Below are 57154 nucleotides of genomic sequence, written 5' to 3'. Positions count from 1 at the left end.
AAAAAAGGAGAATGAATATGAAAAAAGCAAAAGTTGGCGACATTATCGAGTTTAAAAACGGATTGCGCGGAATCGTTGAAAAAGTCAATGAAAATTCTGTCATCGTTGATTTAACGTATATGGAAAATTATAGAGAATTGGATTTACAAGAACGGACCGTCGTCAATCATAAAAATTACAAAATTATTGAGTAAAAACGAAAACAGAGGCTGTTCTTTCACTTAGAACAGCCTCTGACTGTTTTATATAAAGATGCGCATTTTAGCGGTTATCTACTTTTTCCGGATATAAATCATGGTTCATTAAGCGATATTCCGCCATTTTTTCATACTTCGTTCCTGGACGTCCCCAGTTGCAATACGGATCGATCGAAATGCCGCCGCGCGGCGTGAATTTCCCCCATACTTCAATGTAGCGCGGCTCCATCACTTTAATTAAATCGTTCATAATAATATTGACGCAATCCTCATGGAAATCGCCGTGGTTGCGGAAGCTGAATAAATACAGCTTCAGCGATTTGCTTTCGACGCATTTTTTATCGGGAATGTAGCTAATGTAAATCGTCGCGAAGTCCGGTTGTCCGGTTTTTGGCCTCTGTTTTAACAAACAGGTGGACTATATCTTATTCTTATTCAACTGCGATATTGAATAAGAACCCTTGCGCTTCCACCATAATGATGTATATTACATCATCATGGTGTACTCTACTCTCTTCCTCCAACACTACTCTTACTCGCTTCATGTTGGAGTGATTTCGATAGTCTCTGCACCTTCCTCAAATTTAGAGAACATTTGGATTTCCTAGTCTCCTGCATTCCCCCTAAATTTGAGGCTTGGCTCAGGGTTGGAGAAATAAGGTTCTAAGAGATAAAGAAGTTGGTTTTCTTCCCAGTTTCTAATAGCAAAGTTATCTTGCTTATGAATATGTTGATGGCAGGAAGGACATAGGCATTTATAAATTTTATCATGATGTTGTTTGTGAAAAATATGCATTTGAGTTATTACGGACATCGTATTTAATTGATTAACTTGGCTTAAATAAAAGCAAATGGCATCAAAAATTTTAGTAAAAGACAAGACATGATGGCCATTGCAGGCTATTGTCTTTTTACCACAAGATTCACATGTATAATCTCTTTCAATAACAATATGCTTATTCCATGTATCCAATACATATTGTTTTACATATATACGATCAACTTCCTTATAAACATGTGAACTATAAAATCCGCCTTTCCAATTTGAATTTTTTCGTCCTTTTTGCCTAGCAGACAAATTTTCCTTAAAACTGGTCGACCTCTTCACATTTTTATTGGAAAGCGAAATCTTATTTTTGATTTTTTGTGCTTTTTCCACCCCATGAATTTCTTCATACCGTTTATTTTTATACATGATCTCCGCTTTCCTCTTATTAGCAACGGAATAACTGTGCTTTTTTCTTTCTACAATATTGTTCCAAATTTCAATGCCATACCACTGAATAATTTTTTCTTTTTCAGAATGTTTGGGAAGCCCATGAATTTGACGCCATCTGTCAACACTAGACCAATCAAGCCCCCATTCTTTCGATAATTCATTAATACTTTTTCCCTCATAAATAAACTGGCTTATAAACCACTCTTTATCTCTCCAAGGAGTTTGCGACAATACAAGCACCTCCACGAACATAAGTTCTTATTGCTTGTATTGTATACCAACTCCCATACTATTTCTACTATTTTCTCCCTTATTCTCTTCCCCTGAATTCACAAGGTTTAGCCGACAGTGTCACCACTGAAGTGTGCCCTCATTGACACAAGCTCGTAAACTCCGGACAATTGAACTTCACGAAATAATCGCGGTCAGGATGTTTGTTTTCGAATACTTCCAGCACCTCTGGGCTGTATTCGAATAAATATTTCGTCCCTTGGTTTCCTAATAGCGTAAGATCTTTTAACTCTTCTTCTTTTCTTCCTGCCATCGTTTTTTTCTCCTTTCCTAAATTTATATTTACACGCCGCGCTTGTTCCCCCACAACAGGGTGTGCAGCTGCGGCAAGACGCGCACGTCGTTCAGCTCGTTCGACTGCGCCACTTTTTCCACGAGCCACTCCAGCCTTGCCAAAAGCTGCGTGCGCAGCGCCGCATCATCCGCTTCTGCTAGATCGGCATTGCCGACTTGCAAATAAAACGGGATGTCCGGGTAGCGTCGGTGCACCTTTTTCGCATAGTCGAAATCGATTTCATCGAACACGACGACCTTTAAGCTCATATGAGACGCCCTTCCCGCACCCGCCAACTTTCCCACAATGTGATCGAGCATGGCAAAATCGGTATCCATCCCTGAACTTGGCGGTTTTGGCGAAATGGTTATATCATCGATATGATACAGCCAATCTTGCCAGCGGCTTCCTTGTGTTTCGACCGCAATGCGGATTCCTTTATTTTTTAATAATACTACAAGCTCTTCAAGCGCTTGAATGAGAACTGGATTTCCTCCCGAGATCGTCACATGGCTGAAGCGGTCACCGCCGAGTTCATACAGCCGTTCCCAAATTTGCTCCGCCGTCATTTGTCGGATTTCCTCTTTTGCCGACCCATCCCATGTAAAAGCGGAATCGCACCAGCGGCAGCGGTAGTCGCAGCCGGCGGTGCGGACGAACATCGTCTTTTGCCCGATCACCATTCCCTCCCCTTGGATCGTCGGTCCGAAAATTTCAAGCACGGGAATTTTTTTTGCCATGATCATTTCCCCGCTTTCGGCCGATAAACAACATAGCTTGTCGGCGTTTCCCGCACGAACACTTGCAAACACTTTGGCTTGTTTGGCATTGTATCAAGATACGCTTGCACCGTTTCATAGATTTTTCGAGCGATGACCTCGCTTGTCGGAAAATCGTTGCTGTTTTGATCATTGAACCAATCTTGATGTTCGTTCATTAACGAATGATCCAGTTTCCCATGAATAAGCTTTTTCAACTCTTGAAAATTTACTAAAAAACCTGCATCGTCGAGTTCATCTCCTGCCACCGTAATGTTCACGGTGTATATATGTCCATGCATGTTTGCGCATTTTCCCGCTTTCTCATGAGGAATAAAATGCGCGGCAGCAATATGCATATCTTTATTCAATTCGTATCGGTAATTGTGAAATACTTGCGGATAAAGTTGATGTATCATAATTGATTTGCCCCCTCCTTTTCTTTCATATACTCTTCAAGCCCGCGTCTTCGCAACACACAAGCCGGGCATTCCCCGCAGCCGTCAGCAATGATGCCGTTATAGCAAGTTAATGTTTTCGTCCTCACAAAATCAAACGCGCCGAGCTCATCGGCGAGCTTCCACGTCTTCGCTTTCGTCAGCCACATCAGTGGCGTATGAATGACAAATTGGTAATCCATCGCTAAATTCAACGTTACATTCAATGACTTAATAAATATATCGCGGCAATCCGGATAGCCGCTAAAATCCGTTTCACATACGCCTGTTACGAGATGACGCGCTCCTTTTTGTTTTGCAAGCACCGCGGCAAACGACAAAAACAATAAATTTCGCCCATCGACAAACGTTGATGGCAATTGCCCTTCATTTTGTTCAATGGCAATATCACTCCGCGTAAGCGCATTTGGCGCTAATTGATTTAATAGCGACATATCCAATACCGTATGTGGAACACCAAGTTCCTTCGCAATGGAAGCTGCCACTTCAATTTCCAGGCGATGACGCTGTCCGTAATCAAACGTCACCGCTTCTACCTCGTCAAATTGCTTTAGCGCCCAAAATAAACATGTCGTGCTATCTTGGCCGCCGCTAAAGACGACAATCGCTTTTTCCTTTTTCATTTTTCGATGCACTCCCTTCCGATTTTTCCAGAAGAAGAGGCGTTCTAAAACAAAAAAGCTATACCCCCTAAGGATATAGCCGTCCCTAGTTTTTTATAGAGGGTTGTTCTAGAAACCTCTCCCGTACGTTCGTACGGAATTTTTCTTCTGTTTTTTCCTTTTAAACTATACCACATTCAGCTTTTGGATTGCATTATTTTTTTTATTTTATTCGCTGCCTTCACATATATGTATAAAGCAGGAATATAGAAAATGACGAAATACAGGCCGATCGTAGAGGTCCATTTGTTCAACCGTTCGATTTGTTCTTTTTCTTCGAACCACAATGTCCCGATAAATAAGAATAACAAAATCACAGGAACAAAGCGGCGCTGCTTGATGGAAAACAATTTTTTCGCAACGCGCGAAGCCGACCATACCGCAATGCAAATAATTGGAAATACTACCAGCACATAAATGGAAATGATAATGTACTCCATCCTTTCAATAAACGGCACTGCTGGAATTTTCGCCAGCGTTAATGTCGGCCAAGTGATATGCTGAATTTGTTCTTCATTATAGAAAAGAATCGAGACCAGCATAATACTTAAATAGATGAGGGTCGTAAACGCACTTCCCCATTGCGCCCATTTATGAGATTTTTCCGGCTGTTGGATAAACGGGTAATATACCATCAGCATTTCCATTCCTAAATATTGCAGCGACATTGCTTTCGCACCCGCAAAAATCTCACCGATCGAATGGTCAAACACCGGCAGCAAATTGCGATAATGGGCATATTCAAGCGGGAAAAACAACATTGGAAAAATGGTGAGCAACGGAATCACGACGCCCCAAAAACATACCCCCGTGACAACGCGGAATCCTCCTAATACGGTGTAATAAGCCAGCGCTAAAAAAATAAGGCTGAACTGCCATGCCCCCATCAGAGGAAACATCCAAATTTTAATAATCTCAATATACGTTTGCAATACCGTAAACGCTAATAAAGAGAAATAAACAAGCAAAGCGAAATTAAAGACAAAGCCGATCCATTTGCCGAAATAGCGTTGGTGTATAGAAACGATATCTTCAGCATCAGGGGAATGAGCGAAAAGTTGATACATGATCCAAATTAATAAATGGGCAATAATTCCCGTTAGGATAACAGCTATCCACGCATCGTGCCCCGCCTCTTTCATCACCAAGCGTTGAAAACTAAGCATTCCAATTCCCACTTGGGTGCTATTAATGAGAAAAAACACCAAAAAGGGCGAGATAAGGAATCGCTCTTTCATTGCTTGATTCATAAAAATACCTCCCCATCCGCTCGCGTCACTCACCGATCCCTGTTTGTATAATGTCGACAGTTACATGCGGCTTGATTTCTAAATCTTTATATTCACGATAAAACTCGTCTGCATTCCAATTCCTTGTTTCGCTGCGGACAAATTCGCCAATGCCAAGCGGGTCAATCTCTTTTTCTTGAAAATAGCGGAGCAGGCGGCGAATATCGCGCTCGATTTCATCTTCCATCTTCTTTTTCACCGTAGAGAAAATATTTTTATGCGGCATATCGAGCCAAGACGGATAATCTCTGACAGAAGCGTGAATATGAACAAAAATATGTAGAACATGGCGGTTCCCTTTCCTTTTCCACTCATATTTGGATGTCGCAAATAAATTTTCGAGCATCACCCGGTCCTCGCCTTGTTTTCCCCGATTCCCTACTTTTAACTGATATACTCCTTTTTTTGTTTCATTTAATAAAATTTTTACCAAAAATGAATCACGCAAACTCACTTTCCCCACATATTTTCCATCTTTAAACAATGCAAGCCCTTCTAATTTCACAAAATCCCCCTTTTTCTCAAAATAAGGCAAAAACGGATCGCTTCCTTTTGAAAAATAGTTATATAAAAACAAATGTAAATTCGTTTTTGGCAAATTCATCGAACGGACATTTTGTTCGACTAGATTAGGCAAGTACAGCGTATCGCTCAAAGTAGTGCTCGCCGTAATATCCAATAGCTCACGTGCGCTTCCTGACGACACACCTAACAGCAAATGGCTTCCCACTTTATTGTTGCGGGCCAAACTATGGGTGATTTGTATAATTCCCCGTTTGGCAAATTCTTTGCCAAATAAAATTAAACGAAGCTGCCCTTCCTCAATCGGCAATGCCGACTTGGAAGAAAGGCGGGGAATTAAATCATACACCGTTGACGAAGATGTCGTTAATAAATTCGGCTTTGTCATCGGTCCTTGTTTAAACGTCGGATATACCGCCGTTCCTACATATTTTCCGTCATGAAAGTCATAGCCCATTTCTTGAATAATTTGAATTTCATCAATAACGCGCGAGCTTTTGCAGCCGGCAAGTAAAAAGACCGATGCGGCAATGACCAGAAGCGGCTTCATATTCGACCCCTTTCTTACTCGTCGATATCGTCTTTTTGTTTCGCTTTCGCCGGATTATAGCGGAACAAGGAAAGCGGGCGAAGAAACGTTGGTCGCTGCACTGTTTGGCTGTATGAGAAACGGATAATACTATCTTTGAAATTGCGAATGCGCAGCGGATAAAACGGAACTAAATATGGATTGCCAAATGATTGCAGCCTTCCTAAATGAATTAATAGGAAACAGACGGCGAAAACAATTCCGACTCCGCCCCAAAATGTCGCAAATAAAATAATGGGAAAGCGGATGAAGCGAATTGTATTGGACATTTTAAAAATCGGTGTCGTAAAAGAAGCTAAAGCGGCAAGTGAAACGATAATGAGCATGATGGTGCTTGTCAGCCCTGCGTCCACCGCAGCTTGTCCGATCACAATACCGCCGACGACCCCAAGCGACTGCGCCACTTTTGTCGGCAGGCGCGCGCCCGCTTCGCGAAGCAGTTCAATGGTGATTTCTAAAAATAACACTTCCAATACCGGCGGAAACGGTACGTTAGAACGGGAATAGATAATTGGTCCAAGCAAATCTTTCGGAATCATTTCATAATGGTACGTTAATACCGCAATATAAATCGGCGAAGCCAGCACGGAAATCATAATGCCAAAAACGCGAATCAGCCGGACAAATGATCCAAGAATCCATGGTAAATAATAATCTTCCGGTGAAGTAAAAAAATCGAAAAAAGTCGACGGGCCGATGACAACATATGGCGAACCATCGCAAAGAACAACAACTTGACCAGACGCAAGCGCAGAAACGGCACGGTCAATCCGTTCCGTTGAGATAAAAAGCGGAAACGGAGAATTCGAGTTATCGGAAAGCATTTGATCGATAAGGGAATTGTCAAGAATAATGTCAAAATGGATATTTTCGAGTCGCTGGATCACGGTTTCGATCGTCTGCTTATTCGTAATTCCATCGATATACGCGACAACCACTTTTGTTTTTGATATTGTACCAAGCTCCATTTCCCGAAACACTAAATTGGGCGTTACGATTTGCCTTCTGATTAAATGTAAGTTAGTACCAATGTTTTCGATAAATCCCACTTTCGGTCCGATGACACTAAATTCATTTTCTGAATCATTGTTTGACCGCAGCCCTAAACTTTCATTTGCTATATTAATGAGTGCAACACGGTTATCTGTCTTTTGTAACTGAACAGCCACAAACCCTTTTAATATTTTTTCTTCGATCATCTGCACATCGTTCGTTACTTCAATCCGCTGAATCGGTATGATCTTTTGCAAATCTTCCAGCTTTATATCTGGATTTTTCGGCACATCATTTTGCAGATGGCAGAGAACGTGTTGCTGCAGCACTTTCGGGTCCACTAGCGAATCAAAATAGTAAATGGCAAGCAAATGACCGTTTACGGCAAACTCGACTGTAATGAAATCACTAGATTGACGCAGCTTATTCAATAATTGTTGCAGCGTTTTTTCCCCACCGTTTGTCTTCGTTTTTTTAAAAAAGGAAAAAATGGACATAATGATCCCCTCGTACTTGCCGTTTGAGGGATAGTCTTCCAATCGACTGTTGGTTTTATTCACTTCCTATTAGGTGTTGATATATCTAAATATTGTGTATATATTGAAAAAAGGAACAAATACATAGGAGGGAAGCAACAATGAGACATCTGACAAAACAACGGCGAGCGAAACAAGCGCTAAAAAAAGCGGTAGAGGTGGCAGAAAAGCTGCAACAATACATAGACAACACCCGTCCGTTAGAGGCGCAGTTAGATCATATTCGTTCGTTTTTGGACAAGCAGCTTGGACAGGATGAGTATTTTCTTATCGTAGATGAAACGGGATACAGTCTCGTTCATACGAACCGCTTGCGGGAAGGCAGGATTTTTTCGGATGAAGTAGGACAGAAGGCGGCAAAAACAACAAAACCGCTTTTGCAAGTGTATGAACGGGATACCGGGGAAGTGCTGATCGATGCAAGCTGTCCGTTATGGACAGATCCTAGTGGAAAGCGCTTTAATTTGCGGATGGGACGATTAATGCACCACCCTTATTTACCGATATATTTTTCCCTTCTCTCCATCGTCCCGGCTGTTCTCAGCCTGCTTTTCACTACTATTTTTTCCTTATCCGCGCTATGGATGTGCACTATGACCATTACCATTGGCCTTATCTTCAGTTTTTATTTTTATCATTCACTCATCATTGAACTGCGCCATTGGTATAGCGCCACCCGCTCCGTTTCCTCTGGGAACTTGCAGACAGAAGTGCGGACAAAGCGAAAACGAAACGAATTTCATCAAATCGCTTACGAACTTAATAAAATGATTTTAGGCATCCGTACGATTATTACCGAGCTAGCAAAGGCGGTCAAAACGGTCAATCAAGTCAGCGAAAAACAGCAATTGGAAACAAGACGGCTTTCTGAATCGTCTGATGAAATCGCGGCAGCGATGGAAACATTTCGCGAAGGCACAAAACAGCAAACGGTATCAGTAGAACAGGCAAATCATTTCGTCATGCAGATGGTAAAACGGGTGCAAAACATGCAAGAAGAAGTAGAACGCGTCGTTTCACAGGCGAAAAGCGCTCTCACATCGATGAACGAAGGAAACCGTCTCATTGAAGAAACAAAACAAAAAATGGATACCATGCAACAAGAAATAAACAAAACAACCGCATTAATCCATGCTGCAGCGCAAGAAGCAGCCAACGCCCAAGACATGATTTCGTCCATTCGTACGATTACAAAACAGACGAACTTGCTGGCATTAAATGCGTCGATTGAAGCCTCGCGTGCAGGAGAAGCGGGAAAAGGCTTTGCCATCGTCGCCCAGGAAGTTCGCAAGCTCGCCGAAGATACGAACACATTTGCCGCTCAAATTTTAGCTTCGTTGCAAACGATGGCATCAGTACTCCAAGATGCCGTGCAGGCGGTGCAAGAAAATGAGCAGCATGTCGAGAAAACAAAACTTTCCTTATGGAAAACGGGAGAAACGTTTACATTATTTCAGCATATGTTCACCCAATTAAATGAGCTGCTGCAACAAAATAAAATACATGTCGAATCGGTAACGGTGAACGGACAAAACCTTCAGCGGCTCATTGGCGATATTAACGCGATTGCCAGCGATTTTACAAACATGGTGCAAGAAACTACCGCCGGATTAGAACAGCAAACAATAGCCATTCACGAACTAGCTAAAGAAGCAGATGTTTTGCTTGCATCCGTCCATGAGCTAGAAAAAATCATACAGCGCTTTCGCTAATCATCAACAAAACAGCCGTTTTTCCACGTCAATGCGGGAAAACGGCTGCTGTTACGGGCGCGGTACTTTGCGCACCCATAATAGAAAAAGAAATGCAAAACTGATGTAGCCAAATATCGGATATAAAAATGATAAGAGCTCACTGTAGCGGAATAAGCTGACCATATACAGCACGATAAACAACACGGCAAAAAACAAGACGTTAGGAATAGAAACGAGCGTGCGCGCCTGCCGCTGCAGGCCAAAAATGCCGCCGATAATAGACGTAAAAATTTCCCCGTAAATCACAATGATATACACCCAGTAAAAAACGGCGAAAAACGAACGGATCACTTCCGCCATCGGGATATCGTAATTCATTGCATATGGAAACGATAAGAGCACAAAATGGCTGCTTAATAAAATGCCGGTAAGCAGCAGCCCGCCAAGCACTGCGCCGCGCCGCACCATGCGCTCATCTCCCGTCTCGCAAGCCAGCGGCACAAGCACAGGCTGCGCCATCGCCAAATTAAACGCCGCATACGAAAAAGGGGAAAGAAAGGCTTTTAATGAATAGTCTGCCGCTTCCAGTTTCGTTTCACACAATTCTCCCATGGTAATCAGCTTTCCAAACGCAATGGCGCTAAATAGCACCATCATCGGAACAATCAAGGCGTTTACTCCAAATAGCCCTTTTATATCGTACATCATGACTAACAGCGATAAACATAACGTCGCCACAATTCCGATCTGCCGCGGCAACCCGAGCTGTTCCTCAAACACCGCGCCTGCGCCGGCCATCATCACGGCGGTGACTCCGACAATCATCACCGTCATCATGATAGAAATAACCGGGCTCATTGCCCTGCCAAATAAATAGCGGTTAAACTGTTGATAAGAGGCGGCCTTCACTTTCCGTGCCATCACCATCATGCGCGCGCCGCCCCACGTAAACAAGATGCCGCTGATGATAATGCCAATCGTTCCGGACGTTCCGTATTGGGTAAAAAACTCGATAATTTCTTTTCCAGTAGCAAACCCCGCGCCGACGACAGTGCCGACATAAACGGCGGCGATTTGCCAAGCTCCTGACCACTTTCCAGCCACTTCTGCCATCTCCCTCTCCTTGTCCACTATTCACTCCCATATATATGCCGACATAGTTCAATAAAGACGAGATGGCAGTAAAAAAGATGCCACTATAGGGCATCCCTTCATTGCACCGTAATTTGCTCTACTTGATGTTCGTGAAGTTGTTCCGTTTCTACATGAATTTTTACAGAATATGTCCCGTTTTCTTGAAACGACGTTGCTGCCTCGTATTGGCCTGCTTGTTTTTCGCTTGCTTCGATAAACAGGTGCTTTCCGTTATCTTTCCACACTTCAAAACGAACGGTAGCGCCTGCAAGCGGCTTGCCATCATGAGTAATATGTACCGTTAAATGCGCTTCTTTATTTACGGAAAATTGTTTTTCATGAAGCATCATCATGACATCGGCATGATGGTGTTCATCACCGTGATGTTCCTCTGCATGATTTTGCGGCTGATCGCTCGGTGTGCCAACAACGATATCTTTTTTCGGCATATTATGCATATTTCGTGCTGTCACGTGGCTAATGACCGAATACGTCCCCGGCTCGGTAAACGTCTTTTTCACAGAATATTTGCCATCACCATCATTTTTGGCAGTTAACATCTCGCGCTTCTCGCTTCCATGTTTCCACACTTCAAACTTCACTTCATCCGCATCATTCACTTTTTCCCCGCCGTATGTCACGATACAAGAAAGTGTCGTTTCCTTATTTAATTCAATATGATCCGGTGTCTGAAGTTGAACTTCAAGCATTGCCGGCTTTTCCTCTTGCTTTTGCTGGCTGCAGGCGGCAAATAAAAGCAATATTAACATCAATGGCAAAAACAGCGAAAGCTTTTTCATTTTTTTTTACTTCCCCTTTGCTCTATTTTCTAGACTTAACTATACCATAACTTTTTCTTATCCGTACATTATTCACTATTCCTTCAAAAACATTTCACGGTTACAACAAATTTTTTTGTAAAAAACTCTTGAAAGTCAAAGATAGTCAAAGTATAATAAAATCAGAAAGTCAAAGATAGTCAAAGTCAAAAGAGCGAAAAAGGAGGTTATGCCTCATGCTTTGTCAAGTATGCCATCAAAACGAAGCGACGGTATTTGTCAATTTACAATTTAATCATGAGAAAAAGCAAATGCACCTTTGCCACGAATGTTATGAAAAACAAAAACAAGAGCTGACTATTCCGATCAATTTCGGTTTCGATAATTTCTCGTCATTCCCATTTGACGATTTCTTTATGAACGGATTTTCGCCAATTTCGGAAATGGATACGCCATCAGCAAATATGGCACAACCATCCAAACCATCCAAATGGAACAGAAACGGTAAAAGAGGCGGCGGTTTCTTAGACCAATTTGGCCGCAACTTAACACAGCTTGCGAAAGCCGGTCTGATTGACCCAGTCATCGGACGCGATAAAGAAATTGAACGCGTCATTGAAATTTTAAACCGCCGCAATAAAAACAACCCGGTATTAATCGGGGAACCAGGTGTCGGTAAAACAGCGATTGTCGAAGGACTCGCCTTGAAAATCGCTGAAGGGCAAGTTCCGGAAAAACTATTAAACAAGGAAGTATATTTGCTTGACGTCGCATCGCTTGTTGCGAATACAGGCATTCGCGGTCAATTCGAAGAGCGGATGAAACGGCTCATCGCTGAATTGCAGCGCCGGAAAAACGTCATTCTCTTCATCGATGAAATTCACTTGCTTGTCGGCGCCGGTTCGGCGGAAGGTTCGATGGACGCGGGCAACATTTTAAAACCAGCGCTCGCGCGTGGAGAATTGCAAGTCGTCGGCGCTACAACGTTGAAAGAATATCGCCAAATTGAAAAAGACGCTGCGCTTGAACGCCGTTTCCAACCAGTTATCGTGCATGAACCAACGGTCGAAGAAGCGATTACGATTTTAAAAGGGATTCAGCCGAAATACGAGCAATTCCATCATGTGAAATATACGGACGAAGCGATTGAAGCGTGCGTCAAATTGTCGCACCGTTACATTCAAGACCGCTTCTTGCCGGACAAAGCGATCGACTTGTTAGACGAAGCCGGCTCCAAAGCGAACTTGCGCCTCGGTCCGACAGATGAAAAACAAATTCAAGAACGCCTTGCGCAAATCGCCAAAGAAAAAGCAAAAGCAGTGAAAGAAGAAAATTTCGAACTGGCAGCGAAATTGCGCAGCGAAGAGTTGAAATTGGAAAAACAATTGCAAAACGGCGTAAACCAAGAACGCCCAGTTGTCGATGTTGCTGATATCCAACGCATCATCGAAGAGAAAACAGGCATTCCTGTCGGCAAACTGCAGGCCGATGAAAAAGAAAAAATGAAACATTTAGAAGAAAACTTAGCGAAAAAAGTCATTGGCCAAGAAGAAGCGGTCAAAAAAGTCGCCAAAGCAATCCGCCGCAGCCGCGCGGGATTAAAAGCAAAACACCGCCCAATCGGTTCGTTCTTATTCGTTGGTCCGACTGGCGTCGGAAAAACGGAGCTGGCGAAAACGTTGGCAGAAGAGCTATTCGGCTCAAAAGATGCAATGATTCGCCTCGACATGAGCGAATACATGGAAAAACATTCGGTATCGAAATTAATCGGTTCGCCTCCTGGCTATGTCGGTCACGAAGAAGCCGGCCAGCTTACAGAAAAAGTGCGCCGCAATCCATACAGCATTATCTTGCTTGACGAGATTGAAAAAGCGCACCCAGATGTGCAACACATTTTCCTTCAAATTTTAGAAGACGGCCGTCTCACTGACAGCCAAGGACGCACCGTAAGCTTTAAAGATACAGTCATCATCGCAACAAGCAACGCCGGCGTGACAGACAAAAAAATTACGGTCGGATTTGAAAAACAACAAACACAAACAAGCATTCTCGACTCATTAAACGCATACTTCAAACCAGAGTTTTTAAACCGTTTCGATGCGATTATTGAATTCAAATCGTTGAAAAAAGAACATATGCTGCAAATTGTTGATCTCATGCTTGACGAAGTAAAAGCAGCAATGCGCGAACAACACATCGACCTTGACGTTTCGCAAGCGGCGAAAGAAAAATTAGCCGAACTCGGCTACCATCCAGCATTCGGCGCTCGTCCGCTCCGCCGCGTCATCCAAGAACATGTCGAAGACAAAATCGCCGATGTGCTGCTGGATGAAAACGATCAAGTCAAAGCGATTCGCATCGATGTCGAAAACGATGCGATTGTCGCCAAACCTTTGCATAAACAAACCGCCTAATCCCTTAATGGGAAAGGCGGTTCTTTTTTTGCCCATCCTTATTCGCTTGTACGTTATCACATTATTCCAGATTGAAAGATAATTACAAATTAGATGCATACCTTTACATGGAGTGTCGCACATGTCAAACTTAATGTCCTGCGAAATAAGTAATTAAAGTCGCCCCTTTCGATAGAAAACATGCCTGCAAAAGCTCCACGTCATAACGATCCTTTTATGAATTATAGGGAAAAAACCTACTTTACTAATGAGGCACAAAGGAAACACGCATAAAACGGGAAAGATTGTTAAACAATAGTAGCGCTCAACAAAGATATATTATGAGGTGATGGAATGAAAGTATGGTCTAAGTTTTTAATCTGTATATGTTTGCTATTTACGTTTCATTTACCTGTTCAGGCGCAGAAAATTACCATTCCAAAACAAGCAGTAAATATCCAACGTGCCGCAAACTTAAAGGATTTAGTAAGCGGCTCAACATTCATTGCTTATGGTTGGTTCGATACTTCTTTCCAGAAACAGCAGTTAAATAAATCTGTACAAGGGGGGAAGCTCGTTAATTTTGTACAAAGCTTTCATGTCGACAAATATTTAAAGGGAACCGGCGGCAAAATCATTAACGTGTTATCAACCGGGATTGAACCCCTTCCTGATCCTTTACATCCTCTCAACAAAGTTTATCCAGGACCGATGGCTGAGGGCCGATATGTTTGCTTTCTAAAACCTGTTAAAGGAACAGAATTGTATACCATTGTCGGGGGATGGCAAGGAGTCTACCCTGTTTACGAAGGAAAAACCATTTCCTTGAAAGAAGAAGGCTTTCCAGAGTTAAATCAATTAACGCTTAGACAATTCGAAGCAAAAATCAAATCCCGCTAAATATCGTACACAGAAAAGATAGGCGGCAAGCCTATCTTTTCGCAATAGATGTGGCAAATTTATTCATAATAAAACAGAAAGTAAATAAATTTCTCTTTGTTTTTAACATAAGTAAAATCAATGATATAAAAGTCTTGATTGATTTAATTCAACAGTTTCCTCAACGAAGATAAATTAGAGCTTCTTCTATGTTTTTTACTTTAATAAAGGAAACATATATTTCAGTTGAGTAGAAATGATTCTTATCAAGTAGTTTTTTGTACATCATTTGTATGGTAAAATATTATTTTTAGGATAGTTCCGACATGTTTCTGACTTTCCACTACAATTTCTCCACCGTGAGCTACTACTAGCTGATGAGCTATTGCCATTCCTAATCCGGATCCACTATCATTATCTTGAGTATTCCCGCCTCGATAATAACGATTAAAGAGGTTTTTCACTGTTTCTTCATCCATTCCTATTCCATTATCTTCTATAGAGATAATCGTACGTTGATGGTTCGATTCAACTTTGACTTTGATTTTTGTCCCAGGCTTATTATGTTTTACTGCATTAGTCAGTAGGTTATCTAATATTCTCATAAACCACTTTAGATCGATCTCAAGAAAGATGGTATCTTGAGCACTCTCAAAATAAATTTCTTTATCTTTAGCTTCGGTCGTTGTTGAAAAAGTAGAGAGGAATTCTTTGATTAAAGATACGATGTCCGTTTTTTCTTTATTAATAGGGAGAGCATTATTTTTCAGTCTGTATGTTAGATTTAGATCTTCAATTAACTCGCTCATATACACTGCTTTCTCTTTCATGATACGTCCCATTTCCATTATTTCTTCCGAAGACCATTGATATTGGTTAGACGCTAATAAAGCAGAAAAACCATATAAAGAACTCAATGGTGTCTTTAAGTCATGAGAAAGACCAGTAATCCATTCCTCTCGAGTTTTCTCCATCCTTCGCTGATTTTCTTCATTTTGCTGCAAAGTCTTAGACAAAGTATATAAAGAATGGACAACCTCTTTAAATATTTTATAACGCTTATGTAAGCTCCCTTTCTTATTTAATATTGGTACCCTCCCTTTTTTGTCCTTTGGTTCCATGAAATTCCCTTTTGACATATTATTAATCCATTTCATCATATAAAGCAATGGTTTACCGAACTTCTTACCATACCAAATTGAAATAATAATAGCGAATACAATAAGTGTACCGAAGACAATAAGAAAGCTCTTCAAAAAAGAGGCACTAATGATACTATCGGTAATGTGGTCTGGACTGTAATAGGGATTGTAGGTGCCCACTAAAAAAATCCGGTCTTTTTCTTTGAAATAATAACTAGAAATGTCTACTTTAGAATTCCAAGGTCTTTTTTTCATTGACAGAATCTCTGTATAGGTAAACTTTAAGTTTGGAGGCGCATGATAGCTGTATACCACATTTCCACTTGCGTCGTAGATTTGAATCCATGCATCATTTTTAACTAAGTACTCTTTAAAATCAGTATTGATATTAGGAAAGGAGTTTGATCGTAACAGTGTGTTTAAGATCTGTTTACTTTTTAATGGCTCTCCATAAATGATAGTAACTTCTGAAGAATTTTCTTTCTCTAAAATCCAATAATGGATCCGAAAATTGTTTAAATCCATGGATAAAATGTCTGTAAAACTATAGCGTTTTGGCAATTCTTTTGGTGTATTATATTCTCCGATCACATAACCTTTCGAATCGACAACTTGTAGCCATCCCCCTTTTTTCTGAATAGATTCCTTTATACTCTTATTTATAACTGCTTTGCCATTTTTTATTGTGATTGCAAGATCTAAATACTCTTCACTCACCCTCGCAAAATCAGACTTCATTTCCGATTCCAAAATAAGAAGAGATAAAAAAACGAAAGAACCTAAGATGAATAGAAGAATAAAACATAACATGAGGATAAAATGTAATACAAAATGCAAGGTTAACCTTTTACTTAGGCTCATGGTTGCATTTTCTCCTCAGTAACTAATTTATAACCTATCCCCCTAACAGTTTTTAAGTATTGTGGATTGCTTGGATCCTTTTCAATTTTCTCTCTAATTTTTCTAATGTGAACCATGACAGTATTATCGTCAGTCAACTGATCATTCCCCCATACCTGATAATAGAGTTGTTCTTTTGTAAAAACTTGGTTAGGATGTTTGCAAAAAAAAGCAAGGAGTCGGTAAACCTGGGCCGAACAAGGTACAGGTTTGTCTTCAACGATTAGCTCAGCTGATGTCAAATTAAGCTTAAAACGTCCAAAATCTAAAATTTCTGCTTGTTTTTCATTATTCTTTGAAAGATATCGTTGTAGTTGTGCCTTTACTCTAGCAACCACTTCAAGAGGGTTAAACGGCTTTGTGATGTAATCATCACATCCATGTGCAAATCCTGTTAATTTATCAAGATCTGATGATTTAGCTGAAATGAAAAATAAAGGGGCATCACATATTTTCCTAATAGCTCGACATATATCTAAACCCGACATATCCGGAAGCATAATATCCAAAATGATAAGGTCAAATTTTTTTTGCTCAAGTAGACGCAACGCATCCGTTCCATTTGTACAAGTATGTACAGATGTGAACCCTTCTTTGTTTAACACGAGCTTAAGCATATTAAGAATGGATTCTTCATCATCAACGATTAAAATTCTTGAATTTTCCATAATACTAACTCCTTTACAATTTAAGAAAATGTTAAGGTGCCGTTAATAAGGAAATAAACTACTTTTATTATACTAAAAATTGAAAGGAGTCAAAAAATTGAAAGGAGTGATTGGTATGTGGACGATTTGTTTCCATGAGTTTAAGGGACTTTTTAAAAGTATTAAATCCATTATTATCGTTGCCATTATTTTTGGAGTTACTTATTGGACGGCAGATTTAATGACAACCATAACAGATCGGTTAGATGTCAACACGGGTAAGGATGGATATGCTACCGGTATCGCATCTATTGTATTTTTATTAGGGTTTCTTTTCATTTCAAGTTTATCACACGATGTCATCAACCGAGAAGTGAGTACACGAACAATGAGGTTTCTTGTAACCAAAACTTCTCGGGTTAAAATCATTATTGGTAAATATTTAGGGATTTGGCTGTTTTGGTTTTTTTGTATTTTTACATCCTTTGTTTTAATTGCATTCGTATCTAAAAACTTTTTATGGTGGGGCATCTTAGAATGTATGGGGTTTATTTCAGTAGCAATCGCCTATAACCTTGTTTTTTCCGTTATCTTTCCAAAACCAGCGATAACCATGTTTTTTGGTGTTGTTTTTGCCTTGGCTTTTCCAGTGTTAAGTTTTTTGGTAATCCATTCAAATAACGTTTTCATTAGTTGGTTTAAATTCTTTACTCCTTACTATTATGCTTTATTAGGTGATTTTTACATATTGGTAAATTTTGTTTATGCAATTGGGTTATTAATGCTTGGAATTGTGTTGTTTAACAGGAGGGATTTGTAATGAATGTGATAGAGGCTGCAGGGATCACGAAGATTTATGGATCCAAAACAGTGGTAGATAATGTAGACTTAAAGGTAAAGAAGGGGGAAATTTATGGTTTTTTAGGAAGAAACGGTGCCGGTAAATCTACATTTATCAATATAATTACTGGTATTATAAAACCTACCTCCGGAAGCTTTAAGTTGTTAGATGAACCAAATTTAAAAAAAGTTAAGCACCGTATTGGGGTTTTACCTGACTATTCAACCTTTTATGACTCATTAACTGCTATAGATCATTTAAAATATTACGCAAAAATAAGTGGATATAAGGTTTCAACAGAACATTGTGAATACATTTTAAAACGAGTCGGCTTACTGGAACATGCCCATAAAAAGGCTGGAAAATTTTCATTTGGCATGAAGAAAAAATTGGGAATTGCTCAAGCTATTATACATAATCCGGATTTAATCTTTTTAGATGAGCCAACCTCTGGTATTGATGCGGAATCTGGTTTGAATATTCAAAAATTAATTGTAAATCTACAAAAAGAAGGAAAAACAATTTTTATGACTTCTCATAACCTCCATGAAGTGGAAAAGATTTGTACAAGAATTGCCATCATGAAAAATGGTCGTATTTTGAATGAAGGAACATTAGAGGAATTAAGATCCCATTATATGTCTTCTATTCATGTGGATATTAAGCATTCGCCATTTCCACAAAAAGAATTAATTTTAAAGTTTCTAGAAACTGTTGGCCGTGACATCAAGACAACAGAAAATAGGACTTCTTTAGTCGTAGACTCAGAAGAAAAAATCCCCCTGATTATTCGGGCATTCACCAAACATAAAATTGACATATATCGAGTTAATGTACATGAACCTTCTTTAGAGGAAATCTTTTTAAACGATAATCTAAATGTGGTCGCTAAATAGACCTTAGTGCTTGCTGATGGAAAGTCGAAACAATTGAGATGAGAAGCTAAAAAATTTTAATTTGCACACTAATTTCTCAATTAGCCCTTCCTATCACCAAGACTGCTTAAGAACCATTTATTACTTACAAAAAACACACATGAGGAAAAATCTAACGACGCAGCTTGTTTTCTTAATTAATAAACTTATGAATAGCTAGAGAAATTGTTTTTTTTGACCATAAGTTAATAACAACGATTTTAAAAATTAAGCTATTAGTGAGATATTAATAATGAGAATGGAGGATTCTAATGAAGTTCTTATTAGATATCGTGTTTTTGATAGGAGCGCTAGGTACAATTGGTAGGTATGTTGGAATTGAGTTTTTCAAGGAAAACTCGACATGGTTTCTAATTTTGTTTGTAGCAGGTGGATTGGGCAGGCTAGTCTTTTCAATGAAAGAGCAAAAGAGTTCAGATGAAGTTAAAAACCAAAAGTAAGAGAATGTCTTTTTAGCATTTTTCCGCAATATAACTCTAATCTCATTTCATCCATCGATTTTTGCGAAATCCTTTTTTATAAGGTCGCCAAAATTATTTTCTGTGTATGTCACGCCTATTTTATTTACAAGCGTTTTAGAAATCAAAAAACAATTTTGCTTCGTCAGGAATATTATTAACAGTTCATTACAGGCTTGACATTAAGTATTCTCCAATTTGATGACTACTATCATTCTCATTTATTGTTTTCAATTCCTTTTAATATAGAGGAATTATTTCAAAGCAGAAGCCGGCTTCTGCACATCCTTTCGTTTCTTATTACGAGTTCGTATATTTCAATTGTATGCGTAATAGAATCTATTTTCATCCAGAGGAGCTCTATCTCTGGAAAAGTCGGAACTTTGTGCGCCAGATGCTTTAGTATCTAATACTAATAAAGGAAGCTCGAATCTAGAACATATCGGTTCATGATTTATATGAAACACAATATATATGCTTAATAGATATGAACTGAAAAGATAGGTGGAGTAGTCTCGAGATTTAATTTGGGATCATTTGTGCAATTAAAAGAATTTGCGATACCAAAGAAGGAGTTTAAAGTTGTGAATTACTTTATTACAAACTAAAATTGCTTGAGTCTCCTCAAAGAGAACAACGCAATTCATCGTACCTTCTTGTATTCGTTGAAGAAGATAGCTTTTATAAGGATCTAGTTTGCTTTTTCTTTTTTTCTCACTGACTTTACGTTCTGGAAGCTTGTCCCCCTTTAGATACTTACGAATGGTTTTCCGATCAAAACCTGTTTCTTTGGCAATCGCTGTTTGAGTCCAGCCTTTCTGATATAACTATCGAATCATAAAAAACTCCCCCTATCTTCAGCATCGTTTCTCCACTCCATCTAAGATGTTGTTTCGAAACGATTATCTGTTATTTTTGGGGAATTTTAAACCGCTGTTATTGGGAATTTTATCACCGTTGATTACAAAAAGTATCGGATCTTTTCAGAAAAGGCGATTGAAAACTGAATGAATCGTATAAAAAGCTCTCTGATATTAATCAGTCAGAGAGCTTTTTGTTTGTGAATTCTCAGTATTTTTAAATGAAAGATAATATCCATTATGTTGCATTTTAAAGAAAGGATTTTAAAACTTTATTATAGTTTCTCTTTCACAGGAATCCATATTTCACTTTTAAATGTTGGTGAGCTTACATCTTTATCTGCATTCCATAAAATTTCTGGACCTTCTGTTTGTTCATAGTTTGAGGTTGGAAACCATTCGGAATAAATGCGTCCCCATACATCTTGTAGTGTATCAGGAAATGGTCCGATTGCTTCGAATACAGCCCATGTTGAGGCGGGAACTTCAAGTTGTGTTAGTTCATCTGGGCACTCCTTAGTCGTTGCCACTCCAATATAATGATCAAGCTCCCCTTTTTCCTCCATTCTGCCTTCAGAAAAGTTCGTGGATGCTTGAATCAGTCCTAAAGGCTCGACATTAGAGAGCTTTTTAAGTTTATTGATCTTTTCATCATCTAAGCTTTTCCACATAGAAGCAATTTCTGGATTAACCCCTTTGAAAATGATAGGAACTCTTTTCTTAATACCAACAATGCGAAATGCCTCTTTTTCTACAATTCGATAGTTCATTTCATTTCCTCCTTTAATGGATAAATGGAAGGTTATTCGTGGATAGGCTTTGAGTGAATGGCCATTATTTCTAGCTTCGGACGGTGTTATACCATGCAAGTTTTGAAAAGCTCTTGTAAAAGAATCTGGTGAGTTGTACCCGTATTTCATCGCAATGTCAATGACCTTTACATTGCTATCTTTCAGCTCAAATGCTGCAAGAGTAAGGCGTCTGCGGCGGATGTATTCCGATAGCGTAATGCCCGTAAGAAAGGAAAACATCCTTCTAAAATGATATTCTGAGCAAAATGCCCTCCTTGCCACTTCTTTAAAATCTATATCGTTTGTAAGATTTTCTTCAATATACTTTACTGCTTCATTCATATTTTTAAGAAAATCCATTTCGCTTCCCTCCTTTCTTTATCAATAGAATAACAGAAGTCGAAAAAAAACTTCCGACATTTCATGCACACTTATGTAGGGTTTCATCTTAATATTCGTGCAAATTAGTATATAGTTTGCACCAAAACTATATTGATGTTTCAAAGGAATGATTTCATTGAGAAAGAGGTATATTCAGCAGTCTCTTATTAAAAGGGAAAGGGGCTGCTGGATGCAAATATCAAGGATAAAAAATATGCGGATTTCCTTAATAGGAATCCGCAACGTAAGAATTGAAAGAAGCGATTTGATTTAGGTCCATCTGAAAATCGGATGTTTTTCTAATTTGGAGAATCAGAGCAGGTATTGATTTAGTAGAAAAAAACAATCTCCTCCGCTGTTTCAATATGTTCCAAGTTCATGACTTCCACGGTCTGATAGGCGAAATTTACTTGTTCGCCCCGTTGTTTCAGTTCTTCTTCCGAATGAAGTTGTTGTTTTGGGTCATCGGGGACATAAACATGGTCAATGGCTATTTTCTCGATGGGAAGATCCACCGCGCGAATGAGCTGGATGGCTGCGAAAATTTTTTCTCTATCTTCAGTGCGGTCATAGCGCAGTTGCATGCCATTGCCATATTGGTCTTCGGTCAAAAGGGTCATGGAATAGGCATGGCACCGGTTGTACTGGATCATTTCCACACATTCGAGTTCCGGTTTGCTGCTTTCCGGGTTGAACCCGAGGCATTTTAGGGCCGGCAGGATGTTGGCTGTTTTCGCTATGTCTTGTTCGATGAAAGAATCATCAAACAGGTCGATATTGTCCGCTGCCCATTGATTGCCGAGATCTTCGGGTGATTCATAGTTTCCATATAAGGATAAAGCGGCCCCATTTACAGAAATGGTGTCAATATAGTAATCGGTCCCGTTTTCGGATAAATCATTCTGCAGGTTTTTCAAAACGGGAAGCGCTTCGTAAAGCATGCGGAATGTATCCGAATCCGCCAGTTTCCGATCTTCGGGAAGCTCCAAGTACAACGGAGGATCTTCCGGTTTATGACCGAATGTGATTTGAGTAAACCCCAATTCCCGCAGCTCCTTAAAAAATCTGGAATCCGCATACTTCTGATCGAGTTCATATCGCTTTTTGACATTCTCATAATTGTTGCCGGATATTTTCCCAAACATGTTGATGTTTACATCGAATTCCAGATCCGTGCCGTCCGTGGTCCGAACCCGCGCGTCTTCAAAACCTGGAACGCCTTTGTTAGGTTCTGCTTCCCGGATGACTGCCACTTCTATTCCGTGTTTTTCCTTTATGTATGTTAAAATTTTTTCGTTGGAATAGCCAAAGTCGTCCCCGATTTCCTGAATGCCTTTTATCAAAAGAAAGACAAGGGCGAGAAACAAGAGAAGCAGCGCTGCGAGAAACCCTCCGACCACGCTTGATACAGCAATCAATGTTTTCCTCTTTTTCTCCAAATCGGTTCACCGCCATTCTTTTGGATTCGGAAGCCATGCAGCTGGTTTAATTTTTTCGATAGTTAATAAATAAAGGTGAATAAGGATGGACTTTCCGATAAACTCAAGGAATCATTCACATGCTGTCAACGTTCTTCATCATTTTTTCCAATTTTAATATAATTCTCTCTTATGATGACATAATATGATGGTGTTGTAAAACCTGACTATTTATGAATAAACAAAAAGGAAATAGGGATGCTTTTGTTAACAGGGCTATTCCCCATTTCCTCTTTGTTTATTTTTTTGTCTACAAATTTATATTGCTTGTACTGCTAATTCTATAATGACAATTGCTATAGTTGGAGGGATAATGATTTCCACACTATCTAGCACAATATGTTTGGCATTGTATCATAATCCGTAAGTTAGCAGGGAATTCATGTCCTACGTTTTTTGTAAATTATCTTTGCACCAGAACCAAAAAAATTCCCACATGCCCGTGACGGTGCTTTACCAACACCTCATCGGTCAGGAGGGAAATCCGCCCCAAACAAGGGACACGGGTCCAAGGCTGTTTTTAGATATTTTCTTTTCGCCGGAAATACAATAGACCGCCAAAGAAGAAAATGAGGAAGCTGCCGCCGGCCACTGTTAAGACTTGTTCCCATGGGACAAAGAATGTATCATTTTTTGCATCTCCGGATACATACATCATCAAGAATGGCTGTGCCCAAGGGTATAACGGTCCGAATTTTTCTGAGTTTACCGCCAAAATGGCCGGCAAAGTGAAAATGACGTTCACGGCAAAGGGCGCGGCGAAACTTTTAAAAAGCATCGACATCCACAATTGCAAAGCAAGAAGCGGGAATGTCGCGATCCAGCCGCCAAAAATGCTTTTCCAAAGGAGCATCATAGGAAACGGCCCATCGGCCTCCTTCAGCACTCCAGAAGTCCAAATAGCAAGCAAATAGAGCAGTTGAATGGCCAAGGCGATGAGGACGAGGATCATATATTTGGCGAGAAATACCCGGGTTCTTGTCACCGGCATGGTCGACAGTTGCTTCCACCCCCCGCTTTGATGTTCGTACCGGCAGATGAGGCCAGCCAAAATGCCGGTTGCGAGCGGCAAAAAATATAAGGCGTAAAGAAGCGTAGTAAACGTGATCAAAAAATCCCATAAAAATGTTTTTTCGAATCCGAATTTGTCCGGCTGGAGCGTCAGTGCATAGAAAAACGTAATGAATGGACCAAGCAAAATGGCGGCAAAGACGAATTTAGATTTTCTTAACTTAAACCACTCCGACTGCAAAAGAGAAATCATTTATTTCACATCCCTTCGAGCAAAATCCAGCATCCCGGCGATATAAAGGACGATACCGACACAAATGCCTAAAGCGACATTGACGAGCGGTTCATCCCATTGGTTTTGCAACGATGGCCACTTCCATGGCAGCCAATCCGGCAACTTAAAACTGTATGTGGCAAACAAAAATCCAACCACTCCGAGAGAGATCGGAATCCCCTGATTATTGCTTATGGTTGCTACCCAAAGGTGCAAAGCCAACAAAGGAAACGATGCAAAATACGGGTAGAAGCTGAATTTGGCGATTTCCACGTACGGTATGGCAGAACCGAGATCCAAATAAATACCTAGAAGCAATGTGAAAAAGAATAATAGAACCGAAGCGACAGCCAACAAGAACGCCAATACCGTGAATTTGGCCAAAAACACTCCCATTTTCGATACCGGCAAGGCGACAAGTTGCTTCCAAGCATTTGTTTCATTTTCGATACTGACTGAAAGGGATGTCAAAATGGTGATCCCAAGCACCAGTGCCGGCGGTGTGAAACTGTTGACATTGTGCAAATAAAACAGCCAGTCATCATCGCTTCTTTGAAGGAGCCATTCTCTCCTGCCGGGGACGAGCTCGTAATTGAACCACTGCAGCAGGACGACACCAAATGGACCTAGGACGGTCAAAAACCATAATCCTTTCCGTTTGATTTTCAAAAAATCGGTCGCAAGCAGTTTCGCGATCATCTGTCGTCACCACCTGCGGTCATCTCTAGGAAAATGTCTTCCAGTGATTGATGTTCTTCTTCTACCCGGTAAACCGAGTATCCTTCATTCACGAGGATTTCGACCACTGCGGCGATCGCTTCATCTGACTGTTCATACAAATAAATGATGTTATCCTTATAGTCCGTTTTTATTCCTTTTGCCAGCAAATAACGGTATGCATTGTTGGCGTCACTCACCTTTAATCGGATTTTCAGTTGGGCTTTTTTGCGCATTGCTTTAATGGAATCTTGGAAAATCAGCTTCCCCTTCGAAATGACACCGACATAGGTCGCAACTTGATCGATTTCAGAAAGCAAGTGGCTTGAAATCAGCACGGTCATGTCTTTTTCTTTCGGTAAACGCTTGATTAAATTCCGCATCTCAATGATTCCCGAAGGGTCGAGGCCGTTTGTCGGCTCATCCAGAATCAGCAATTTTGGATCGTTCAACAATGACATCGCAATCCCCAACCGTTGTTTCATCCCAAGAGAAAAGCCTTTTACCTTTTTGTCGGTTGCTTTACTCAGGCGAACAAGCTCCAGGACTTCGTCAATTTTCTCTTTGGGAGAGCCCAAGATTTTCCGCATGGCTTCCAAATTTTCATAGGCGGTCAAGTGGGAGTAATAAGACGGGCTTTCTACCAATGATCCGATATTCCGAAGAATCGAAATCCGATCTTTTTTTAAGTCTCTGCCAAAAATCCGGATCGATCCAGCTGTTGGTCTCATGAGACCTAGAAGCATTCGGAGAGTCGTCGATTTCCCTGCTCCGTTTGGGCCCAAAAACCCGTATACTTCCCCTTTGGGAATTTTCAGGTTCAGGGCACTCACGGCGATCTCCTCTCCAAATCGTTTCGTCAGATTATGAGTTTCGACGATATATTCCATCTTCCATCACCTCGCAATAACATCATAGGAATAGAAGGTTAAAACGAGGTGTCGAGACAGTTTAAAATTTGTTTAAAAACAAAAAAGGAAAGGAAATGGATTCCTTCCCCGGCTTTATCTATAATGAATGATTTTTACGACTGTCCCGGTTTCCGATGATTCGATTTTCCAGTCCAGCCCCATCTTCTTCACCATCAAATCCACGATGGCAAGCCCGACCCCCGCCCCTTTTTCGGAGCTTTTGTGCCGGAACCCTTTGCCGCGGTCAAGCACGACCAATGCGTCATAAGAATCAGTTCTTTCCGTTTTCAGCCCGATATATTTTCCGTCCTTGGCGTGGCGGATGACATTTTGAAACAAATTGTCAAAAATCCGTTCCATCCAAAGTGGATCGACGTTCCAATGTTTTTGTTCCAAATCATCCAGCTGGACATCTATAGAAAAACCTTCTTTTTCAAAAACCGTATACCAGTTGGCGATAAAGGAACGGGCAAGCCGGACCACATCCGTCGGAGCCGGTTCATATTTCAATTTTTTGGCGTTTAAAAGTGTATACGCCATCAAATTCTCGATCAATCGGTCCATTTTCGCAACCGACTGTTCGATCGTGTCCACCGCTTGTCTTGCCAATGGAGTTAAAGCCTCTTTCCCCAATGTATAGGCATGCGCCCGGATTTTGGTAAGCGGCGTACGCAAATCATGGGACAGATTGGCGATCAGTTCTTTCCGCAGCTGTTCCTCCGCTTCTTCCCGTTTCCGGCTTTCTCGGAGCTCATTCACCATTTGGTTGAAGGCCATCTCCAGTTGGCCGATTTCATCCTGTTTTCTCACCGTGATGGACACCGGTAATCCGTCCACGTTCCGTATCTCCATGGCATGTTGCAAATAAAGGAGACGTTTGCGGATCCCCAAGAAAAACAAATACGATACGGTCACAAATAACACGATTCCCGCGGGAACGATGAAATACATAAAATCGGTGTTCACTTCGGTAAATGCGGGTTGAAGCAGCTTCCTCTCAATTTCAAAAACGACGAATCCATAGGATGCATCATTTTGTGGAAAGGCAATGACCGTAAAGGGGTCATTGTCATAACGCGCCTTGATGAAGTTGGCGGTATAGGCGGCATTCCAATGTTTCGGAATATCCGCAGCAAGGTTTCTCCCAGCGGCGAGCCGGCCTTTTCCGTCCACCCAAAACAAGCGCGCTTTCGGATAACGGTTTTGCCACTCTTCAAACATTCGGTTGATGTCTTCGCTTCCGGGGTTTTTGAGACTGCGGGCATCCTCGTGCCAGGCTTTTTCGATCTGCAACGTTTCCGGATCTTTATGGTCATAGACATTGAAGACCAAGAGGCTAGTTCCGATGATAAGGAAGTTGATGAAAAACAGGGCGGTTAAAATAATGGCCATATACTTTGCCGTAAGCGACCGCAATCTTTTTACTCTTTTCATTTTCTCACCCGATAACCGATCCCCCGGATCGTTTCAATGATTTCCGGATTTTTTGGATCTTTTTCCAGTTTTTCGCGAAGATAACGGATGTGCACCATCAATGTTTTATCCCCTTCAATATAAGGTTCACCCCAAACACCCTCATATAACTGCTCCTTTGTCAAAATTTGATTGAGATGACGAAGGAAGTATTGAAAAATTTGATATTGTTTTCCTGTCAACAGGATTTCTTCCCCCGTTTCATGATTGATGATGCGCATATCCTTTGTATGGATGGTCAAATGCTTCAGTTTCAGGATTTCATCATTTTTGTTGAAGCGCCGGAGCAAAACCTCCACACGGGCGGCCAACTCATCGGGGTGGAACGGCTTGGTCAGATAATCATCGGCGAAACTCAATCCTTCCACTTTGTCCTCGATGGCAGTCCGCGCTGAAAGCATCAAAATTGGCAGATGTGGATGCTCCTTTTTAATCCGTTTGCCGATGGAAAAGCCGTCCAGACCCGGCAGCATCACATCCAAAATGACAAGGTCGCAATGGGCAATGTGCTTTTCGACCTCTTCTCCGGACCGAAGCCAAGTCACATGATGCCCACGTTCCGTAAGGTTCATGGTCACCCAACGGCCGATTTCCTGTTCATCTTCTATGTATAAAACTCGTTCCAACGTTCTCCCTCACTTTCTTTCATAATCTTAACTCTATATTAACCAATACTTGTTTGACGTGGTTAATCCCTTTCTACTTGTTTGTCGCATTGTTGTAAAATAAGGGATTAAACACTCTTATTTTTTTGTCGTTGTTATTTTAATGCTTTGTAATTCTTTACTAAGTAGAGAGGTAATGAGATTATGCAAGGATTAGTTTTAGTTGGTAGTGCTATTAAGCCAGAAAGTGTTAAAGTACAAACACCTTTGGAAAACCCTGCTTTAGCCAATAAGTGAACAAGATTAAACAATATCGTGGCTTTGCAGACCATGAATTAGAAGTAGTAGAGTGAAATTTTATAAAAAATTCGTTTGATAGGACAATTGCTAATGCAACCTATTAATTAATTTTTACTAGACATATAATTTAAATTATATATCCAACAATCTCGCCTTTTTCGTAATATACTTGTCATATAATGCTATTTTTTAACCGAATATGCTTTAATGGTGCCTTTCCAAACTCACCGTATAAGTCAAAGGGTGGGAAAGATGCCAAATGAGTATACCACCTACCTTAAGGAAAAAGGAGCTTCCCCTAACAAGATCATCTCCTTACGAACAACTTGAATATTTACATATTCATCCGGGCGATTACGTCACGCCAGCTGACATCCGTAAATAGATTAGTCGTTTCGACACTGTCTCACAACCAAAAAATCATCCACCCTTGAACTGACGAATTGGGTGGATGATTCCCGTCCTACTGCCGCTCCCCTGAAGGGAACCGTCTATGCATGACCGGAATTGTTGCAGCACTTCGGTCTTATTTTATATACATGATTAGCACTAGATAAAGGTTTATGTTCACTAAGAATTAGGCGTTTTTTTCGCAAGACCGTTCATTAAAAACTGAATCGTCCGTTCCATTTCCGCTTCATCATCCCATTCATAATCCGGCAACACGATAAACCGCGTCACCAAAAATCCGGCAATCGTCGTGATCGTCATGCGGATGACCGAATCAACGGGAATTGCGGCAATTTCTCCTTTCGTTTGAAAATATTCCACAATTTTCTTAAATTTTTGATATACGTGTACCGTAAAAACGCGCTGAAGCTGTTCCTTAATCTCCTCATGAAACGCGATTTCCTGCCAGAAAACGCGGATCGCCGGCAAGTATTTTTTCACAAATTCATAGCGGTTTTTCAAAAGAACGCGGATGAACTCTTCATAGCTTTGATACTGACTATCGAACACTTCTTTGACAAACTCTTTTGCTAAAAATGGGGCGACGGATTGAAATAGCGTCGGAGTGACAATCGCCAGCAGCAAATCCTTTTTCGTTTTATAATGGCGGAAAATCGTCCCTTCCGCCACGCCCGCCTTCTTGGCGATTTCGCTTGTCGAAGTGGCCGCATAGCCTTTTTCGGCGAACATTTCAATCGCCGCTTCTAAAATTTTGATTTGTTTTTCACTAAGCTTCACATCTTCCTCATTTAGCTTCAACAGTTCTTTCAGCCACTGCTGCTCGTTCATTCTTTATACTCCTTACAATTTTCGATATTTTTTTAATGCTACTACATTTAATATCATAAACAATACAGCAAAACCAAGTAAAACATATACGTCTTTGGCAATTTCGTTCCAGCCATTGCCGCGGATCATAATTTCCCGAAGCGCATCCGCTCCATACGTCAGCGGCATGACCACGCTTAACGAACGAAGCCATTCGGCCATCGTATCTAAATTAAACAAGCCAGAGAAGAAAATTTGCGGTACAACGACAAGCGGGATAAACTGCATCATTTGCAGTTCATTATTCGCAAAAGCGGACAGCAGCGTTCCTAATGTTAACGCGGTCATCGCCAATAAAAACGTAATCAATAACACGTAAAGGAAAGAACCTTCCATCATCATGTCAAGAATATCAACAGCAAACCAAGCAATCAAGCTCGCTTGCAATGTCGTAAATAAACCAAATCCAATAATATAGCCAGCGACGATTTCAAAGCGTCGAAGCGGTGTCGCCAGCAAGCGTTCGAGCGTTCCTCCCGTACGTTCGCGGAGGAAAGAAACACCGGCGATTAAGAAGACGAAAAAGAAAACGAAAAAACCAATTAACACAGGACCGAAATTATCAAATAGCGCCATATCTTCTGAACCGTGCAAGTACGTTGTTTTCAATTGCAACGATCGTGTTTGCGGAGCTAATTCTTGAAGCGCTTTTTGCACAGTCATAAGCACCGCTTTATTAACAGTAGGATCGCTTTCTTCTAACGTAATTTCCGGTGCTCCTTCATCCATTTCGATAAATGCATCAATTTGCTGTTTTTCTAGCTGTTTACGAGCTGTTGCTTTCGTAAGTTCTTTAACATCAGCATCGTATTTCGCTAACTTCTCCACAACAATTTCCGGAACGTTTTTATTAACGGCAATCGCTGGTTTATACTCCTCTCCATTAAACACAAGATTCATTAAAAATAGCACAAACATGGGAGCCACAATCATTAACGCAAGCGTTCGTTTATCACGGAAAAACTGGCGGATGATGCGTACCACAATGGCCCAAACTCTCATTGCCGTGCACCTCCAAAATATAAAAATGCTTGTTCAATAGTTTGTGAGCCCGTCTCTTTCTTTAACTCTGCCGGACTTCCGACGGCAATAAGACGGCCATCGCGAATCATGGCGAGGCGCTGGCATTTCTCGGCTTCATCCATGACATGGGTTGTCACTACAATCGTTGTTCCATTTTGGCGGATTCTGTCTAGTTCCTCCCAAATTGCCTGACGAAGCACAGGATCAATGCCAACCGTCGGCTCGTCTAAAAGCAGTACCTCCGGTTCATGCAGCAAAGATATCGCCAGCGACAACCGCCGTTTCATTCCTCCCGAATATTGATGGACGGGCTTTTTGATATGGTCTGTCAGATTGACAAGCTCCATCACGTCATAAATGCGTTCTTTTTGCTTTTTTCCTTTTAGCCCATAAATCGAAGCGAAAAACTGCAAATTTTCTAATGCCGTTAATTCGCCATATAACGCATCGGACTGTGCCATAAAACCGATTCGCTTCATCACTTGAAGATTCGGCATCTTCGTATTTAACACATGAATGGTTCCATGAGTAGCTTCGTCAATGCCGGCAATCATTTTGACAATCGTCGTTTTTCCCGCTCCCGAAGGTCCAAGCATCCCGAAAATTTCTCCTCCGTATACGTCAAGCGATACGTCTTCAATAACCGTCTTTTTCCCAAAACGCTTCGAAACATGTTCCATACGAATACACGGCTTCCCGGACACAAGTTCTTCCTCCTTTTATAGTGAGTGATTACTCACTTATATTTTATATGATATTGCCTATATTTTGAAGTGAGTAATCACTTATTGAATGATATTTTTAAAGCTGCCTTTCGCCTAGGCAGCTTATTTTATGCGAAATATTCAATGCTTTTCCATCCATAGCACCATTCCGTCAGCTTTTTCCCACCGATATCAACGACTTCCTCAGCGATTTTCTCGCCTCCTAGCCTCTCGTAAAATCGGCGCGACGGATTATCGGCAAGCACCCACACGACCATAGAACGAATCCCATCACGTTGAAAATCATCCACTAGCGCTTTGACAAGCTTCGTTCCGTATCCTTTCCCTTGCGCTTCTTTCAACAAATAAATCGCGTATATTTCCCCTTCATACTCCGCTTCTTTTCCTTGTGTGGAGCGGTTTTTACCTCCGGAAATAAATCCGCATACGTTTCCATCTTCTTCAACGACAAAAATATAATGCTTCTGTTGCTGCAATCCTCTTTTCCAAAGCTGTTCTTTTTCGCTTACGCTTAATTGCGCCAAATACTCCGCAGGCACAATCCCTTCATATGTCGTTTTCCAGCTTTCGACATGCACGATGGCGATGGCGTGCGCATCATCGAGCGTTGCTTTGCGAACATTCATGCCCCTTCCCCCAATTCGTACTATATTTGCTCCGTTCACTACATATTTGTATCATTTAACAATTTCTCAATATCCTGCTTAAGTACTGGAATTTTATTGGTTACCACACCCAAACGATACGGTAATTGACAGAAAAATAGCCGTGGATCATCATATCACGCACACCTGCTATCTTTCTCCACTCAATCTGTGAATTCTTCTGCCTTATTTCTTGTGGAATGTTTTTCGTCGCTTCACCAATCACCAATATGTTTTTAATAACCGCATCACATACAAGTTCATTATCTAAAAAAGATTCATAATCCATATTTTTCGTATACTTTTAGATTTTATCGATCGCCATAAGAATATATTGCAAAAAAACCTTAGGCTCCCTCGGCATATTGAACATCCTCCAATATATATGGTTTTAACGCAGGTTTAATGTCATCCAGTATCACTAGGTCGACCGGTTTATGAAAATGATCTTCTAAGAAAATTTTTAAATCCATATAATGGTCAAATGTGATGGCGGAAGGCTCAAACTCCACCAAAATGTCTATATCGCTGTCAGCTGTTTGTTCATTTCTGCTATAAGATCCAAAAACGCCGATACGTTTGACTCCGTAGTTTTCTTTTAATAATCGAAAATTTTGTGATAAAAAACGAAGGATTTCTTCTTTTGACAACATAGTTTTCCCGGCTACTAAAATCATAAAAATCGACTCATCGCGATGGAACCAGCAAAACAGCTTGCCGCTCAGGAAACACCTGAGTTCCATCAGGAAGAGAATCCTAATGTCTCACCTGCTGTGAAAGACACCCCGTGGCTCGCTGTTAGCGGCGGCACCTGTCGTGCACCATTCCTTCCATCGGTCAGTACACAACAACGATTTTAGTAACCAGGTCTACACCTCCCATTATATTTTTCCTAAAAGATAAGGAAGAAATCTCGCTTGATTTCTTCCCCCCTTAACTATTATTTCCATCTATAAGCTCTGATCGTCAACACTATTCAACCATCCCTCGATCTCACCAACCACCGATTGAACGCATCCGTCTTCAAACGGCGAAATGAGGTTGGCGGCGCGGACCAATTCGGTAAACGGCTTGCTTCCGCCTTGACGGCATAATGTCAAATAATCATTCCACGCCTCTTTATAGTTTTCACGCGAACGTTTCCAAAATTGGAACGCGCAAATTTGCGCAAGTGTATAGTCGATATAGTAGAATGCGTTCGTATAAATATGGCTTTGCCGCTGCCAAAAGCCGCCGCGTTCTAAATAATCGTTGCCGTCATAGTCTCGTGTCGGCATATATTTCTTTTCAATCTTCCGCCATGCTTGCTTCCGTTCCGCCGGCGTCGCGTTCGGATTTTCGTATACAAAATGCTGAAATTCGTCCACCGCTACGCCATACGGCAAAAATAATAAAGCATCGCTCAAATGATAGAATTTATATTTTTCCGCATCTTCCCCGAAGAATAACTTCATCCACGGCCATGTGAAAAATTCCATGCTCATCGAATGAATTTCGCATGCCTCCAAGGTCGGCCAGATGTATTCCGGAATTTCGAAATGGCGGCTTTCGTACACTTGAAATGCGTGCCCCGCCTCATGGGTAAGCACGTCGATGTCTCCGGATGTGCCGGTAAAGTTCGAGAAAATAAACGGCGCTTTATAGTTTTCGATATAGGTGCAATAGCCGCCGCCTGCTTTTCCTTTTTTCGCAACGAGGTCCATTAGTTCATGATCGATCATATACCGGAAAAACTCGCCTGTTTCCGGTGACAGTTCTTCGTACATCTTTTTCCCGTTTTCAATAATCCAGTTTGCGTCCCCTTTTGGCGTTGGATTGCCGGTTGGAAAAACAAACGCTTCATCAAAATATTTCAGCTTCTCGACACCGATGCGCGCCCGCTGCCGCTCGCGAAGCTTCACAGCAATTGGAACGATATGCTTTTCGACTTGTTTGCGGAATTTCGCAACCATCTCGGCGTTGTAATCAGTCCGTCCAAGACGGGCATAACCGAGTTCCACGAAGTTTTTAAATCCGAGCTTTTGCGCGATGGCGGTGCGCACTTTCACAAGCTGATCGTAAATTTCATCGAACTTCTCCTCATGTTCTTGGAAAAAGGCAAAACGCGCCTCACTCGCCCGCTTGCGCATCTCGCGGTCCGGCGATTCGACAAACGGCTGCAGCTGCGCTAACGTCCGTTCTTCCCCTTCAAAGAAAATTTTCGCCGAAGCGACTAATTTCGTATATTCGCTCGTCAGCTTATTTTCGAGCTGCAGATCTTCCACAACGTCCGGAGAATACGTTTTTAATTCTGTCTCGGCGAGCGAAAACAACTGTTTCCCCCATTTTTCTTCAAGCTGCGAACGGAACGGAGACGAAACAAGCGCACGGTAATAATCGTTCACAAGCCCTTTAACAATTGGCTCGACCTCATCGAAAAAGTCTTGCTCCTGCTTATAAAACTCATCGTTCGTATCAATCGTATGGCGAATATAGCAAATTTGCGCCATCGTGCTGAAATCGTTGCGAAGCTTATTAATTTCCTTCATCGCCTCGTTTTGTTCTTCCGCGTTGCTTGCCTTTTGGAACGATTGCAGCGCCTGTTGAAATGATGCTTTCAGCTTCTCGATATTCGGCCGTTCATAACGAAACTCAGAAAATTTCAACGCAATCCCTTCCTTTTCTCTCGTTTTCCTTATCTTAGATTGTATTCCATTCATACACGGAAAATCCTTTTTTTCGATTACAAAAGGTTGTTGACGAAATTTGTCGAAAGAACGTATAATAATAACACCAATTGAATATTTTTTCTTTCTCATCCACATAGACGGGATACAGGCTGCAATGAACAAGAGTTGTAGAAACGAGACGCAAAGAGCCAATGAGGAAAGTTGCCGAAGTTTGCGTCGGACTCTGACGCCGTAGACTGGGCCTGTATCCGAACATGCATCGTTGCAACAAACGATGAAGCACTATCGATTGGAAGTTGGATGCGGATGGCCACATGCACCCGTTGAAAACTTTGGGGTGTATTTTTTTGCGAAAAAAGCTAAAACTTAATTATCGTCAGGAAGGAGCTATCCACTTTGCAACAGCAAAAACTTGGATTATGGTTATTAACGGCGCTTGTCGTTGGAAATATGGTGGGATCGGGAATTTTTATGCTGCCGCGCTCGCTAGCGGAAGCGGCAAGCCCGCTTGGTGTCATTTTCGCGTGGTTATTAACGGGCGGCGGTGTATTAATGACCGCGCTCGTATTCGGTAATTTGGCGATTCGCAAACCGGAACTAAACGGCGGGCCGCAGATTTATGCGAAAGAATTGTTTCCGAAAGGCTCGAACATCTCGATCCTATCTGGCTTTATGTCTTCATGGGGATATTGGATTGGCAACTTTGCCGGCAACGTGGCGATTATTACGACGTTTACCAGCTATTTATCAACGTTTTTTCCAATTTTAACAAGCAAACAAACGTTATTTTCCATCGGTTCTCTTGATGTAAAGCTTGGGAACTTGTTGACGTTTCTTATATGTACCGCATTGTTATGGGGAATGCATTTCATCATTTTGCGCGGCATCGAAGACGCGGGAAAGCTAAACTTTGTCGCTACCGCGGCAAAAGTGCTCGGATTTTTCCTATTTATCATTATCGCTTTATTTGCGTTTGAAAAAAGCAACATTGGCTCGTTTGTTGCCCCGCGTTATGATGATGCAGGGCATTCGATTGGATTATTAAGTCAAATCAAGAATGCGGCTGTATCGACATTATGGGCGTTTATCGGCGTCGAATCAGCGATTGTTTTTGCATCGCGTGCGCGCAAACAAGCCGATGTCAAGCGTGCGACAATCCTTGGCTTGTTGATTGCTCTTGCGATTTATATCGGCATTAGCATCCTTGTCATGGGAGTATTGCCGCAAAAAGAACTCATTCAATCAGAAAAACCGCTTGTAGATGCCATTGTCACGATTTTAGGCCCAAGCGGCGGCTACGTTCTTGCCGGACTAGGATTGATCAGCTTGCTCGGCTCCACGCTCGGTTGGGTGTTATTAAGCGCTGAAGTGCCGTATCAAGCGGCAAAACAAGGTCTGTTTATTCCAGCATTTTTAACGGAAAATAAAAAGAAAGTGCCAAGCTTTTCTTTAGTTCTTTCGAATGGATTAGCACAAATCTTTATTTTTTCGACGATTTCCAACTCGATGTCAGCGGCGTTTGACTTTGTCATTTACATTGCGACATTGGCGTATCTTGTCCCGTATTTTATCGCCTCTGTCTTCCAATTGAAACTGGCGCTGACCGGCGAAACGTACAAGGAGACGGCGCGGGGCCGCATCATCGATGGGGTGATCGCTGCTTTTGCGACTATCTATTCCATCTGGGTCATCATCGCCGGCACCGCGGATATCAAAACGTTTATGCTTGGAGTCATCCTGCTTCTAAGCGGCATCTTCTTCTATCCGCAAGTGAAAAAAGCGGCACAGCAATCAGAGGAAACACAAAAAATGTCGGCATAATGAGTACGGTGTCCTAGCTAGCTTGTCAGGAAAATGTTCAATGTCGGTTCGTTTGAACAGCATTCACAAAATATGGCGATTGGACACCCCAACTGGGATCATCATAAATTATCTCCTCCTTTTCCTTTTACAGCTTATCCTTTTTTCAAAAAATAAGTGGCTGCAATAAGCAGCCACTTATTTTAGACGAACAGCTATTCTCTTTTTGCACCGTATCCCAGCTTTTTCAATAACGCAATCGCCTGTTCCTTTTCTTCAGGAGTCAAGCCGGAAACGGTTTCGTGAATCGTTTGCGCATGCTCTGGGAAAACCTTTTCGATAAACGCTCTTCCCTTTTCCGTAATCGAAGCATATGTGACACGGCGGTCTGTTTCACATGCTTTTCGCACAATTAACCCTTTTTGCTCCAGCTTGTCTATTACATATGTAATGCTGCCGCTAGCGAGCAAAATTTTGCCGCCAATTTGCTGCAACGGCTGATCCCCTTTATGGTAAAGCAATTCTAAGACCGCAAACTCCGTCGGATTCACGCCAAATGATTGAATCGACTTATTCACTTGATCGCTGACAGCTCGATATGCTCTTGATAATACAATAAACAATTTTAGCGATTGTTCAATGTCTTTCTCTCTCGTCATCCACAATCAAACCCTTTTGTCGGTTAAATTCAACGTCATTGTCAGTATTTATATTCCATCATTCTCTTCTCTAAAAATATTTTCTTATTTGCATTATACTTGAAATATTAAACACGGTGCAAATCTTTTTTTGTGGACACCTTTTCCCCCGTCAAGCGAGATACTCGCTATTTGGTTATTTTTGTTTATTATTATATAGTATATGAATAAATTATTTTTAGTGCTTGGGCGGTTATCACCTTTTATTTCAAAACGCATATAAAAACACTAAAGGTACGGAAAGGAGGATTTGATGAAACAAGTATTCATTGGGAGTATACTTTCCGCGTTATCCACTGGATTAGGTGCGATCCCAATTTTATTTTTGGCGAAATCGATTACTCACCGCTGGCGGGACATATTGCTGGCGTTTTCAGCTGGAATTATGATGGCGGCTTCCATGATGAGTTTAATTCCTGAAGCATTACAGGCAGGCAGTTTTTTCACTTTAACAATCGGGTTATTTTTTGGAGTCCTTATTTTAACCATTTTGGAAATGACGGTTCCGCATATTGATTTAGAACATACAAAAAAAGGAATTCAGTTTGATGAAAAAGCGATGCTCATTATTGCAGCCATTACGTTACATAACATTCCAGAAGGATTGTCGGTCGGGGTCAGCTATGCTTCGAACGTATCGGAAACAGGTAATTTAATCGCGCTAGCCATTGGATTACAAAACGCTCCGGAAGGATTTTTAGTCGCGCTTTTTTTAATTCATCAACAGATTGGAAGATGGAAGGCATTTATCATCGCTACACTTACAGGAGCGGTTGAAATCGTGACATCACTTCTCGGATTTTATTTAACATCCTTTTTTCGCCAGCTCGTCCCGTATGGCCTTGCATTCGCCGCAGGTGCAATGTTGTTTATTATTTATAAAGAACTCATTCCGGAAAGCCACGGGGATGGAAATGAGCGGACATCTACCTATTCGTTTATCATTGGCATATTATTTATGATTTTTTTAGTAGAATCGTTTTAATAAAAACACCCCCCTGCTTGAAGAAGACAGGGGGTTATTGCCATTACTGGCCTACTTCTTCTTTTTCTTCATACGGATGGGCGACCCAGCCGGACGGATCGATAAACAGGCGGACAGCGACGACTTGGCGGTCATCCATTAAGGTGAAATAATGCGGGTTTCCTTCCGGCACAGAAATAACATCGCCAGCTTCAAGCTCGACATCAAAATACCCTGTTTCGCTGTCCCCTTTGATGATAAAAATACCATGGCCAGCAGTAATAGCGCGCACTTCGTCTTCCGTATGAATGTGCACTTGTTCAAACTTTTTCAACAGTTCATCCAAATTCGGCGTCGCATCCGATAAGGCGACGATATCCCAAGTTTTGTAGCCTCTTCTCGCCGCCAAATCTTCAATTTCTTCTTTAAACGTCGCCAAAATTTCCTCTTTTTCTTCGTCGGTCAATACATATTTGTCGCGCAAATGTTCCGGCAGTTTGTTAATGTCCCAATGCTCGTACAACACGCCTTGTTTGTTTAAAAAGCTGCGGACATTTTCTTCTCCTTCAATCACTTCTCCCGTTTTTCTCACTTTGATTACTGCCATTGGAATTTCCCCCTTCATCAATTTTTATGGTTTAACAACCGGCTGCACGGCGGTCTGCTTTAGGAGCAGCCACTTGACGTGCCAGCTGAATAAAAACTCCCATGCTTCTAAAAACTTCTTTGCCTCAAACGCGTCTCTTCCCCATACGGTGATGCCGTGGTTGCGGATCAATACCGCACCGGCATCGCCGTTTACATGCTTGGCAAATTCCTTCGCAAGCGTTGGAATATGCGCGTAATTCGGAATAATCGGAATGCGGATGACCGCATCTTCTTCCCAAATCCCAAACGCTTTAATAATTTCCTGGCCGGAAAACGCAACTTCTCCGTCATCTCCGTACAATTCGGAGATAACGTTATTGTCGATCGTATGGACGTGGAGACCGCAGCCCGCGTTCGTTTTCTTGTAAATTTCCACATGCAAAAGCGTTTCGGCGGACGGCTTTAAATGCGTATTCTCCACTGGATTTCCAGAAGCGTCGACAAGCAAAAAATCTTCGTCTGTCTGCTTGCGTTTGTCTTTGCCGCTCGCCGTGACTAAAAAAGTGAGCGGGTCATCGGTTACTTTGATCGACAAGTTGCCGCTTGTGGCAAAAAACCAATCGCGCGCCGCCAATTCCGCTTTTATCTCGGCAAGCTCTTTCCATCTCTTCACAAGTAAACTCATGACTTCACCTCCATCGTCTCCAGAAAATGAATGACATCGAAAAACGTTGTAAACGGCGTATGCGGAATATCTAGTTCTTGGCATTTTTGCAGCAAAAAGTCACGGGCGATAACATGATCCGCCAGCTTTGCCACTGCTAAATCGGTGATCGAATCGCCGATGACGATATGAAAGGCATCAGGCTTTGTCAATTTTCGAAGCAACGACGGCTTGCAGCAGCCGCAGCCGTTTTGACACTGTTCATCACATGAATGCGGCCATGTAATGCGAATTGTCTCTCCGCTGAAATCAGAGCCATTGCAAAAGATGCGCTCTTTTTCGATGAGCCCTTCTAAAAGCGGATAGACAAAAAAGTCGATGCCGCCGCTTATGACATATAGCGAAATATCACGTTCCTTCGTAAACGCGACAAATTCGCGAAACCCATCACGGATGCGGGCATTTTGTAAAATGAAATCGACAATCTCTTCTTTCCAACCCGATGGAAGAAGGGAAAACATCGCGCCAACCCCTTCTTGCACCGAGATGCGCTGTGATAATATATCGTCTTTTAACGTTTCCCACTCCGGCGGCGCAAACCGTTTCATAATCGCGATAATGTTGTCATTGTCTGTAATCGTCCCATCAAAATCACAAAATATGATTGGTTTTGTCATGATGTCACCTCTACTGCGCCCCATAAGTCAATCGCCTTTCGCAATGCCTCATTTTCGCGCGCTGCTTCATGAAGCGATTTTCCGGCAAGAGCCGCATCGATCGCAGCGCGAAATGCTCTGCCGCCGCCTGTCGCTCCGTCTGGATGTCCGTGTATGCCGCCGCCTGCATTGACGATGCTATCTATGCCAAAATCGCGGAACAACAATGGCACAAGCCCTGGATGAATGCCAGCTGACGGAACTGGGAACGACCGTTTAAACGGCTCCTTATCATTCGTCAACTCCGCGGCAATGCCAAGCGCCTCTTCTTTATCAAGAGCAACGCTTCCGTATGGCGATGGAAAAAGCACAAAATCTGCACCAACAAGGCGAAGCAATTTGCCAAGCAGCAAGGATGCTTTTATTCCGTAAAACTCCGATGGAGTAAACGCCCCGCTGAATGCCGGATGAGCCATGATCGGAATGGTGATCTCATCATCTTCTCGCAACCCTTGGAGCACATCCAAACCGTACGCAAATACGTTAAATAACAATACATCGGCTCCTAATTCGACTGCGCGTTTTGCTTTCTCCTTCAATTCGAACGTTTTTCCAGTCAAGTTCACCGCATATAACGTCCGTTTTCCTGTCTTTTCGTACACTTCGTTTAACACCGCTTTTCCAGCCGTAATTCGCTTTTCAAACGGCGTTAATTCGTTTTCAAACAAAATTTCATCGTCTTTAACGAGATCGACCCCGCCGAGCGCTTGTTGTTTCAGCTGCTCGGATAAGTACGTTAAATCGCGGCCGATCATCCCTTTAAAAATGCTCATCAGAAGCGGACGTTCATATGCACCCACTTTTTTGCGGATTTCGTCAATGCCAAAACGCGGGCCAGGAAACTTTCTTTTCCATTCGTCGGAAAACGTTAAATCTAGCAACCTCACTTCTCCATCCAGCGACAATTTGCCAAACACCGTCGTTAAAAGCGCCGGAATATCCGCGCTAAAGTTTAAGCTCGGGTATGCAATGCGAACGATTCCACGCTTCAATCGCTTTCCAAAGTAACGGTTGGCGCGTTCGTTCTCCTCGAGTTCTTGTACGCTTACAACTACTCCTTTATGCTTGCGCAATTGTTCCTGCTCAAGAAGCGGCAAATCCGTCCACGAACCAACGGTCAACCCAAGCGCAATTCCTTCCGCCTTTTTCTCTAAATCTTTTTCATCGTGAATAAGATATGTGGCAATTACTTGACTCATGATCATCCCTCTTTCTGTTCATCCATCAAAAAAACCTCTTCATAAGAAGAGGCTTTATTTATTCACGCTCTTCTTATCTCTCAGCGTTTCCGCTGCAAGAATTAGCACCGTGCTTAACCGTCGTTAAGCCGGTTGCCGGGCTTCATTGGGCTTGTCCCTCCGCCTGCTCTTGATAAGAATGCTTGCAATATCGTATTCACTTTTCAAACTATTCGCGCTCGAAAATTTAATTTGAATTATGACAGTATTTTTTCGCTCTGTCAATCATTTTTTAACCCATTTTAGAAAAGACCAAGCTTCGCAATCCGTTCCGCCGCTTCTTGCAGGCGGGATTCGCTTGTTAATAACCCAACTCGCACATATCCTTCTCCATGCTTGCCAAATCCAATTCCCGGCGCGACAACGACATGCGCTTTTTCCAGCAAATAATCGGAAAAACGTTCCGATGTCCATCCGCTCGGCACCGGAAGCCACGCAAAAAATGAACCTTTTGGGGCGTCGACATCCCAGCCAATTTGCCGCAACGCGTCAATAAGCGTATTGCGCCGCGATTCATACAGTGCGACAAGCTCTTCCACGCAGCGCTGCGAAGAAAGCAATGCGGTTGCCGCCGCTTCTTGAATGGCGCCAAACAAACTCACATATAAATGGTCTTGCAGCAAGTTAATCGCCGCGATCACGCTCTCATTTCCAACGGCAAACGCCACGCGCCAGCCCGCCATATTATATGTTTTGGAGAATGTATAAATTTCAACGCCAATTTCTTTTGCCCCCTCTGCTTGAAGAAAGCTGACCGGTTTTTTTCCGTCAAAGCCAATCGCACCGTAAGCAAAATCATGAACGACACAAATTCCGTGTTTTGCGGCAAACGACACCGTTTCTTCAAAAAACTCCTTAGAAGCGATCGCCCCGGTTGGATTATTTGGATAGTTTAAAAACATGATTTTTGCTTTTTCCGCAATACTCGCAGGAATTTCATCATAATCAGGCAAAAACTGATTTTCCGCACGCAATGGCATCATCACCATTTCCGCGCGCGCCAGCGCAATCCCCGACCAATAATCCGGATATCCCGGGTCAGGCACGAGCACAATATCGCCTGGATTGGCTAAACATTGCGGGATCTCCACAAGACCCGCTTTCCCGCCAAACAAAACCGCCACTTCTTTTTCCGGATCAATGGCAACGCCGTATTCGCGCTCATAAAACTTAGCAACGGCGCGTTTCAAAAAGGAATACCCTTGAAATGGCGAGTATTTGTGATATTTTGGGTTCGCCACCGCTTTTTGCATCGCCTCCACGATATGCGGTGGAGTCGGCTGGTCGGGATTTCCTTGCCCTAAATTGATGATGTCATGCCCCTCCGCCATTTTTTTTGCGACTTTATCGACAAGCGAAGCAAAAAACTGTTTTGGAAGGCTCTGCAATAACTCAGATAGTGGAAATTGTTTCATCGCGTTAACACCTTCTCAAAAATTTTCTTGAAATTCTAGTGAAAAATCATATATCGTAAAAATCAAAATGTAAAGTAAAATTTTTTCGAGGTGAATGTTCATGACGATAAAAATCGCATGTCTTCAGCTAGATATCGCTTTTGGCAATCCTAATGAAAACGAACGGCGCGTTGAAAGAGAAATAGAAAAAATTTCAAAAAATCACCCAGATATTATCGTCCTTCCTGAACTATGGACGACTGGCTATGACTTAACCAGACTCGATGAGATTGCCGATGAGGGCGGTATGCGTACAAAAGCGTTCATTCAAAAACTTGCCAAGTCGCATCATGTCAATATTGTCGCTGGATCAATTGCCAGAAAAACAGATCGCGGCGTCACCAATACAATGTACATCGCCGACCGAAACGGTATCATCGTTGGCGAATATAGCAAACTCCATTTGTTCCAGCTGATGGATGAACATCTTTACTTACAGCCAGGGGAAGAAATGGGATTGTTCACATTAGAAAACACTCAATGTGCAGGCGTCATTTGTTATGACATCCGCTTCCCAGAATGGATTCGCGTCCATATGGTCCAAGGGGCGGAAGTGTTATTTGTCGTCGCCGAGTGGCCGCTTCCTCGCCTTTCGCATTGGCGTACACTGCTTGCAGCGCGCGCGATTGAAAATCAATGCTACGTCATCGCGTGCAATCGCGCTGGAAGCGATCCAAACAATGTCTTTGCCGGTCATTCGCTGGTGGTTGACCCATGGGGAGAAATCATTGCAGAAGCAAATGAAGAACCTTGTACGTTAATGGCACAAATCGATCTTCAAAAAGTAAGAGAAGTGCGAAAACAAATCCCGATTTTTGCGGACCGCAGAGCTAACGACTACATCGCTGCAGAAAAAAATTTTTTAAAAAAGAGTTGACAAATCATTTCGTGACCATGTATGATTCGTATCAAGCATAAAACTTCAAAATTGCCAACATAGCGAAAATTAAAAAATTGAATATGCTGACACACTCTTATCAAGAGTTGGCTGAGGGAATTGGCCCAATGAAGCCCAGCAACCGACCGTAATACTATCGTGAGATAGGGCGCACTTTTTGGCGCCGGAAGTTCGCTACTTCCGCAGGGCACGGTGCTAAGTCCAACAGAAAGACTCGTTCTTTCTGAAAGATAAGAGGTGCGAAGATATGGAATCTTCAAGCCTCTTTCTATGCAGAAAGAGGCTTTTTAATTTACATGAAGGAGGGAGTTTTACATTATGCCAGTTTCTCATCCAACGGTTTATGAACCATTAACGGAACAAGGCGCAATCTCTTTGGCGGTCCGTCTCGGTCTTTTTCCGGAAGGAACACCGCTTGCCTGCCGCGAAATTGGCGATGGCAACTTAAATCTTGTTTTCCGCGTTGTCGATCAGCAAACAAAGAAAGGAATTATCGTAAAACAAGCGCTCCCGTACGCAAAAGTAGTCGGTGAAAGCTGGCCGCTCACATTAAAACGCGCTGTTATTGAAAGCAATGCGCTGCGCACATTCGCAAGCTATGTTCCGCAATACGTGCCAAAAGTATACTATTCCGATGAATCTTTGGCAATTACCGTTATGGAAGATTTATCTCACTTGCAAATCGCCCGCAAAGGGTTGATTGAAGGAAAAACGTATCCGCTTTTATCGCAGCATATTGGCGAATTTATCGCAAAGACATCGTTTTACACTTCCGACTTTGGCATGAATCAACAAGAAAAAAAACAATTGGCGCAAAGTTTTGTTAATCCGGAATTATGCAAAATCACCGAAGACCTTGTATTTACCGATCCGTTCTTTAATCATGAAACGAACAACTTTGAAGACGAGCTTCGCGATGATGTAGAAGCGCTTTGGAACGATGACAAGCTCCGCTTAGAAGTCGCCAAATTAAAGCGCAAGTTTTTAACCGAAGGAGATGCGCTCATCCACGGTGATTTGCATACTGGAAGCATTTTTGCCAGCGATGAAGAAACGAAAATCATTGATCCAGAGTTTGCGTTTTATGGCCCGTTCGGTTTTGACATCGGCCAATTTTTCGCAAACTTGCTGTTAAATGCGTTGTCCCGCCCAGAACAACAACAAGAACCGTTATTTGCTCATATCGACAAAACTTGGGATGTATTTGCGACAATCTTTTCTGATCTTTGGCGCACTCACAATGTAGAACCATATGCAAAAACAGAAGGATTGTTAGAAGACGTGCTGCATCACACGTTTATTGACGCGATCGGCTTTGCCGGATGTGAAGTCATCCGCCGCACGATTGGATTAGCACATGTCGCTGACCTTGATGGCATTGAGGATAAAGAGGAACGCTTACAAGCAAAACGTTATGCCCTTCGTCTTGGCAGAAGCCTCATTTTGCAACGTGAAACATTATCTAGCACTAAAGAAATCCGTTCCCTTTTCGCACAAACAGTGCTTGCAGCAACGAATTAACACAATGAAAGGAAGAACCATAATGGCAGAACCATTCGCAATCCCGCGCTCTGTGGAATGGAACGACACTCATATTACAATTTTAAATCAACAAAAGCTACCATTAGTGACGGAATATTTGGAATTAAAAGATATTGAAGATGTACGGGACGCAATCGCCACGTTAAAAGTACGCGGCGCACCGGCGATCGGCATTACGGCTGCTTACGGCCTCGCTCTTTCTGCACAGCAATATGAAACAGAATCACTGGAAAAATTTAAAGAGCACGTGCGAAAGGACCGCGACTACTTAGCAAGCTCTCGTCCAACCGCAGTGAACTTGTTTTGGGCATTAGACCGGCTTGTTTCCAGCATCGCCCACGTTTCCTCTGTTAACGAAGCAAAAACGACGCTCATCCATGAAGCGATTCGCATTCAAATTGAAGATGAAGATGTATGCCGCCGCATCGGAGAGCATGCACTTTCCTTATTTCAAAACGGCGACCGCGTTTTAACCATTTGCAATGCTGGTTCGATCGCAACCGCCCGCTATGGCACGGCGCTTGCTCCGTTTTATTTAGCGAAAGAAAAAGGGATGAATCTTCATGTTTACGCGTCGGAAACTCGTCCGGTCCTGCAAGGAGCAAGATTGACGACGTGGGAATTGATGCAAGCGGGGGTAGACGTCACTCTTATTACCGACAATATGGCGGCGCAGACGATCAAGGCGAAAAACATTACCGCTGTCATTGTCGGCGCCGACCGAATTGCCGCCAACGGTGACACTGCCAACAAAATCGGCACCTTTGGACTGGCGCTGCTCGCTAAAGCGTTTGGCATTCCATTTTATGTCGCCGCGCCATTATCGACCATTGATTTAGCAACCAAAACAGGGGAAGAAATTCCGATTGAAGAACGCAATCCAGAGGAAGTGACGCATATCGCCGGAACGCGAATCGCTCCAGAAGGAGTAAACGTTTATAATCCAGCGTTCGATGTAACACCGCACGACCTTATCACGGCCATTATTACCGAAAAAGGGATCGTCCGCGGCAATTATGAAACTGAACTGCCAGCACTGTTTGCAAAGGAGGCTCGCCATGAAGCAATTTAGACTTAACTATTTAGTCGCATTTCTTTTTTCCATTATCGTCATCCTTAGCGGCTGCATGAATGAACAAGACGCCGTCAGTTCGAAACCGGCCAAACAAGAAAACAGCACGGCCGAAGAAGCAAGCGAAACAACAGCAGCAACAACCGAACAAGCAGATATCCCTGAAGAATTAAAAAAACCAATAAAAATTGCCGCCATTATGCAAATGTCGATCGGCACGTTTTCTTCTCAGTATATCGCTGGCGTAAAAGAACAAGTGCAAAAATTTGGCGGCGAAGTGCAAATTTACAATGCGGATAACGACTTAACGAAAATGGCTTCCTATGTCGAAACAGCCATTACGCAAAACGTCGATGCGATTCTATTAGATCACGGACGCGCTGATGCGTTGGAAGGTCCGGTGAAAAAAGCAGTCGAAAAAGGCATTCCTGTTGTCGCATTCGATAACGATTTAAACATCCCAGGCGTAACAGTGATTGACCAAGATGACTACAGCCTTGCATGGAAAACGTTAAAAACATTGGCCGAAGACTTAAACGGCGAAGGAAACATCGTCACCATTTGGGTTGGCGGATTTACACCGATGGAACGTCGTCATGTGATTTACGATGCGTTTAAAAAACGCTATCCGAACATCAAAGAAGTGGCGAAATTTGGTACGGCCAGCGCCAATACCGCTTTAGACACACAAACGCAAATGGAAGCGATTTTGAAAAAATATCCGAATAAAGGCGATATTGACGCAGTGTTTGCGACTTGGGATGAATTTGCCAAAGGCGCAACGCGTGCGATCGAGCAAGCAGGACGCAATGAAATTAAAGTATATGGCATCGATTTAAGCGATGAAGATTTGCAAATGATGCAAAAGCCAAACAGCCCTTGGGTCGCTACAACAGCAACGGATCCAGCCGAAGTCGGTCGCGTTCAAGTTCGCTTTGCGTATCAAAAAATTGCTGGCGAGAAAACGCCAAACATTTATTCACTAGAACCGCATTTAGTCAAACGATCCGATTTGCCTAACCAACAAGTTTCGATGAATGAGCTTCATGAATACATTTCCGGCTGGGGGCAATCAAATGTTGCCATTTCCCCTTGGATGAAAACATTGGAAGCACAGGTGAAAAACAAATGAACGGTCTTTATATGAACAATATTTATAAATCGTTTGGCACGGTAAACGTATTAAACGGCGTGAATCTCCATGTACAAAAAGGAGAAGTTCACGCCCTTTTAGGGATGAATGGAGCTGGGAAAAGCACATTGATGAAAATTCTCGCCGGCGCCCTTTTTCCAGACAAAGGCACGATAACAATAGATGGAGAAGAGCGCCGATTTTCTTCTCCTGCTGATGCGAAAAAAGCAGGCATTGGATTAGTTGTTCAAGAGGTCGATACCGCCCTGTTTCCATCGCTGACCGTCTATGAAAATATTGCTGCTAGCGACATCGTTGATACAAAACAAAAGCCTCTTCTTTCATGGAAACAGCAAAAACATCGGGCCGCAAAGCTTTTGCGCCAAGTTGGTCTGTCGATTTCGCCGAACAAGCTTATTCGCGAATGCACCTTGCATGAAAAACAGCTCATCGTTTTAGCAAAAGTGCTCTCCTCATCGGCCCGATACATTATTTTAGATGAGCCGACCGCCGCGCTCAGTGAAACAGAGACGAAGCGGCTGTTTACAATTATCAACGATTTAAAAGCACAGGGAGTTTCATTCATTTATATTTCTCACAAATTGAAAGAGGTAAAAGAGATTTGCGACCGCGTCACCATCTTGCGTGACGGAAACGTCGTCCACCATGGCGATGTTTCCACCCTTTCACTAGAAGAAATGATTCAACATATGGTTGGACGCGCTTATACAACCGTGCAAAAAGAAGCACGCACATACAGTGATGACATTCTTTTCAAAGTGGAACAGCTGCGCATCGCGAAAACAGGCACAACCGTCGATTTGGAAATTCATAAAGGGGAAATCGTCGGCATTGCCGGACTTGCTGGAGCCGGGAAAACCGAACTCGCCGAAAGTCTAATCGCCCATACAAAAGCGACGGGAGAATGGTGGATCGATGGAAAGCGTTATACGTTCTCCTCGCCAAAAGAAGCGATTGCGGCTGGAATCTGCCTTATTCCGGAAGAGCGGAGAAAACAAGGGCTTTTCTTAAATGAAACAGTCCGTACGAATCTTACGGTTCGGCTATTATCATCATTAACAAAGTGGCAATGGGTGTTGCAAAAGAAAGAAACACAAGTTGCTCAACATTTAGTGGATGTATTACGAATTCATCCGCCTTTTCCGCAAGCGGTTGTCAAACAGCTAAGCGGCGGCAATCAACAAAAAGTCGTCATTGGCAAATGGTTAAAGACAAACGCTGATGTATTCATTTTTGATGAACCGACAAAAGGTATTGATGTCAACGCGAAACAAGAGGTATTTTCGATCATCCGCTCCCTCGCCGATGAAGGAAAAGCGATTTTATATTTAACGAGTGAATTTCAAGAACTGCTCGATATCGCTGATACGATTTATATCATGGTAGGCGGACAGCTTGTTAAACGTGTTTCCGCGCGTGATACCACCTATGAACAATTGATTTATTACTGCAGCGGAGGTGATTTGGATGGCACAGCCAGCCGTTTCGATCGCCAAGAAAAAGCAAGCGCCATCTCTTCTTGAATTTTTATATAAGCATGGCACACTGCTTGCCATTCTCGTCGTCATTGCTTATTTTGGCATTACTCTTGATCGGTTTTTTACGTATGAAAATTTCAGCGATATTTTACGATCTATTTCCATCGTCACACTCGTCGCTATTGGCATCACCTTTTCTCTAATTGTGGATGGATTTGATTTATCTGTTGGTTCGACCGTCAGCCTAGCAACGATCGCAAGCGCCGCGGCACTCGTATTATACCGCCAGGAAATTCTAGTGACGTTGCTTGTTCCGCTTTTACTGGGAGTCGCCGTCGGCTTATTAAACTCGTTATTAATTGTGAAATTAAAATTGCCGGATTTACTGGCTACATTGGCGACGATGTATGCGATTAACGGCGTGCAGCTGACGTACACGAAAGGATTTTCCATTTACAACGACATGCCGCTTCCAGACGGAGGAACGGCGCCGGGCAAATTCATTCCTTCCTTTTTATTTATCGGTCAAGGGGAAGTATTCGGCATTCCGTTTTCTGTTTTATTAATGCTAGTGGTCGTCATTGCTGCTCATCTATTTTTAACATATACCAAACCAGGAAGATTGTTTTATATGACGGGAGAAAATCGGGAAGCAGCACGGCTTTCGGGAATCCCTGTCAATCGCTACCGCACTTACGCTTACGTGATCAGCGGATTTTTTGCCGCGCTCGGCGGGATTGTTCTCGCTTCCCGCATCGGAACAGGACAAGTATCAGCAGGAGCCTCCTTTTTAATGGATGGAGTAGCTGCCGCTTATATCGGCTTTTCCGTGTTTGGCGCGGGAAAACCGAACGTCATCGGCACGCTGTTTGGCTCGATTTTAATGGGGGTTCTGCTCAATGGACTAACGATGATGAACGTTCCGTATTACGCTCAGGATATCATTAAAGGGGCTATTTTAGTCGGGGCGCTTGCGTTATCGCACATGCAAAAAAAATAGGAGCGTTTCCCCTTCTTAATCATAAACAAAGCTATCATTGCCGACAGTTGACGAGCGAAAAAAAGATGGCAATGATTAAAAGCCGGCCCAATTGCAAAAAACAAAGTGTACTACATCTAATTTGTTACATCACGCAGGCCGTAAAAAAACTAGAAGCAAGTGCTGCTTCTAGTTTTTTTATATCGTCCGATACCGTCTTTCCAACTGTAATAATCGTTCTTTTACATTTGTCCGGTTGCCAGCATATCCCGTAAGCGAACCATTTTTTCCAACCACTCGATGGCACGGAACGAAAATAGCCAGCTCATTTGCTCGATTTGCCTGTCCAACCGCCCGCACCGCTTTCGGGCGGCCGATTTTTTCAGCAATATCACTGTAGCTGACCGTCGTTCCGTACGGAATTTCACAAAGCGCCTGCCATACTTGTTCCTGAAATTCCGTCCCTTTCCATTTTAAAGGCAAGTGAAATGCTTTCCGTTTGCCATGAAAATATTCGTCAAGCTGTTGTACAGCGTTTTCTAATAAAGGAGAATTGCTTTTTATCATTTCATATTGTTGACGGAGCTGCTGCCAATCTTCCTCAAAAAGTTCAACACTTACAATCGCCTCGCCGTCGGATATAACGTAAATACAGCCAAGCAGATCTGACTTATATATGCTGTATTCCAGTTTCATGTTCATCCTCTTTCTCCACTCGTTCAATCGGAAGTGTGATATGAAACGTCGTACCAACGTCAACTTCACTTTCCACATCAATTTTTCCTTGATGTTCTTCAATAATTTTATAACTAACCATCAATCCAAGTCCAGTACCGCGTTCTTTCGTCGTATAAAACGGTTGGCCAAGCTTTTTGATTTTATCTTGCGGAATACCGCAACCTTGATCTGTAATGGAAATGCGGATATGACTATCATCAAGCCGATTAATTCGAACAGTAACCTCCCCGCCTTTTGGCATCACTTCAATCGCATTTTTTAATATATTAATAAACACTTGCTTCAATTGGTTCGGTTCGCAATAAATGAATGGGATATGCGGCGCGAAATCAGCGACAATTTGCACGTTATGCATCGTCGCTTGGGCGCTAATTAAATCGATCGTATCTTGCATGATTTTGCATACATCATTTTGTTGATATTGAATCGCCTGCGGTTTAGCAAGGACAAGAAATTCGGTAATGATCGATTCGATTCGCTTCAGTTCAGACATAATAACATTAAAGTACATGGAATAGTCCTCTTTAATACTTCCTTGTAATAATTGGATAAATCCTTTTAGCGCCGTCATCGGGTTGCGGATCTCATGAGCAATGCCCGCGGCAAGTTCCCCTACAACATTAAGGGTATCAGATTTTCTTAGCTGCAACTCCATTTCTTTTCTTTCAGTAATGTCACGCAGCATAATCATTCCTACACCTGGGATGATTTCCTTCTTTAGTGAAAACTCTACAATTTTTTGTTTCCCGCCATTTGAAAAATCCATCTCCGCATACGCTTCTCCCAAACGATCACATTGTTGAGCCAATTTATAGAAATGTTTCCGTGCTTTTTCCGGGATAAACGCTGTAATCGGCCGATGAAGCAATTGTTCTTTCGTTGCTTGAAAAATTTCACAAGCGATCGGATTCACATCTAAAATGTGATAACCTTCTCCCCATAATAATATTCCGTTCATAGAATGGTCAAAAATGCTGCGGAATTTTTGTTCACTCTCGCGCAGTTCCCTTTCCATTTTTCTCCGTTCTGTAACGTTGCGGAAAATAGTCAAATGATAGCCATCAATCGCTCCTTGCTTCATCGTAAACTCAAGTTGTTTATCTTGTCCATTTGGCATATGGAATGTTAATTCGTCGCGGATTTCTCCTTTTATGCGGAACTCCGCAAATACACGCTGTACTTTTTCATCATCGTGGTCAAGGAAATCAAGCAAATTTTTCCGAACAAGTAAATTCAGCGGCAGCTCAAACGTCCGGCTTGCGGCATGATTTGCGTTCAAAATATGCCCCTGGTCATCCCAAATCAAAATCGCCTCATGAGCTTGTTCAAAAATGGCACGAAATCTTTCTTCACTTTTTTGCAATTTTATTTCCATATTCTTCCTCTCAGTGACATCTCGCATAATCGCCATGTAAAAACCGCTATATACGTTTGATGTCGTTGTAAGTTCAAACATTTTTACCGTACCGTCAAAACGGACGAGCGACAATTCTCCTTTTGCCGTTCCTTTTTCTTTTAATTCAGCAAGAAGGCGCACAAAATCATCGGCACATTCTTTAGAGATAAACTGCTGAAACGATAATTTTAACAGCTTCTCTTTTTCTAAGTTTAAACTCATGCAAAAAGCAGGATTTACATCAATAAAACGGCCAAATTCATCGAAAATCACAATGCTATCTACCGCGCGGTTAAACACATCTTTAAATAGAAACTCATGAATAATCCGCTCTCTCTCAAGTGCTTTGTGAGCGGAAATATCACGCATAATTACTAAATCAAATTCGTTAAACGCGTCTTTTTTCATTGAAAACTCAATATGTTTCACTTTTCCGTTCCTTAGCTTTATGAGCAGCTCATCGCTAAATGAGCCAAATTTATGTAACATTGATTGCTGAAACATTAAAATATCCGGAGGGACTAAGTCAAGAAACATCGTCATCTTTTTTCCAATCAATTCATATTTCTCCATTTCGAATAGTTGACATGCCGCTTCATTCACATCCACAAATTCGCCATTTTTATTAAAAATGACAATCGCATCCAAAGATCGCTCAAAAATAATTGAATAGCCATTTAACCGTTCTTTTAACCGTCTATTTTCTTCTTCTAATGACTTTACATCCACTACCAAGCTTTGTTCTTCACGGGGAGAAAGGCTATTATTCATGTTTATCCCTCCTTCTCCAAACCATATCAAATTATTATATATTCTCTGCCGAAAAATTTACTCCTTCCGTTTATTCGAAAAATTCCATGAAAATAAATTTTTCCAATGTTCGACAAGTTTTTCTTCTTTTTCTTTTGTCTAAAATATGTTATATTAAAATGTTGTTTTACAATGCTCTCGTAAAGGGGTTTATTTCGATGAATATTATTTGTACGACATTAAACTCGAAATATATTCATACGAATTTAGCGATTCGCTACTTAAAGGCATACGCCCAGCCAGAGTTTGATATAAAGCTTGTCGAATATACGATTAAAGATCCGGCGATGAACATCGTGACCGACCTTTATCGAAGAAAACCAGATATTATCGGATTTAGCTGCTATATTTGGAATATCGAAGAAACCATTAAAGTCGTAAAAATGTTAAAAAAGATCGCTCCTGATATCACCATTGTCGTCGGCGGTCCAGAAGTGTCCTATGACGTGCGCGAATGGATGGAAACCGTGCCGGAGTTTGATTTTATTGTCATCGGTGAAGGGGAAGAAACGTTTAAACAATTTTTGATGGAGATGCATGGAGATCGCAACTTCCACAACGTCCACGGGCTCGCGTTTCGCCATCATGGGGACATCTTTATTAATCCGCAGCGAAATAAAATTCGCTTAGCCGATATGCCATCACCATTTCGTTTTCCAGAAGATATTCCACATTTACCGAAACGCATTACGTATATCGAAACGAGCCGCGGCTGCCCGTTCAGCTGCCAGTTTTGCTTATCATCGATCGAAGTCGGAGTCCGCTATTTCGACCGGGAAAAAATTAAAGAAGATATCCGCTATTTAATGAAGCATGGAGCGCGCACGATTAAATTCGTCGACCGTACGTTTAACATCAGCCGAAGCTATGCGATGGATATGTTTCAATTTCTTATTGATGAACACGTTCCGGGAACCGTATTTCAATTTGAAATTACGGCAGACATTATGCGTCCGGAAGTCATCGAGTTTTTAAACAAAGAAGCACCACCAGGACTGTTCCGCTTTGAAATCGGTGTGCAATCGACAAATGATGAAGTAAACCGGCTTGTCATGCGCAAACAAAATTTTGAAAAATTAACCCGCACTGTGATGATGGTGAAAGAAGGCGGAAAAATTGCTCAACATCTCGATTTAATTGCCGGACTTCCGGAAGAGGACTATACATCATTCCGAAAAACGTTTAACGACGTTTTCGCACTCCGTCCGGAAGAATTGCAGCTAGGCTTTTTAAAAATGCTTCGCGGCACCGGCCTTCGCCTGCGCGCAAAAGACTACGGCTACGTATTTATGGATCACGCACCATATGAAGTATTGCAAAATAATGTGCTTTCTTTTGATGACATCATCCGCATTAAACAAGTAGAAGATGTGTTAGAAAAATATTGGAATGCGCATCGGATGGATGAAACGATCGAATATTTAGTAACAAACGTATTCCCATCGCCATTTGATTTCTTCCAAGAATTTGGCACATACTGGGACGAACGCGGCTGGGCGAAAATCGGGCATCAGCTTGAAGACTTATTCCGCCGTCTACATGAATTTTTGCAGACAAAAAAACTGGATGAACTTCCAATCATTGAAGCGTTAATGAAATATGACTATTTACGCAATCAAAAACATAAGCCGCGCAAACCATGGTGGGAAGAAAAAACGGACAAATCGCTGCGTTCCTCGCTTTATCGCCAGCTGCTCGAACATCCGGAACAATTAGGGAATGAATTCGTCTCACTGGAATTGAATGAAAAAAAATTATTTAAACATACGGTCATGGAAATAATCGAATTTGACATCGGCCATTATCTGAAAACAAAGGAAATACGTCTGACCCCAACGGTGATGATTGCTTATTTTGATCCCATCCAATTGCAAACGAAAATTTTTTCCGCCCCGCTATCTTCCTTTTCAAATGCCGCAATAAAAAAGTAGGGTTTATCCCCATAGCCATCAAGTTAAGAATTTGATCTTTTTTCAGCGCCAAAAACATGGTATCCTTTCTAACGAAAATCATCGTTGGAAAGGATTGTTTTTTGATGGCAAAAAAGATGAAGGCATGGATAAAAACGATTCGTCAACTCTTCTCCTCTGAAGAACTGACCCGTCTGGCACGGAAAGTCGGATTCATTCAGCGGCAGCGTTCATTAACAGCGGAATATTTAAGGGCTGGAAATCCTTATTTGACCTTGACCGTGTCAAAAAGATGAAGAAGGAACGATTCGAATGCCACTTATATGGGACATTGATTGCCATTTTAGTCACGCAGACTCTTCTGTTCCAAGCACGAAGGTATTGGCATCAACGGGAGGGAACCGAGATCAGTGAATGGAAAGCGCTTAATATCCTCCAATCGTATTGGCATCGGTTTCTTTTGCATCCCCAAGCGATGGAAACCGCCCTTCCATCTCTCCTGTCTCTGTTAAGGAAACACGCGAGAAAAGACCGAAGGAAAGGAGAGGAAACGGTATCGGATCTTTTAAAGAAATTGGGGATATGGTAGTGTGGGTTATGGATATAAATGCCAAATAACCCTCTTCTTGAGGGTTATTTGGCATGCCCAGCATTTGGTTTTCTCTTCATCCTTTGATTGATTTTTCGAACATGCGTATCATCCTAAAAAATTTTATACCGCTAACTTGACGGGTATGGGGTTTATCCCTACTTTTTCTTTTTCGCTTTTTTCTGTTGTTTTCTCTCTTCCATTAGCTGAAGCGGCTGATGGGCGTTAAAATCACCAAATTCAAACGCCATTTCCTCGCGTGCTTCGTTATGTTGGCGTTCTCGTTTTTCTTCTCTCATCTTCATTGTCCATCTCCTTGGCGCGCTTTTTTCGAATTGCGGTTCGCTCCGCGGCTCATGTCTTCTTCTCCCGCATACTGCGCTGCAAATTCTGTATCCGGTAAGCTTTCTGTCGGCGTTTTGTTATTGTTTTTCGCTGCATTAAACTTCACTTTTCGCTTCATTACTTACTCCCCCTCTCATGTTTATAAGCGATTAAGACGATTTCTTCTCCTGTTTCTTCACGCAACCGTTTTTCCAGCTCTTGCACTTTTTTTAACGTCTGCTCTTTCAGGTCAGCAACTGGAAATGAACTGTTTTTCAACGGGCATCACCCTTTGCCATTTTTCTTATTTTCCCTTAAACACTGTACGGTTTATTCATAACCATATATATTTTTGCTCACACTATAATTGAGGTGATATCCACATGGATCAAGATAAAAAAGTCGAATCGCCAATTCTTGATGAGACAATGCCTCATCAAATCCATGCTCCATCATTTAAGGGAACTGGCATAAAAACACAGCCTCCATTTGTCAATAAATATGGTGTCGTAATCGGCGACAGCAAATATAACTCGCCAAATTCACCGCTGAATCACTGGAGTGATGAGATCGATCCAAGCATTATGGCAGGCGATGAATGGGTGCACCCGACAAACGACATCGGCTGGAATACAGAAGAAAATCGCGAGCTTCTCGAAGCAAAACGGCGGTCCCAAAGGGTTCCGTTTATGCACCCAAGCATTGATACAAGTTATGGGCAAGATTAGCCTATCATTTCGAAACAAAATTATTTTCAAAAAGCAAAAAGGGATATCCTCACTATTGTGATATCCCTTTTCCTATGCTTGCTTTACGGTTTTATGCTTTTTGTATACATGTTTCGCATCAGTAATCGTATCAAGACACCGCTTTACTTCAAAATTATGCTTCATGTTACTTTTTCTTTTTCTGGTTTAATCGCTACAAATGTGATGGCGCTTACCAGAAAACATAATGCAACTAACAGAAACAACAGCATGGATGTCTCCCTTTTCATCAGCAGCGCAGCAAGAGGCGGTCCCATAGCGACACCGATAAACCTTAACGAGCTGTAAAATGAAGTCACCGTTCCCCGCTCTTTTTTTCAATCCCTCCTGTAATAAGGGCATCCAAACACGGAAGCATCATGCCAATGCCAACGCCCACAAGCGAAAAAAGCGCAACCATCCACCAAAGAGATGGAAAGAATTTGATAACAATGATCGCCGCTCCAGCAAGCATCCCGCCAGCGGCAATTAACCATTTCATTAACGTTTTATTTTCGCCGATTTTCTTTCCTGTCATAAACGATGCCGCACAAAGCGCGCCAAGCGGAATGGCCAGCACCCATCCTTTTTTTATTCCATCGATGCCGTAATCTTCAAGACGGCTTGATAAGAAAAACAGAAACGCAAATAAAACGAGCATTAATAA

At 42.0% G+C, this 57154-nt stretch carries 55 protein-coding genes, 4 pseudogenes and 2 riboswitches (1 of these 61 only partly in view); of the genes and pseudogenes, 18 read left to right on the top strand and 41 right to left on the bottom strand.

Translation table 11 applies throughout. From position 1 onward, the window contains the following. The first annotated feature begins 17 nt into the window (after positions 1 to 17). Positions 18 to 194, top strand: coding sequence for a YkvS family protein (locus B9L23_RS05185; RefSeq protein ID WP_012749561.1), 177 nt, complete (start codon positions 18 to 20; stop codon positions 192 to 194). A gap of 67 nt (positions 195 to 261) precedes the next feature. Here the strand turns inward: B9L23_RS05185 and queF are convergent. The 9 genes and pseudogenes from queF to B9L23_RS05140 form a co-directional block, all read right to left on the bottom strand. Further along, positions 262 to 591: pseudogene (gene queF, locus B9L23_RS05180) on the bottom strand (preQ(1) synthase); the annotation flags it as partial. A 210-nt stretch (positions 592 to 801) separates the two neighbouring features. Beyond that, complete coding sequence (locus B9L23_RS05175; protein WP_089096998.1) at positions 802 to 1647, bottom strand: hypothetical protein; 846 nt, start codon at positions 1645 to 1647, stop codon at positions 802 to 804. A gap of 145 nt (positions 1648 to 1792) precedes the next feature. Further along, positions 1793 to 1960 (bottom strand): annotated as a pseudogene (locus tag B9L23_RS05170) (preQ(1) synthase); the annotation flags it as partial. Positions 1961 to 1989: 29 nt separating this feature from the next. Then, positions 1990 to 2721, bottom strand: a complete 732-nt coding sequence (queE, locus tag B9L23_RS05165) for a 7-carboxy-7-deazaguanine synthase QueE (protein WP_041269599.1) — start codon at positions 2719 to 2721, stop codon at positions 1990 to 1992. Positions 2722 to 2723: 2 nt separating this feature from the next. Next, positions 2724 to 3158, bottom strand: a complete 435-nt coding sequence (gene queD, locus B9L23_RS05160; RefSeq protein WP_012749559.1) for a 6-carboxytetrahydropterin synthase QueD — start codon at positions 3156 to 3158, stop codon at positions 2724 to 2726. Beyond that, positions 3155 to 3820 (bottom strand): 7-cyano-7-deazaguanine synthase QueC, encoded by a 666-nt coding sequence (queC, locus tag B9L23_RS05155; RefSeq protein ID WP_012749558.1) that lies wholly within the window; start codon positions 3818 to 3820, stop codon positions 3155 to 3157. The genes queD and queC overlap by 4 nt, the downstream gene beginning before the upstream one ends. 176 nt (positions 3821 to 3996) lie before the next feature. Next, on the bottom strand, positions 3997 to 5109 hold the full coding sequence (locus B9L23_RS05150; protein WP_089096997.1) for a GerAB/ArcD/ProY family transporter: 1113 nt from the start codon (positions 5107 to 5109) through the stop codon (positions 3997 to 3999). Between the two features lie 25 nt (positions 5110 to 5134). Continuing rightward, positions 5135 to 6220: a Ger(x)C family spore germination protein gene (locus B9L23_RS05145; RefSeq protein WP_062753601.1), complete on the bottom strand. Its 1086-nt coding sequence runs from the start codon at positions 6218 to 6220 to the stop codon at positions 5135 to 5137. A 14-nt stretch (positions 6221 to 6234) separates the two neighbouring features. Then, complete coding sequence (locus B9L23_RS05140; RefSeq protein ID WP_089096996.1) at positions 6235 to 7749, bottom strand: spore germination protein; 1515 nt, start codon at positions 7747 to 7749, stop codon at positions 6235 to 6237. Between the two features lie 140 nt (positions 7750 to 7889). Here B9L23_RS05140 and B9L23_RS05135 point away from each other — a divergent pair, with 140 nt between their 5' ends. After that, positions 7890 to 9500: a methyl-accepting chemotaxis protein gene (locus B9L23_RS05135; protein WP_089096995.1), complete on the top strand. Its 1611-nt coding sequence runs from the start codon at positions 7890 to 7892 to the stop codon at positions 9498 to 9500. Positions 9501 to 9551: 51 nt separating this feature from the next. Here B9L23_RS05135 and B9L23_RS05130 read toward each other — a convergent pair whose 3' ends face one another. Continuing rightward, positions 9552 to 10595: a YkvI family membrane protein gene (locus B9L23_RS05130; protein WP_081189153.1), complete on the bottom strand. Its 1044-nt coding sequence runs from the start codon at positions 10593 to 10595 to the stop codon at positions 9552 to 9554. Between the two features lie 98 nt (positions 10596 to 10693). Further along, on the bottom strand, positions 10694 to 11416 hold the full coding sequence (locus B9L23_RS05125; protein ID WP_062753606.1) for a FixH family protein: 723 nt from the start codon (positions 11414 to 11416) through the stop codon (positions 10694 to 10696). A gap of 215 nt (positions 11417 to 11631) precedes the next feature. Between B9L23_RS05125 and B9L23_RS05120 the strand changes: the two genes are divergently transcribed. Continuing rightward, positions 11632 to 13809: an ATP-dependent Clp protease ATP-binding subunit gene (locus B9L23_RS05120; protein ID WP_089096994.1), complete on the top strand. Its 2178-nt coding sequence runs from the start codon at positions 11632 to 11634 to the stop codon at positions 13807 to 13809. 333 nt (positions 13810 to 14142) lie between these two features. Next, complete coding sequence (locus B9L23_RS05115) at positions 14143 to 14688, top strand: hypothetical protein (RefSeq protein WP_089096993.1); 546 nt, start codon at positions 14143 to 14145, stop codon at positions 14686 to 14688. Positions 14689 to 14933: 245 nt separating this feature from the next. Here B9L23_RS05115 and B9L23_RS05110 read toward each other — a convergent pair whose 3' ends face one another. Then, entirely contained in the window at positions 14934 to 16670 is a 1737-nt protein-coding gene (locus tag B9L23_RS05110) for a sensor histidine kinase (RefSeq protein ID WP_089096992.1), read from the bottom strand. Continuing rightward, positions 16667 to 17377: a response regulator transcription factor gene (locus B9L23_RS05105; RefSeq protein ID WP_062753614.1), complete on the bottom strand. Its 711-nt coding sequence runs from the start codon at positions 17375 to 17377 to the stop codon at positions 16667 to 16669. Before B9L23_RS05105 ends, B9L23_RS05110 begins: the two co-directional genes overlap by 4 nt. A gap of 106 nt (positions 17378 to 17483) precedes the next feature. Here B9L23_RS05105 and B9L23_RS05100 point away from each other — a divergent pair, with 106 nt between their 5' ends. The 3 genes from B9L23_RS05100 (at position 17484) to B9L23_RS05090 (ending at position 19572) form a co-directional block, all read left to right on the top strand. Continuing rightward, a complete protein-coding gene (locus tag B9L23_RS05100) occupies positions 17484 to 18176 on the top strand; it encodes an ABC transporter permease (protein WP_244319655.1) in 693 nt (230 codons plus the stop codon). Beyond that, positions 18176 to 19093, top strand: coding sequence for an ABC transporter ATP-binding protein (locus B9L23_RS05095; protein WP_081189940.1), 918 nt, complete (start codon positions 18176 to 18178; stop codon positions 19091 to 19093). Before B9L23_RS05100 ends, B9L23_RS05095 begins: the two co-directional genes overlap by 1 nt. A gap of 290 nt (positions 19094 to 19383) precedes the next feature. Continuing rightward, positions 19384 to 19572 carry a hypothetical protein gene (locus B9L23_RS05090; RefSeq protein WP_081189226.1) on the top strand — a complete coding sequence of 63 codons (189 nt, stop codon included), beginning with the start codon at positions 19384 to 19386 and terminating at the stop codon, positions 19570 to 19572. 563 nt (positions 19573 to 20135) lie between these two features. On the opposite strand, the pseudogene B9L23_RS19875 reads toward B9L23_RS05090, so the two are convergent. The 15 genes and pseudogenes from B9L23_RS19875 to B9L23_RS05020 all read right to left on the bottom strand — a co-directional run. Next, positions 20136 to 20399 (bottom strand): annotated as a pseudogene (locus tag B9L23_RS19875) (hypothetical protein); the annotation flags it as partial. A 326-nt stretch (positions 20400 to 20725) separates the two neighbouring features. Further along, entirely contained in the window at positions 20726 to 21601 is an 876-nt protein-coding gene (locus tag B9L23_RS05085) for an AraC family transcriptional regulator (protein WP_081189227.1), read from the bottom strand. 350 nt (positions 21602 to 21951) lie between these two features. Further along, positions 21952 to 23040 (bottom strand): hypothetical protein, encoded by a 1089-nt coding sequence (locus tag B9L23_RS05080; RefSeq protein ID WP_223812121.1) that lies wholly within the window; start codon positions 23038 to 23040, stop codon positions 21952 to 21954. Between the two features lie 580 nt (positions 23041 to 23620). Then, complete coding sequence (locus B9L23_RS05075) at positions 23621 to 24364, bottom strand: ABC transporter permease (protein ID WP_089096991.1); 744 nt, start codon at positions 24362 to 24364, stop codon at positions 23621 to 23623. Beyond that, entirely contained in the window at positions 24365 to 25084 is a 720-nt protein-coding gene (locus B9L23_RS05070; protein WP_081189230.1) for an ABC transporter permease, read from the bottom strand. It lies immediately after the preceding gene. Next, the gene (locus B9L23_RS05065; protein WP_081189231.1) at positions 25081 to 25992 is read right to left on the bottom strand and encodes an ABC transporter ATP-binding protein; all 912 of its coding nucleotides are present in this window, start codon (positions 25990 to 25992) and stop codon (positions 25081 to 25083) included. The genes B9L23_RS05070 and B9L23_RS05065 overlap by 4 nt, the downstream gene beginning before the upstream one ends. A 114-nt stretch (positions 25993 to 26106) precedes the next feature. Further along, positions 26107 to 27447, bottom strand: a complete 1341-nt coding sequence (locus B9L23_RS05060; protein ID WP_081189232.1) for a sensor histidine kinase — start codon at positions 27445 to 27447, stop codon at positions 26107 to 26109. Then, positions 27444 to 28112 (bottom strand): response regulator transcription factor, encoded by a 669-nt coding sequence (locus tag B9L23_RS05055; protein WP_081189233.1) that lies wholly within the window; start codon positions 28110 to 28112, stop codon positions 27444 to 27446. Before B9L23_RS05055 ends, B9L23_RS05060 begins: the two co-directional genes overlap by 4 nt. Before the next feature lie 849 nt (positions 28113 to 28961). After that, a complete protein-coding gene (locus B9L23_RS05050; protein WP_081189234.1) occupies positions 28962 to 29630 on the bottom strand; it encodes a TetR/AcrR family transcriptional regulator in 669 nt (222 codons plus the stop codon). A 12-nt stretch (positions 29631 to 29642) separates the two neighbouring features. Beyond that, positions 29643 to 30671 (bottom strand): ABC transporter permease, encoded by a 1029-nt coding sequence (locus tag B9L23_RS05045; protein WP_089096990.1) that lies wholly within the window; start codon positions 30669 to 30671, stop codon positions 29643 to 29645. Continuing rightward, positions 30668 to 31396: an ABC transporter ATP-binding protein gene (locus B9L23_RS05040; RefSeq protein ID WP_089096989.1), complete on the bottom strand. Its 729-nt coding sequence runs from the start codon at positions 31394 to 31396 to the stop codon at positions 30668 to 30670. Before B9L23_RS05040 ends, B9L23_RS05045 begins: the two co-directional genes overlap by 4 nt. 128 nt (positions 31397 to 31524) lie before the next feature. Then, positions 31525 to 32043: a GNAT family N-acetyltransferase gene (locus tag B9L23_RS05035; protein WP_062753657.1), complete on the bottom strand. Its 519-nt coding sequence runs from the start codon at positions 32041 to 32043 to the stop codon at positions 31525 to 31527. 100 nt (positions 32044 to 32143) lie between these two features. Further along, complete coding sequence (locus tag B9L23_RS20885) at positions 32144 to 32350, bottom strand: HepT-like ribonuclease domain-containing protein (RefSeq protein ID WP_245842291.1); 207 nt, start codon at positions 32348 to 32350, stop codon at positions 32144 to 32146. 58 nt (positions 32351 to 32408) lie between these two features. Continuing rightward, positions 32409 to 32714 (bottom strand): nucleotidyltransferase family protein, encoded by a 306-nt coding sequence (locus B9L23_RS05025; protein WP_043903891.1) that lies wholly within the window; start codon positions 32712 to 32714, stop codon positions 32409 to 32411. 297 nt (positions 32715 to 33011) lie between these two features. Then, the gene (locus B9L23_RS05020) at positions 33012 to 34706 is read right to left on the bottom strand and encodes a M3 family oligoendopeptidase (protein ID WP_089097476.1); all 1695 of its coding nucleotides are present in this window, start codon (positions 34704 to 34706) and stop codon (positions 33012 to 33014) included. 420 nt (positions 34707 to 35126) lie between these two features. Between B9L23_RS05020 and B9L23_RS05015 the strand changes: the two genes are divergently transcribed. Continuing rightward, positions 35127 to 36551 carry an amino acid permease gene (locus B9L23_RS05015; protein WP_089096988.1) on the top strand — a complete coding sequence of 475 codons (1425 nt, stop codon included), beginning with the start codon at positions 35127 to 35129 and terminating at the stop codon, positions 36549 to 36551. Positions 36552 to 36745: 194 nt separating this feature from the next. On the opposite strand, the gene B9L23_RS05010 is transcribed toward B9L23_RS05015, so the two are convergent. Continuing rightward, entirely contained in the window at positions 36746 to 37189 is a 444-nt protein-coding gene (locus B9L23_RS05010; protein WP_062677640.1) for a MarR family winged helix-turn-helix transcriptional regulator, read from the bottom strand. A gap of 292 nt (positions 37190 to 37481) precedes the next feature. Between B9L23_RS05010 and B9L23_RS05005 the strand changes: the two genes are divergently transcribed. Then, a complete protein-coding gene (locus B9L23_RS05005; protein WP_062677641.1) occupies positions 37482 to 38213 on the top strand; it encodes a ZIP family metal transporter in 732 nt (243 codons plus the stop codon). 43 nt (positions 38214 to 38256) lie between these two features. Here B9L23_RS05005 and B9L23_RS05000 read toward each other — a convergent pair whose 3' ends face one another. The 5 genes from B9L23_RS05000 to B9L23_RS04980 form a co-directional block, all read right to left on the bottom strand. Further along, positions 38257 to 38799 carry a 1,2-dihydroxy-3-keto-5-methylthiopentene dioxygenase gene (locus B9L23_RS05000; protein WP_012749529.1) on the bottom strand — a complete coding sequence of 181 codons (543 nt, stop codon included), beginning with the start codon at positions 38797 to 38799 and terminating at the stop codon, positions 38257 to 38259. A 24-nt stretch (positions 38800 to 38823) separates the two neighbouring features. Continuing rightward, entirely contained in the window at positions 38824 to 39465 is a 642-nt protein-coding gene (locus B9L23_RS04995; protein WP_089096987.1) for a methylthioribulose 1-phosphate dehydratase, read from the bottom strand. Then, positions 39462 to 40121, bottom strand: coding sequence for a 2-hydroxy-3-keto-5-methylthiopentenyl-1-phosphate phosphatase (mtnX, locus tag B9L23_RS04990; RefSeq protein ID WP_012749527.1), 660 nt, complete (start codon positions 40119 to 40121; stop codon positions 39462 to 39464). The genes B9L23_RS04995 and mtnX overlap by 4 nt, the downstream gene beginning before the upstream one ends. Continuing rightward, on the bottom strand, positions 40118 to 41359 hold the full coding sequence (gene mtnW / locus B9L23_RS04985; protein ID WP_089096986.1) for a 2,3-diketo-5-methylthiopentyl-1-phosphate enolase: 1242 nt from the start codon (positions 41357 to 41359) through the stop codon (positions 40118 to 40120). The genes mtnX and mtnW overlap by 4 nt, the downstream gene beginning before the upstream one ends. Before the next feature lie 70 nt (positions 41360 to 41429). Beyond that, positions 41430 to 41538, bottom strand: a riboswitch (SAM riboswitch). A gap of 102 nt (positions 41539 to 41640) precedes the next feature. Further along, complete coding sequence (locus B9L23_RS04980) at positions 41641 to 42813, bottom strand: pyridoxal phosphate-dependent aminotransferase (protein WP_089096985.1); 1173 nt, start codon at positions 42811 to 42813, stop codon at positions 41641 to 41643. A gap of 100 nt (positions 42814 to 42913) precedes the next feature. Here B9L23_RS04980 and B9L23_RS04975 point away from each other — a divergent pair, with 100 nt between their 5' ends. The 6 genes from B9L23_RS04975 (at position 42914) to B9L23_RS04950 (ending at position 49995) form a co-directional block, all read left to right on the top strand. Then, entirely contained in the window at positions 42914 to 43729 is an 816-nt protein-coding gene (locus B9L23_RS04975) for a carbon-nitrogen family hydrolase (RefSeq protein ID WP_089096984.1), read from the top strand. Between the two features lie 94 nt (positions 43730 to 43823). Beyond that, a riboswitch (SAM riboswitch) is annotated at positions 43824 to 43987 on the top strand. A gap of 81 nt (positions 43988 to 44068) precedes the next feature. Continuing rightward, on the top strand, positions 44069 to 45271 hold the full coding sequence (mtnK, locus tag B9L23_RS04970) for an S-methyl-5-thioribose kinase (protein ID WP_081189242.1): 1203 nt from the start codon (positions 44069 to 44071) through the stop codon (positions 45269 to 45271). A 22-nt stretch (positions 45272 to 45293) separates the two neighbouring features. Beyond that, a complete protein-coding gene (gene mtnA / locus B9L23_RS04965) occupies positions 45294 to 46364 on the top strand; it encodes an S-methyl-5-thioribose-1-phosphate isomerase (RefSeq protein WP_089096983.1) in 1071 nt (356 codons plus the stop codon). Further along, positions 46351 to 47496 carry a sugar ABC transporter substrate-binding protein gene (locus B9L23_RS04960; RefSeq protein ID WP_062753678.1) on the top strand — a complete coding sequence of 382 codons (1146 nt, stop codon included), beginning with the start codon at positions 46351 to 46353 and terminating at the stop codon, positions 47494 to 47496. Before mtnA ends, B9L23_RS04960 begins: the two co-directional genes overlap by 14 nt. Continuing rightward, positions 47493 to 49040, top strand: coding sequence for a sugar ABC transporter ATP-binding protein (locus B9L23_RS04955; protein WP_089096982.1), 1548 nt, complete (start codon positions 47493 to 47495; stop codon positions 49038 to 49040). The genes B9L23_RS04960 and B9L23_RS04955 overlap by 4 nt, the downstream gene beginning before the upstream one ends. After that, the gene (locus B9L23_RS04950; protein ID WP_062677650.1) at positions 48985 to 49995 is read left to right on the top strand and encodes an ABC transporter permease; all 1011 of its coding nucleotides are present in this window, start codon (positions 48985 to 48987) and stop codon (positions 49993 to 49995) included. The genes B9L23_RS04955 and B9L23_RS04950 overlap by 56 nt, the downstream gene beginning before the upstream one ends. A gap of 177 nt (positions 49996 to 50172) precedes the next feature. On the opposite strand, the gene B9L23_RS04945 is transcribed toward B9L23_RS04950, so the two are convergent. Both B9L23_RS04945 and B9L23_RS04940 read right to left on the bottom strand, forming a co-directional pair. Then, the gene (locus B9L23_RS04945; RefSeq protein WP_062753680.1) at positions 50173 to 50670 is read right to left on the bottom strand and encodes a methylated-DNA--[protein]-cysteine S-methyltransferase; all 498 of its coding nucleotides are present in this window, start codon (positions 50668 to 50670) and stop codon (positions 50173 to 50175) included. After that, positions 50645 to 52879, bottom strand: a complete 2235-nt coding sequence (locus B9L23_RS04940) for a PAS domain S-box protein (protein WP_089096981.1) — start codon at positions 52877 to 52879, stop codon at positions 50645 to 50647. Before B9L23_RS04940 ends, B9L23_RS04945 begins: the two co-directional genes overlap by 26 nt. Positions 52880 to 53076: 197 nt before the next feature. Between B9L23_RS04940 and B9L23_RS04935 the strand changes: the two genes are divergently transcribed. Further along, positions 53077 to 54849, top strand: coding sequence for a B12-binding domain-containing radical SAM protein (locus B9L23_RS04935; protein WP_089096980.1), 1773 nt, complete (start codon positions 53077 to 53079; stop codon positions 54847 to 54849). A gap of 104 nt (positions 54850 to 54953) precedes the next feature. Then, complete coding sequence (locus tag B9L23_RS20310) at positions 54954 to 55124, top strand: hypothetical protein (protein ID WP_169712515.1); 171 nt, start codon at positions 54954 to 54956, stop codon at positions 55122 to 55124. A 129-nt stretch (positions 55125 to 55253) separates the two neighbouring features. Here B9L23_RS20310 and B9L23_RS20710 read toward each other — a convergent pair whose 3' ends face one another. From B9L23_RS20710 to B9L23_RS20295, 4 genes are all read right to left on the bottom strand, one after another. Then, positions 55254 to 55481 (bottom strand): hypothetical protein, encoded by a 228-nt coding sequence (locus B9L23_RS20710; RefSeq protein WP_211278796.1) that lies wholly within the window; start codon positions 55479 to 55481, stop codon positions 55254 to 55256. Between the two features lie 94 nt (positions 55482 to 55575). Next, entirely contained in the window at positions 55576 to 55722 is a 147-nt protein-coding gene (locus tag B9L23_RS20305; protein ID WP_012749515.1) for a hypothetical protein, read from the bottom strand. Next, entirely contained in the window at positions 55719 to 55880 is a 162-nt protein-coding gene (locus B9L23_RS20300) for a hypothetical protein (RefSeq protein ID WP_012749514.1), read from the bottom strand. The genes B9L23_RS20305 and B9L23_RS20300 overlap by 4 nt, the downstream gene beginning before the upstream one ends. After that, a complete protein-coding gene (locus tag B9L23_RS20295) occupies positions 55880 to 56020 on the bottom strand; it encodes a hypothetical protein (protein ID WP_012749513.1) in 141 nt (46 codons plus the stop codon). The genes B9L23_RS20300 and B9L23_RS20295 overlap by 1 nt, the downstream gene beginning before the upstream one ends. Positions 56021 to 56124: 104 nt before the next feature. Here B9L23_RS20295 and B9L23_RS04920 point away from each other — a divergent pair, with 104 nt between their 5' ends. Further along, positions 56125 to 56469 (top strand): DUF3905 domain-containing protein, encoded by a 345-nt coding sequence (locus tag B9L23_RS04920; RefSeq protein WP_012749512.1) that lies wholly within the window; start codon positions 56125 to 56127, stop codon positions 56467 to 56469. Between the two features lie 161 nt (positions 56470 to 56630). Here the strand turns inward: B9L23_RS04920 and B9L23_RS04915 are convergent. Further along, positions 56631 to 57154: pseudogene (locus tag B9L23_RS04915) on the bottom strand (MFS transporter); it runs 712 nt beyond the window's last position.

Source organism: Parageobacillus galactosidasius (assembly GCF_002217735.1).
Lineage (GTDB): Bacteria > Bacillota > Bacilli > Bacillales > Anoxybacillaceae > Parageobacillus_B > Parageobacillus_B toebii.
This window is presented reverse-complemented; position numbering and strand designations above follow the sequence as displayed.

What these genes read in the sequence shown, in the direction of transcription:
- B9L23_RS05185 (WP_012749561.1), top strand. Translation starts at nt 18, where the DNA reads ATGAAAAAAGCAAAAGTTGGCGACATTATCGAGTTTAAAAACGGATTG.
- queE (WP_041269599.1), bottom strand. Translation starts at nt 2,721, where the DNA reads ATGGCAAAAAAAATTCCCGTGCTTGAAATTTTCGGACCGACGATCCAA.
- queD (WP_012749559.1), bottom strand. Translation starts at nt 3,158, where the DNA reads ATGATACATCAACTTTATCCGCAAGTATTTCACAATTACCGATACGAA.
- queC (WP_012749558.1), bottom strand. Translation starts at nt 3,820, where the DNA reads ATGAAAAAGGAAAAAGCGATTGTCGTCTTTAGCGGCGGCCAAGATAGC.
- B9L23_RS05150 (WP_089096997.1), bottom strand. Translation starts at nt 5,109, where the DNA reads ATGAATCAAGCAATGAAAGAGCGATTCCTTATCTCGCCCTTTTTGGTG.
- B9L23_RS05145 (WP_062753601.1), bottom strand. Translation starts at nt 6,220, where the DNA reads ATGAAGCCGCTTCTGGTCATTGCCGCATCGGTCTTTTTACTTGCCGGC.
- B9L23_RS05140 (WP_089096996.1), bottom strand. Translation starts at nt 7,749, where the DNA reads ATGTCCATTTTTTCCTTTTTTAAAAAAACGAAGACAAACGGTGGGGAA.
- B9L23_RS05135 (WP_089096995.1), top strand. Translation starts at nt 7,890, where the DNA reads ATGAGACATCTGACAAAACAACGGCGAGCGAAACAAGCGCTAAAAAAA.
- B9L23_RS05130 (WP_081189153.1), bottom strand. Translation starts at nt 10,595, where the DNA reads ATGGCAGAAGTGGCTGGAAAGTGGTCAGGAGCTTGGCAAATCGCCGCC.
- B9L23_RS05125 (WP_062753606.1), bottom strand. Translation starts at nt 11,416, where the DNA reads ATGAAAAAGCTTTCGCTGTTTTTGCCATTGATGTTAATATTGCTTTTA.
- B9L23_RS05120 (WP_089096994.1), top strand. Translation starts at nt 11,632, where the DNA reads ATGCTTTGTCAAGTATGCCATCAAAACGAAGCGACGGTATTTGTCAAT.
- B9L23_RS05115 (WP_089096993.1), top strand. Translation starts at nt 14,143, where the DNA reads ATGAAAGTATGGTCTAAGTTTTTAATCTGTATATGTTTGCTATTTACG.
- B9L23_RS05110 (WP_089096992.1), bottom strand. Translation starts at nt 16,670, where the DNA reads ATGAGCCTAAGTAAAAGGTTAACCTTGCATTTTGTATTACATTTTATC.
- B9L23_RS05105 (WP_062753614.1), bottom strand. Translation starts at nt 17,377, where the DNA reads ATGGAAAATTCAAGAATTTTAATCGTTGATGATGAAGAATCCATTCTT.
- B9L23_RS05095 (WP_081189940.1), top strand. Translation starts at nt 18,176, where the DNA reads ATGAATGTGATAGAGGCTGCAGGGATCACGAAGATTTATGGATCCAAA.
- B9L23_RS05090 (WP_081189226.1), top strand. Translation starts at nt 19,384, where the DNA reads ATGAAGTTCTTATTAGATATCGTGTTTTTGATAGGAGCGCTAGGTACA.
- B9L23_RS05085 (WP_081189227.1), bottom strand. Translation starts at nt 21,601, where the DNA reads ATGGATTTTCTTAAAAATATGAATGAAGCAGTAAAGTATATTGAAGAA.
- B9L23_RS05075 (WP_089096991.1), bottom strand. Translation starts at nt 24,364, where the DNA reads ATGATTTCTCTTTTGCAGTCGGAGTGGTTTAAGTTAAGAAAATCTAAA.
- B9L23_RS05070 (WP_081189230.1), bottom strand. Translation starts at nt 25,084, where the DNA reads ATGATCGCGAAACTGCTTGCGACCGATTTTTTGAAAATCAAACGGAAA.
- B9L23_RS05065 (WP_081189231.1), bottom strand. Translation starts at nt 25,992, where the DNA reads ATGGAATATATCGTCGAAACTCATAATCTGACGAAACGATTTGGAGAG.
- B9L23_RS05060 (WP_081189232.1), bottom strand. Translation starts at nt 27,447, where the DNA reads ATGAAAAGAGTAAAAAGATTGCGGTCGCTTACGGCAAAGTATATGGCC.
- B9L23_RS05050 (WP_081189234.1), bottom strand. Translation starts at nt 29,630, where the DNA reads ATGAACGAGCAGCAGTGGCTGAAAGAACTGTTGAAGCTAAATGAGGAA.
- B9L23_RS05045 (WP_089096990.1), bottom strand. Translation starts at nt 30,671, where the DNA reads ATGAGAGTTTGGGCCATTGTGGTACGCATCATCCGCCAGTTTTTCCGT.
- B9L23_RS05035 (WP_062753657.1), bottom strand. Translation starts at nt 32,043, where the DNA reads ATGAATGTTCGCAAAGCAACGCTCGATGATGCGCACGCCATCGCCATC.
- B9L23_RS20885 (WP_245842291.1), bottom strand. Translation starts at nt 32,350, where the DNA reads ATGGATTATGAATCTTTTTTAGATAATGAACTTGTATGTGATGCGGTT.
- B9L23_RS05025 (WP_043903891.1), bottom strand. Translation starts at nt 32,714, where the DNA reads ATGTTGTCAAAAGAAGAAATCCTTCGTTTTTTATCACAAAATTTTCGA.
- B9L23_RS05010 (WP_062677640.1), bottom strand. Translation starts at nt 37,189, where the DNA reads ATGACGAGAGAGAAAGACATTGAACAATCGCTAAAATTGTTTATTGTA.
- B9L23_RS05005 (WP_062677641.1), top strand. Translation starts at nt 37,482, where the DNA reads ATGAAACAAGTATTCATTGGGAGTATACTTTCCGCGTTATCCACTGGA.
- B9L23_RS05000 (WP_012749529.1), bottom strand. Translation starts at nt 38,799, where the DNA reads ATGGCAGTAATCAAAGTGAGAAAAACGGGAGAAGTGATTGAAGGAGAA.
- B9L23_RS04995 (WP_089096987.1), bottom strand. Translation starts at nt 39,465, where the DNA reads ATGAGTTTACTTGTGAAGAGATGGAAAGAGCTTGCCGAGATAAAAGCG.
- mtnX (WP_012749527.1), bottom strand. Translation starts at nt 40,121, where the DNA reads ATGACAAAACCAATCATATTTTGTGATTTTGATGGGACGATTACAGAC.
- mtnW (WP_089096986.1), bottom strand. Translation starts at nt 41,359, where the DNA reads ATGAGTCAAGTAATTGCCACATATCTTATTCACGATGAAAAAGATTTA.
- B9L23_RS04980 (WP_089096985.1), bottom strand. Translation starts at nt 42,813, where the DNA reads ATGAAACAATTTCCACTATCTGAGTTATTGCAGAGCCTTCCAAAACAG.
- B9L23_RS04975 (WP_089096984.1), top strand. Translation starts at nt 42,914, where the DNA reads ATGACGATAAAAATCGCATGTCTTCAGCTAGATATCGCTTTTGGCAAT.
- mtnK (WP_081189242.1), top strand. Translation starts at nt 44,069, where the DNA reads ATGCCAGTTTCTCATCCAACGGTTTATGAACCATTAACGGAACAAGGC.
- mtnA (WP_089096983.1), top strand. Translation starts at nt 45,294, where the DNA reads ATGGCAGAACCATTCGCAATCCCGCGCTCTGTGGAATGGAACGACACT.
- B9L23_RS04960 (WP_062753678.1), top strand. Translation starts at nt 46,351, where the DNA reads ATGAAGCAATTTAGACTTAACTATTTAGTCGCATTTCTTTTTTCCATT.
- B9L23_RS04955 (WP_089096982.1), top strand. Translation starts at nt 47,493, where the DNA reads ATGAACGGTCTTTATATGAACAATATTTATAAATCGTTTGGCACGGTA.
- B9L23_RS04950 (WP_062677650.1), top strand. Translation starts at nt 48,985, where the DNA reads ATGGCACAGCCAGCCGTTTCGATCGCCAAGAAAAAGCAAGCGCCATCT.
- B9L23_RS04945 (WP_062753680.1), bottom strand. Translation starts at nt 50,670, where the DNA reads ATGAAACTGGAATACAGCATATATAAGTCAGATCTGCTTGGCTGTATT.
- B9L23_RS04940 (WP_089096981.1), bottom strand. Translation starts at nt 52,879, where the DNA reads ATGAATAATAGCCTTTCTCCCCGTGAAGAACAAAGCTTGGTAGTGGAT.
- B9L23_RS04935 (WP_089096980.1), top strand. Translation starts at nt 53,077, where the DNA reads ATGAATATTATTTGTACGACATTAAACTCGAAATATATTCATACGAAT.
- B9L23_RS20310 (WP_169712515.1), top strand. Translation starts at nt 54,954, where the DNA reads ATGGCAAAAAAGATGAAGGCATGGATAAAAACGATTCGTCAACTCTTC.
- B9L23_RS20710 (WP_211278796.1), bottom strand. Translation starts at nt 55,481, where the DNA reads ATGCTGGGCATGCCAAATAACCCTCAAGAAGAGGGTTATTTGGCATTT.
- B9L23_RS20305 (WP_012749515.1), bottom strand. Translation starts at nt 55,722, where the DNA reads ATGAAGATGAGAGAAGAAAAACGAGAACGCCAACATAACGAAGCACGC.
- B9L23_RS20300 (WP_012749514.1), bottom strand. Translation starts at nt 55,880, where the DNA reads ATGAAGCGAAAAGTGAAGTTTAATGCAGCGAAAAACAATAACAAAACG.
- B9L23_RS04920 (WP_012749512.1), top strand. Translation starts at nt 56,125, where the DNA reads ATGGATCAAGATAAAAAAGTCGAATCGCCAATTCTTGATGAGACAATG.